The 44,001-nt window shown below is 64.3% G+C and carries 41 protein-coding genes; 31 read left to right on the forward strand and 10 right to left on the reverse strand.

The features are described from left to right. Nucleotides 1–124: 124 nt before the first annotated feature. From CR157_RS21505 to CR157_RS21520, 4 genes are all read right to left on the reverse strand, one after another. Nucleotides 125–778 carry an outer membrane beta-barrel protein gene (locus tag CR157_RS21505; protein ID WP_258364266.1) on the reverse strand — a complete coding sequence of 218 codons (654 nt, stop codon included), beginning with the start codon at nt 776–778 and terminating at the stop codon, nt 125–127. A 219-nt stretch (nt 779–997) separates the two neighbouring features. Then, the gene (locus CR157_RS23400) at nt 998–1,324 is read right to left on the reverse strand and encodes a hypothetical protein (RefSeq protein ID WP_441319107.1); all 327 of its coding nucleotides are present in this window, start codon (nt 1,322–1,324) and stop codon (nt 998–1,000) included. Between the two features lie 432 nt (nt 1,325–1,756). After that, the gene (locus tag CR157_RS21515; RefSeq protein ID WP_110285570.1) at nt 1,757–2,755 is read right to left on the reverse strand and encodes an IS5 family transposase; all 999 of its coding nucleotides are present in this window, start codon (nt 2,753–2,755) and stop codon (nt 1,757–1,759) included. 388 nt (nt 2,756–3,143) lie between these two features. Next, a complete protein-coding gene (locus CR157_RS21520; protein ID WP_219999988.1) occupies nt 3,144–4,211 on the reverse strand; it encodes a replication protein RepA in 1,068 nt (355 codons plus the stop codon). A gap of 348 nt (nt 4,212–4,559) precedes the next feature. On the opposite strand from CR157_RS21520, the gene CR157_RS21525 reads away from it, so the two are divergent. The 4 genes from CR157_RS21525 (at nt 4,560) to CR157_RS22735 (ending at nt 8,231) form a co-directional block, all read left to right on the forward strand. Beyond that, nucleotides 4,560–5,162 (forward strand): single-stranded DNA-binding protein, encoded by a 603-nt coding sequence (locus CR157_RS21525; protein ID WP_110285571.1) that lies wholly within the window; start codon nt 4,560–4,562, stop codon nt 5,160–5,162. Nucleotides 5,163–5,270: 108 nt separating this feature from the next. Then, nucleotides 5,271–5,819, forward strand: coding sequence for a hypothetical protein (locus CR157_RS21530; RefSeq protein WP_110285572.1), 549 nt, complete (start codon nt 5,271–5,273; stop codon nt 5,817–5,819). 27 nt (nt 5,820–5,846) lie between these two features. Then, nucleotides 5,847–7,754 carry a hypothetical protein gene (locus CR157_RS21535; protein WP_110285573.1) on the forward strand — a complete coding sequence of 636 codons (1,908 nt, stop codon included), beginning with the start codon at nt 5,847–5,849 and terminating at the stop codon, nt 7,752–7,754. A 318-nt stretch (nt 7,755–8,072) separates the two neighbouring features. Then, nucleotides 8,073–8,231, forward strand: coding sequence for a hypothetical protein (locus CR157_RS22735; RefSeq protein WP_181422145.1), 159 nt, complete (start codon nt 8,073–8,075; stop codon nt 8,229–8,231). A gap of 895 nt (nt 8,232–9,126) precedes the next feature. On the opposite strand, the gene CR157_RS22740 is transcribed toward CR157_RS22735, so the two are convergent. Further along, complete coding sequence (locus CR157_RS22740) at nt 9,127–9,279, reverse strand: hypothetical protein (RefSeq protein WP_181422146.1); 153 nt, start codon at nt 9,277–9,279, stop codon at nt 9,127–9,129. Between the two features lie 1,550 nt (nt 9,280–10,829). Between CR157_RS22740 and CR157_RS21540 the strand changes: the two genes are divergently transcribed. The 12 genes from CR157_RS21540 to CR157_RS21595 all read left to right on the forward strand — a co-directional run bounded on the left by CR157_RS21540 (nt 10,830) and on the right by CR157_RS21595 (nt 21,159). Next, a complete protein-coding gene (locus tag CR157_RS21540) occupies nt 10,830–12,005 on the forward strand; it encodes a hypothetical protein (RefSeq protein WP_110285574.1) in 1,176 nt (391 codons plus the stop codon). Nucleotides 12,006–12,214: 209 nt separating this feature from the next. Further along, on the forward strand, nt 12,215–13,027 hold the full coding sequence (locus CR157_RS21545) for a hypothetical protein (RefSeq protein WP_219999989.1): 813 nt from the start codon (nt 12,215–12,217) through the stop codon (nt 13,025–13,027). Further along, complete coding sequence (locus CR157_RS22895; protein ID WP_219999990.1) at nt 12,960–13,274, forward strand: helix-hairpin-helix domain-containing protein; 315 nt, start codon at nt 12,960–12,962, stop codon at nt 13,272–13,274. The genes CR157_RS21545 and CR157_RS22895 overlap by 68 nt, the downstream gene beginning before the upstream one ends. A gap of 105 nt (nt 13,275–13,379) precedes the next feature. Next, nucleotides 13,380–14,075: a hypothetical protein gene (locus tag CR157_RS21555; RefSeq protein WP_258364267.1), complete on the forward strand. Its 696-nt coding sequence runs from the start codon at nt 13,380–13,382 to the stop codon at nt 14,073–14,075. Nucleotides 14,076–14,228: 153 nt separating this feature from the next. Further along, nucleotides 14,229–16,232 carry a BRCT domain-containing protein gene (locus CR157_RS21560; protein ID WP_110285577.1) on the forward strand — a complete coding sequence of 668 codons (2,004 nt, stop codon included), beginning with the start codon at nt 14,229–14,231 and terminating at the stop codon, nt 16,230–16,232. Continuing rightward, nucleotides 16,229–16,498, forward strand: coding sequence for a hypothetical protein (locus CR157_RS21565; protein ID WP_110285578.1), 270 nt, complete (start codon nt 16,229–16,231; stop codon nt 16,496–16,498). The genes CR157_RS21560 and CR157_RS21565 overlap by 4 nt, the downstream gene beginning before the upstream one ends. Continuing rightward, nucleotides 16,495–17,328 carry a class I SAM-dependent methyltransferase gene (locus CR157_RS21570; protein ID WP_110285579.1) on the forward strand — a complete coding sequence of 278 codons (834 nt, stop codon included), beginning with the start codon at nt 16,495–16,497 and terminating at the stop codon, nt 17,326–17,328. The genes CR157_RS21565 and CR157_RS21570 overlap by 4 nt, the downstream gene beginning before the upstream one ends. A gap of 96 nt (nt 17,329–17,424) precedes the next feature. Further along, nucleotides 17,425–17,700 (forward strand): hypothetical protein, encoded by a 276-nt coding sequence (locus tag CR157_RS21575; protein ID WP_110285580.1) that lies wholly within the window; start codon nt 17,425–17,427, stop codon nt 17,698–17,700. 60 nt (nt 17,701–17,760) lie between these two features. Beyond that, entirely contained in the window at nt 17,761–18,846 is a 1,086-nt protein-coding gene (gene recA, locus CR157_RS21580) for a recombinase RecA (RefSeq protein WP_110285581.1), read from the forward strand. A 136-nt stretch (nt 18,847–18,982) separates the two neighbouring features. Next, entirely contained in the window at nt 18,983–19,342 is a 360-nt protein-coding gene (locus CR157_RS21585; protein ID WP_110285582.1) for a hypothetical protein, read from the forward strand. A 107-nt stretch (nt 19,343–19,449) separates the two neighbouring features. Beyond that, nucleotides 19,450–19,656: a hypothetical protein gene (locus CR157_RS21590; RefSeq protein ID WP_110285583.1), complete on the forward strand. Its 207-nt coding sequence runs from the start codon at nt 19,450–19,452 to the stop codon at nt 19,654–19,656. Between the two features lie 102 nt (nt 19,657–19,758). Further along, nucleotides 19,759–21,159, forward strand: a complete 1,401-nt coding sequence (locus CR157_RS21595; protein WP_110285584.1) for a PhoH family protein — start codon at nt 19,759–19,761, stop codon at nt 21,157–21,159. A gap of 117 nt (nt 21,160–21,276) precedes the next feature. Here the strand turns inward: CR157_RS21595 and recD are convergent, their stop codons facing one another. Genes recD through recC form a run of 3 tightly spaced genes read right to left on the reverse strand, consistent with a single transcriptional unit; the run spans nt 21,277 to nt 30,547 of the window. Then, nucleotides 21,277–23,337, reverse strand: a complete 2,061-nt coding sequence (gene recD, locus CR157_RS21600; RefSeq protein WP_110285585.1) for an exodeoxyribonuclease V subunit alpha — start codon at nt 23,335–23,337, stop codon at nt 21,277–21,279. Then, on the reverse strand, nt 23,337–27,032 hold the full coding sequence (recB, locus tag CR157_RS21605; protein WP_110285586.1) for an exodeoxyribonuclease V subunit beta: 3,696 nt from the start codon (nt 27,030–27,032) through the stop codon (nt 23,337–23,339). Before recB ends, recD begins: the two co-directional genes overlap by 1 nt. Continuing rightward, nucleotides 27,032–30,547 carry an exodeoxyribonuclease V subunit gamma gene (gene recC, locus CR157_RS21610; RefSeq protein ID WP_258364268.1) on the reverse strand — a complete coding sequence of 1,172 codons (3,516 nt, stop codon included), beginning with the start codon at nt 30,545–30,547 and terminating at the stop codon, nt 27,032–27,034. The genes recB and recC overlap by 1 nt, the downstream gene beginning before the upstream one ends. A gap of 132 nt (nt 30,548–30,679) precedes the next feature. Here recC and CR157_RS21615 point away from each other — a divergent pair, with 132 nt between their 5' ends. The 15 genes from CR157_RS21615 to CR157_RS21685 all read left to right on the forward strand — a co-directional run bounded on the left by CR157_RS21615 (nt 30,680) and on the right by CR157_RS21685 (nt 40,907). Beyond that, nucleotides 30,680–31,330: an SOS response-associated peptidase gene (locus tag CR157_RS21615; protein WP_110285588.1), complete on the forward strand. Its 651-nt coding sequence runs from the start codon at nt 30,680–30,682 to the stop codon at nt 31,328–31,330. 185 nt (nt 31,331–31,515) lie between these two features. After that, nucleotides 31,516–31,962 carry a hypothetical protein gene (locus tag CR157_RS21620; RefSeq protein WP_110285589.1) on the forward strand — a complete coding sequence of 149 codons (447 nt, stop codon included), beginning with the start codon at nt 31,516–31,518 and terminating at the stop codon, nt 31,960–31,962. 15 nt (nt 31,963–31,977) lie between these two features. Further along, a complete protein-coding gene (locus CR157_RS22745) occupies nt 31,978–32,337 on the forward strand; it encodes a hypothetical protein (protein ID WP_181422148.1) in 360 nt (119 codons plus the stop codon). Between the two features lie 79 nt (nt 32,338–32,416). Further along, nucleotides 32,417–33,106, forward strand: a complete 690-nt coding sequence (locus tag CR157_RS21635; RefSeq protein ID WP_181422149.1) for a hypothetical protein — start codon at nt 32,417–32,419, stop codon at nt 33,104–33,106. Between the two features lie 15 nt (nt 33,107–33,121). Next, nucleotides 33,122–33,418 (forward strand): hypothetical protein, encoded by a 297-nt coding sequence (locus tag CR157_RS21640; protein WP_110285591.1) that lies wholly within the window; start codon nt 33,122–33,124, stop codon nt 33,416–33,418. 103 nt (nt 33,419–33,521) lie between these two features. After that, complete coding sequence (locus tag CR157_RS22750; RefSeq protein WP_181422150.1) at nt 33,522–33,695, forward strand: hypothetical protein; 174 nt, start codon at nt 33,522–33,524, stop codon at nt 33,693–33,695. 120 nt (nt 33,696–33,815) lie between these two features. Then, nucleotides 33,816–34,256 carry a hypothetical protein gene (locus tag CR157_RS21645; protein ID WP_146218748.1) on the forward strand — a complete coding sequence of 147 codons (441 nt, stop codon included), beginning with the start codon at nt 33,816–33,818 and terminating at the stop codon, nt 34,254–34,256. Between the two features lie 15 nt (nt 34,257–34,271). Beyond that, on the forward strand, nt 34,272–34,595 hold the full coding sequence (locus CR157_RS21650) for a hypothetical protein (protein WP_110285593.1): 324 nt from the start codon (nt 34,272–34,274) through the stop codon (nt 34,593–34,595). Nucleotides 34,596–34,787: 192 nt separating this feature from the next. Continuing rightward, nucleotides 34,788–35,369: a KorB domain-containing protein gene (locus tag CR157_RS21655; protein ID WP_110285594.1), complete on the forward strand. Its 582-nt coding sequence runs from the start codon at nt 34,788–34,790 to the stop codon at nt 35,367–35,369. A gap of 2 nt (nt 35,370–35,371) precedes the next feature. Further along, the gene (locus CR157_RS21660) at nt 35,372–36,235 is read left to right on the forward strand and encodes a DUF4942 domain-containing protein (protein WP_110285595.1); all 864 of its coding nucleotides are present in this window, start codon (nt 35,372–35,374) and stop codon (nt 36,233–36,235) included. Further along, nucleotides 36,235–37,851 (forward strand): class I SAM-dependent methyltransferase, encoded by a 1,617-nt coding sequence (locus CR157_RS21665; RefSeq protein ID WP_110285596.1) that lies wholly within the window; start codon nt 36,235–36,237, stop codon nt 37,849–37,851. The genes CR157_RS21660 and CR157_RS21665 overlap by 1 nt, the downstream gene beginning before the upstream one ends. Further along, a complete protein-coding gene (locus CR157_RS21670) occupies nt 37,848–38,330 on the forward strand; it encodes a hypothetical protein (RefSeq protein WP_110285597.1) in 483 nt (160 codons plus the stop codon). The genes CR157_RS21665 and CR157_RS21670 overlap by 4 nt, the downstream gene beginning before the upstream one ends. Beyond that, nucleotides 38,327–39,163: a hypothetical protein gene (locus tag CR157_RS21675; RefSeq protein ID WP_110285598.1), complete on the forward strand. Its 837-nt coding sequence runs from the start codon at nt 38,327–38,329 to the stop codon at nt 39,161–39,163. The genes CR157_RS21670 and CR157_RS21675 overlap by 4 nt, the downstream gene beginning before the upstream one ends. A 10-nt stretch (nt 39,164–39,173) precedes the next feature. Further along, a complete protein-coding gene (locus CR157_RS21680; RefSeq protein ID WP_110285599.1) occupies nt 39,174–39,377 on the forward strand; it encodes a hypothetical protein in 204 nt (67 codons plus the stop codon). Nucleotides 39,378–39,389: 12 nt separating this feature from the next. Beyond that, nucleotides 39,390–40,907, forward strand: a complete 1,518-nt coding sequence (locus tag CR157_RS21685; protein WP_110285600.1) for a hypothetical protein — start codon at nt 39,390–39,392, stop codon at nt 40,905–40,907. 15 nt (nt 40,908–40,922) lie between these two features. On the opposite strand, the gene CR157_RS21690 is transcribed toward CR157_RS21685, so the two are convergent. Then, nucleotides 40,923–41,420, reverse strand: a complete 498-nt coding sequence (locus CR157_RS21690) for a DUF4113 domain-containing protein (protein WP_110285601.1) — start codon at nt 41,418–41,420, stop codon at nt 40,923–40,925. Between the two features lie 784 nt (nt 41,421–42,204). Then, on the reverse strand, nt 42,205–44,001 hold a 1,797-nt coding region (locus CR157_RS23250; RefSeq protein WP_306766798.1), incomplete at its 5' end, for an integrase catalytic domain-containing protein.

Raw genomic sequence — 44,001 nt, forward strand, 5'->3', positions numbered from 1 at the left:
CACCGTGTCGGGCTTTTTTGTACCGCGCATGCAGGCTGTCGGTGCGGCAGTGTTCCGCATGCGGAACACGGGCATGAAAAAACCGGCGCCGATGGCGCCGGTTCTCGGTAGTGAAGGGGACCGCTCAGAAGTGGTAGCGCAGCCCCGCAGAGACCGAATCGGCTTTGATACTACCCCAGCCCGGGGATTCGGTGTTGATGTCGTGTACGCGCTCCCAGCGAGCATAACCGGCAATCGTGGGGGTGAACGCATAGCTGGCACCCAGGCCATAGGTGGCGGACCAGCCGGTCTCCTTCTCATCGTAGGAGTCGGAGTAGGTCAGAAGCCCATAGCCGCCCAGTGAGTCGACCTCGACCCCTTCGTTGACCTCACCACTGCTGTACTTGGTACGGACATGGGCCACGCCCAGTAGCGCTTCCAGGGTCAGCTTCTCGGTGACCGGCAGCATGCCCACGCCACGGAGGATGAACACCTTGGACTCGTACTCGTTGCGGAAGTCGGAGACACCAACATAGATCTCGCCATCATGGTTGAAGGTGACGGTGTTGGAGGTCTCGTAGCGAGCGCTGCCGAGGTCGCGATACGCGAGCTCCATGGCAAAGTTGGGCGTCAGCTGGTAGCCGACCCCGAAGCTCACCTCTTGATTGGAAGATAGCCGATCATCTGGGCTTGAGCGGGCGATCCTGTAAGGCCTGCAGCCAATAACGTGACTGTCAGCAATGAGGGGGAGAGGTAACGGGACATGTCTGGGGGTCCTTGTTTGGCACCGTGGTGACACTGCGTCGCACAATACGCCTTGATAGCCTGATCACCCGTGCCGGGAAGGCCCATTCAAGTGCACGTCGAGACAACGGCTCTCAGATGGGACGATGGATATACTGGTCAGGCGCTGGCTCCGGTTCTCTCCCAGTGGCGACAACCTGGGAGCCCTCCGAACGATATTGAATGGCTCTCTCTGCCATTGCAGGTTCTCGTCGGATGACGTAAAAGCAACGTTTCACATAGTTGATATAGGGGCATTTCCATAAAGCGAAAGAGTGATCTTGTTGCAGCACTTGCCGATAAAACAGGCCTTAGAAAGACGGATGTTGCATCTGTCATCGACGCACTTACCGATATCGTGGTTGATGGTTTGAAAGATGAGGAAGAGTGCATTCTTACGGGTCTGGGTAAGTTCAAGATCGGGCATCGCTCGGAGCGAGTTGGTCGTAATCCTCAAACTGGCGACAAGGTGACTATCCCCGCTCAGAAAACGGTCAAGTTCGCCGCTGGCAAACCCCTTAAAGACGCGGTTAAGTAAGTCTACCCACTCGCCCTGCGCCATGTCGGAACTTATACCCCGGGTTACCCCCGGGGTTTATTAATACCCATACTATGGTAACCCCGTACCCTCTGCTTAGACGTCCATTCACAGGTACTTGACGAGATCGGCTCTTTGCCCCGCGCAGCGGGGCAGAGGCGATTGAGGCAAGGGCCCGTCAACGAGCGCAGCGAGGCGACAGTCGCTCCTCTGGGCTGCGTACCTGGCCTGTCTCCTTCGTTCGGTTATCCCCAGAATTTCGCCATGCCCTACAGGTAAGACCCTTTTGATTACAGGGCATGGGGGTATAGGGCCGCTAGGGAATCACTGATCAATTCGACTCTGAGCGGTTGAAGTGCTCAGAGCGGCATTTTTACCGCGTCAGCGGTCACCTTCTGACCACCGAAGGTGGCCTGTTTACCCTGGCAGCCCGGGTAACCGGCTGCCAGGCCAGATTCAAGGCGCACTGGCCCCGTCAACTCGGCCCTCGCATCGTTTCGCCAGCACCAGATTGGCCAGTCCAAACAGGCTGAATAGTTGCGCCTGGTTTTTGGCCAGCCCCTTGTAGCGCACCTTCCGGTAGCCGAAGAGGTTCTTGATGACATGAAACGGATGCTCGACCTTGGCGCGGATACTGGCCCTGGCCTTCTCGATCGCCAGCAGCAGCGTTTTCATGGGGCTGTCTTCCATCTTCTTGATGGCGCCACGCTTGGCGGCAACACAGCACCGGGAATCCGGGGCATCCTTCTCTTCGTCCAGATGCTTCCACATGCCGGTGTAACCCGCGTCGCCGTATACCCGCTTATCATCGTCTCGGACCAGGTGACCCGCCATGGTGACATCGGCGACATTGGCCGAGGTGGCAGCGACACTGTGGGTCAACCCCGTGACCGCATCGACGCCGATATGGGCCTTCATGCCGAAAAACCATTGGTTGCCCTTCTTGGTCTGCTTCATCTCCGGGTCACGCTGCTTGGCCTTGTTCTTGGTGGAGGGCGCGGCGGCCACGATGGTGGCGTCGACGATGGTGCCCTCGCGCATGAACAGCCCCCGCTCGGCCAGACTGGCATTGATTTCCTCGAAGATCCGCTGGGTCAGGGCATGCTTCTCCAGCAGATGACGGAAGCGAAGCAGCGTGGTCGCATCCGGCACGCTCTCGATGGCCAGATCAATACCAATGAAGTCCCGCATGGCCTGGCTGTCGTAGATGGCATCTTCGAGCGCCTCGTCGGCGAGCGCATACCATTGTTGCAGGAAGTAGATCCGCAGCATGCGCTCCAGCCCGATGGGCGGCCGGCCCCGCTTGCCCGCCGCGTTCGGGAAGTAGGACGGCGACAGCGCGTCGATCAGCCGTTGCCAAGGCACCAGGGCATCCATCTGGGCCAGGAACCGCTCTCGACGGGTAACCTTCTTCTTGTTCTGGTGCGCTGCCTGGGCGAACGAGATCTGCTTCATCGGATGGCTCTGTCAGACGGTGGCGGGATGGTCAGATTCTACCCCGCCGGTGGCGATCAGGCAGCTGCGGCGGGATTTGCGCAGCGTTTCCCTAGAGGAAGGCCTAGAGGCTGCAACAGGTTTTAGGGGGGTGGTGATTCTTCGTGCCAGTGATCGTGATTCTTCGTGGCTGGTGATCGTGATTCTTCGTGGCCGTGATCGTGATTCTTCGTGCCTAAGCATCTGTATTAACAGGGATATCCACAGAAGCCATCTGCTATCACTCACCCACGAAAAGCCCACCCCCGGGGGCAAGCCCTTTACCCTAAGTGTGGCTGGCCAGTGCTGATGGGCTAACAATGAAGGGCCAGTGGTTACTCCACTGGCCCTTTCTCGGGTGTGTGCAGCGCTAGCCGCGGTAGGGTATCGGTGGTGGGGATGGGCGCAGGGCGATGCCGGTCTTGACGACGCTCACTCGCGCCTTGGGATAGACCGCCAGCACCTTCTTCAGCGCTACCTTGAAATCTCTCTTGAAGTTCCTGGGGCCATGCTCGCCGTGGTAGTCATGTCCGAACTGCGCTCGCAGTGACGCCCAGTGCAACATCACGCTCTTGCCACTCACCCGGTGCAGGCGCTCGGCAAGCATGGCGTAGAGGTCCAGCGCGAGGGCCGATCCCTTGAGAGCGTGAAGGGCCCGCAGGTCCAGGGGGACGGCGTGCTGCGTCAGGCTGTCGTAATAGCGCTGGGTGAACGCGATCTTCTCCGGCCACAGGTCTCTGCCGGCCCCCTTTCCGCTGGGGCGAGTCCACGCCTCGAACTCATCGATCAAATCGCCCTTCACGGTATAGGCCGTATCGCCCACGCTGTAGCCCATGGTGATGCGACACGCGGCCAGCGCCTGCACCTGTCGCTTGAACATTGTGTAGGGGCCACGGTCACCGCCGGCCGGCTCGAATCCCAGGGTCCTTAGGAATGCCGAAGCACTCGGCCCGACATCCACGATCGGTGATCGCTGCCGCAGAGCCTGGGTGTTCAGATGTGCCAACACGAGGCGTGGCATGGCCCCGTAGGGCACGGGGTGCTCGACCCATCCTTCCCCGTCGAAGAGTGACCCTGCCTGGATATGTATCCCGACGCCGTCGCAGACGCGCTGGTACGACATTCCGTCGATCGCCCGGCGTGGCAACCCCACCTGGCACAGGATCGTGTGCATGAAGGCCAGATCGTTCCCTTGAGGCCCGTGCGTGCTGATGCGCTTGCTGGCGGCCAGCAATGCCTGGCGTGATGGCCTCGGTGAGTTGCCCTCCATGACCTCTGTGGCAGGGCGCTCCTGGTGAGGGGATGCATCTTCTCGTAACTGCCCGGCCTCGACGAGTTGGCTCACTACCTCCTGTGCCATCCCGGGGTCTAGGCCCTTGCGAATCAGCTGCTGGAGGTAGGCCTCCCTGGTTGGCTTGTCGCGGTTGTCTTGTGTCACCAGCTGCCCCTGTCTCCGTGTATCGGCTCTCACAGTCCCGCGCATGCTATGCCCATCGTCGGGCTTTGACGGTGTACCGAGATGCCCTTGGAGGGCACGACACGAGGGGGGAGGACCACGCTGCTGTTGGTACTCTGCTCCGCAGTCGAGCGTGCCGGCAGCGGCCACCCTCTTCGGGCTACCGATAAACGTCTTCATTGGTCGGCGTCACATGAAAACACCATGAGTTATGGATGCACCAAATCTTTAATTTCGGGCATTGCGTCTTTTTTGATTGGTAATACATTGAACTCACGTCAACAACGACGCCAACGCCAAGCCAAGTAAATACGCCAAGTGGAAGAGACAATGAGCAGATCCAAGAACCTGTGTATCCTGATCGGTAACCTGGGCAATGACCCGGAAACTCGAAACCTGCCGAGTGGCGGAATGGTTACTAATGCTAGACTTGCCACTACCGATACCTGGAATGATCGCCAGACTGGGCAAACTCAAGAGCGCACGGAGTGGCATAATCTGGTGTTCTTCAACAAGCTTGCCGAAATCGCGGGTAATTACCTTTCAAAAGGCTCGAAGATTTATGTCGAGGGTCGGCTTCAAACTCGCAAGTGGCAGGGACAAGACGGTCAGGACCGCTACACCACCGAGATCGTCTGCAGCGACTTGCAGATGCTCGACGGCAAACCCAACCGCACACGCTCCAACGCCCCGCAGCCGGGTGCCGGTCAACACGCTGGCTATGGCCAACCGCAGCAGGGCGGTGGACATCAGGGGTATGGCGGCCAACCGCCGCGCCAGGATTACGGTCATGCCCCCCAGCAACCCATGGGCAACCAGGGTGGCGGCTACGCGCACGCACAGCCCGGTCATCAGCCCACCATCTCAGATGGGTTCGGGGCTCAGGATGAGGAGATCCCCTTCGCGCCTCATCACCCCATGATGGGTGGCTAAGCACCGCCACTGACCGCCACCCAAGACCTCGGGTGGCGGTCGGTCCCCTCGCTAAATCATACCGTAATACCGTACACCGTAATTACATGCCACGGCCGGGAGGAACAGATGGAGATCACCTATCAGCCAACGGATCACGACCTCACGGTCCTGAAGGGGCAGATACCGATCCGCGAACTGCCAGCACTCATGAAGCGTCATGGCCATGACGCCATTGTCGATACCTGGTTGGCCCGGGCTTTGAAGGCCACCATGGTGATTGGCTCCCCCGAGGCCTGCGCCAGGAAGCGCGAGGCTCTCGGCCTGAGCCAGCTCCCTACTGGGGAGATAGCCGCCATGTCGCTGGATCAGCAGGTCGATGCCTGGCGCCGGCGGGGCGATGTGGGGGCCTCATCCGAAGCCCTGGCCGATATGCTCATGGGCGTGCCCCACGCGGCCGAGCAGCCGGCACACCCTCATGACGCCAGCGATTTTCAGCGTTGTGCTCTGCTGCTGGTCTGGGCTCCGGGGCTCCGCGAGCGACTCCCTACCATCGCGACCCGTTCGGCCGCTTGGCGTGCGATCGTTGCGCACTGGGATGCGCTCGAGATGCTGCTTTCCCTTGGCGAGACCGGGCATCGGAGGCTCTATGATCGCCTTTCGGAGCTGCTGTCCTAGACCATAGGCGTTGGCCGAGGAGGTCACGTGAGACTCACGCCCGAGCAGGCCCGAATCATCGAGATGGCGACCGAGGCCATGTCCGAGGGACAGGCGGAATTGGAAGGCGGGCGGCTGATCAATGCCCCGGGGGTCGCCGGGGCCGGCAAATCGGCCATCATCGTCGAGCTTGCCCGTCGGGATGCCTGTCGGCGCATCCTGTTCCTGTCGCAGTCCCGTAACCTTCGTGATCGTGCCCGGGCCACGTTGCCCCCGAACGTCATGGCGATGACCGTCCAGGAGGCGGCCCACCGTTATCTGCTGCGACTCTACGCCGCCAAGCTCAAGGCCCATCCCGTCCAGGGCAGCCTGACCGAGCAGCAGATGCTAGCGGCCGGAGGTGCCGGCACCACCCAGCGTGAAGTCCAGCGAGCACGGCAGGTGCTGTATCGGTTCTATCGCAGCGCTCACCGTCATCCCGAGCCGTCACACCTCCCGTCTGGCAACCGGCCCGGCGAGGAATGGGCTCTTGCTCCCGCTGACAGTCGTCGGGTGCTCAGGGTGGCAATAGATGTCTGGTTCTCGCAGATCAGCCGCGAACCTGACTCGGCACCGCTGACCTATGCCGCCGAGGTCAAGCTGTGGACCCAGTCGGCGACGGAACAGATCCACCTGGAGGGCCTGGGGCGATCCATCTCGGTATCGCCGCTGCACGGGGCCGAGCTCGTGATCCTGGAGGAGTCCCAGGACGCCGATGAGGCGCAACTTGGACTGCTGTCACGACAGAACATCGCCGTGGTCATGTTCGGCGACGCCTTTCAGTCTCTCCGTCAGGGCAACCGCAGGATAAAGGCCCAGCGGCATCCCCTGCAGGAGCGGGCAGACACGGTGTATCTGCGTGACTCGTTCCGTTTCGGCGCCTCGATCGCCTCGCTGCTCAATGCCCTGGCTCACCGAGCGGGGAGTCCTCGTGTTGACCGCTGTATTGGACGGGGCGAATCGAACGTCTACCCGTCGGCGCATCGCTATCAATGGGAGTCACAGGAGGTCCCCTACACGGTCATCACGAGTTCGTCGGCAGGGTTGTTCCAGGAGGCACTCGAGGCCACCCAGCGTGGCAAACGCATTTCCTGGGTCGACGGTGTGGAATCCTATCCGGTCGGCCTAGTGCGCGACTTGGCGGCGCTCCGTCGTGATGGGAGCGTCCGAGGCGCCGGGTCCGATGGTGCTGCCCCGACGTTGCCTTCCCTGGCAGGCCTACGCAGCCTCGAGGAAGCTCGTGCACGATTCCGTCAGCGCTGGGATAGCACCGGCCTTGAGCTCTGTGACTGGGTCGAAACGGCTGGGCTATCGGTCCTGGAACTGCCCGAGATCATCGATCGTTGGCGTGACCAGGACAGGCAGCGTCAGGAGGCGATGCAGGATGCCTCGCAATCGCCACCTGAGCGGGATCTCACGCTGACCACGGTGGCCAGAGCCAAGGGGCATGAGTGGGGACGTGTTGCGATCATTGACGACTGTTTCCCGTCGGTGCTCCTGCAGGGCCGTTGGCAATTGGCGAAGCGGGACCGCCCGATCGCCAATCGCGCCTACACGGCGATCTCCCGTGCCCAGATTGCCGTTGCGGTGTCCGAGGCCTTCCTGAAGCACCTCGAGGACTACGGGGTCGTCCTGGCGCCCAACAGCTTCCCGGCAGGGGAGGAGGTGGTGGCGGATGAACGGGTCCATTCCCACTTCGGGTGTCAACGCCATGCCCAACTGGAGATGTCGCATTCTCTGCGACGCCGGCGGATGGCCCTAAAGCCGCCCAGGCGCGCATCCAACATGGCCTCTGGCCATCTGCAGCTGAAAGAACAAGTCGAGGAGCAGGCTGAAGCGCTGAAGGGACATTCCGTCGACGAGCTTCGCGCCATGCTCAGAGCGCGAGGTCGGAATAACACGCGTCATGGTCGTTGATGCCCGCGGGACCGTGAGGGGCTAGGCTCAAGGAGGTGCCGTGGCACCGGCGCCGGGTGTGTTCGAGAAACTGGAGGTCGAGGAGCAAGCATGGAGTTCTGTCCACGTTGCCGTGGGGGGGAAGTGTACGCCCCGAACTGTCCAGGCTGTGGTGGGAGCGGGTTTGTCGACGAGGTGACGCCAGACCCGGCACCATCGAAGATCCTGTCCGTGTCGCCGGTTGCTCGCCGCCAGCAGATCGAGACAGCGAGGAAAGCCAGGGAGGCCGAGAAGCGTCGAAAAGTTCGGACAGGGTCTCGGCCCGCTACCAGCACCGAGATGGCGCTCGCGGTCTTGACGCCCCAGGAGCGTCGTGACCGTGAGAAGTGGTTGTGCAAGTACCAAGACCGCCAGGCCAAGCGGCTGAAGGACGAAGCGCGGCGACGCAAGATGTCACCGGAACAGCTGGCGGCCGAGGACCAGCGTCGTCGTGATTAGGCCTACGTGAGGCGGCTGAACCGCCTGCAGGTGGCGAAGAAGGGCCCCAACGCGCCCCGGTCTGACCGTGGTGTTTCCCGGCGGAAGGCACAGACGCCGCTACCTCGAGAGCGGCTTAGCCGCGAGGAGCAGTCGGCCAAGGTCGCGACCAATGACCAGTTGAGGTCCCAGCTGGCAGCGCTGCTGCCGGATTCCTCGAGTCCCCGCTCCACGCACCCTAAGGCGGGAAAACAGGCCGCAGCGAAGAAGCACTCAGCTAAGGGCAAAGGGTCCCGAGCTCAAGACGAGGGGCTGCTCCGTCGTGTCCGACTCATAGAGGCTTGCCAGCAAGGATATATAAGGAAAAGGAGAAGCAAGGAGCGTTTTCTAAGTGTATGTTTAGTAAGGGAGATATGAGTTTGTCGGGGAGCACATGCAACCACTCGCGGTGAGTTCGAGCCACCAGTCCTTCGGTAATCGGTGAGTCTGAGCTACCAGCTCCCGACATCTTCAGAGCCCTGGATGCCCATTTCACGAGTCTGAACCACCGGTTAGCGAGTGTTCCGCGAGCCTCAGCTACCAGTAGCATCTGAGAAGGGCTGTGGATAACCCCTCCTATCTCGGCTTGTGAGACCCTTCAAAACGTTATGCGAGTCGCGGCCACCACCTTTTGCGAGCCCGCGCCACCAGGGCACCGTCGGTGCTTGGTGGGCCTCAAGGCTCTTCAGTACCCGGTACTGTGCAGGGGTTATGCGAGTGTAGGCTACCACTCCGTAGGCACCTGTCTCGTTGGAGGATTTAGCGACCATCAGCTACCGGTCGACTCTTCGCAAGGGGATTCCACGAGCGCCAGCTACCACTGTACCGGGGCCTGAAGTCCGCCCGCGGGGGATTTTGCGACCAGCAGCACCCGGCATTACCGTGGCAGACCGGGATGGTCGCCCTGTTCTTGGCCCAAGCGTTGCTGACGGGCCTGGTAAGCATTCCGCTCGATCTGGACATAGACGAACAGACTCACGCCGGCCATGAAGACAGAGAACGCTGCGTTCGTCCAGCTTCCGGGCGACATGGGCATCTCCTCTGACGGTGGCAGCTATTGCCATTCTAGTGCCCACGCCCTGCGCCCACTGCCGACAGGGAGGTGCCAGACACCATCCCTTCGAGCCTTGAGGCCTGCCGGCTGTGAATTTTGCGACCACCAGCACCCGGTCGCGCCAGACGCCGGCATTCTGCGAGTGCCAGCTACCACTGCCCCCGGGGCCCTGGAGCCCACCGGCGGTGGAGTTTTGCGACCATCAGCACCCGGTCTGTCACCAGCCGTTCCGGGATTCTGCGAGTTTCAGCTACCACTCCTTCAGGCCCGGAGGCCCGCCAGAAGGGGATTCTGCGACCACCAGCACCCGGTCTGGCGCCAGAAGCCGGCATTCAGTGAGCGCGAGCTACCACCCCTTCAGGCCCGGAGGCCCGCCAGCAGGGGGTTCTGCGACCACCAGCACCCGGTCAGGCGCCAGAAGCCGGCAATATGCGAGTGCCAGCTACCACTTCTGCAGGTCCTGAGGTCGGCCGGCTGGGGGGCTACCACCAGCATCCGGTCAGGTCACAGGCGGTGTCATTCTGCGAGCGCCAGCTACCACCCCTTCAGGTCCGGAAGCCCGCCAGCAGGAGGTTCTGCGACCACCAGCACCCGGTCAGGCCCCAGAAGCCGGGATGATGCGAGCTCCAGCTACCACCCCTTCAGGCCCGGAGGCCCGCCAGCAGGGGGTTCTGCGACCATCAGCACCCGGTCAGGCGCCAGAAGCCGGCAATATGCGAGCGCCAGCTACCACTTCTGCAGGTCCTGAGGTCGGCCGGCTTGGGGGCTACCACCAGCATCCGGTCAGGTCACAGGCGGTGTCATTCTGCGAGCGCCAGCTACCACCCCTTCAGGTCCGGAAGCCCGCCAGCAGGAGATTCTGCGACCACCAGCACCCGGTCTCAGGCGCCAGAAGCCGACATTCTGCGAGCCCCATCTACCACCACTCCGAGCTCTGAGGCCCGCCAGCAGGAGGTTCTGCGACCATGAGCATCCAGTCAGGCCCCTGGCCCCGGTATTCTGCGAGTGCTAGCTACCGCTTCGCCATGCCCTGATGCCCACCAGCAGAGCATTATGCGACCACCAGCACCCAGGCAAGCCAGGCAACAGTATTCTGCGAGCGCCAGCTACCACCCTACCAATGTCTGGGGGCTCTCCGGGGGATTTTGCGACCAGCAGCACCCAGTCAAACGGACAGAAGGTGAGATGACGCTCGCCGCCCGCGGGGTCATGAGCCCGACATTACCCACGCGCCAGGGTTATGCGAGTGTCAGCTACCACTTCGGATGGGGCGCAGCCTAGTGAGATGGGGTTCTGCGACCCTCAGCTACTAGCTGAGACGGGAGTCCCCCTGGCGGGTATTATGCGAGCTAGAGCTACCACTTTCAGCTCCGGGCGCGGGCTGTTTGCTCTGTATTGTGCGAGTCCCAGCTACCAGTGGACGGCTACGAGACGGGGTTTTGCGAGCCAGCGCTACCAGTTTACATGGGCCCGGAGGCTGCTACGCTCCGTCTAAACCATCGCTACCTCTCGTCGGGATACCGCTCATGACACGAAGTGCCACCAGTGCCCGCAAGATCGACAGTCCCCGCCAGGTCCCCCTCTTTGGTCCCGACGAGATACCGCTGGCAGAGCAAGAAACCGCCATGGATCGGCCATTGGCCGTCTTCAAGTCGTTCGTCTACAACACCAGCGACGAGCGTACCTCGCTATCCAACAGCATCATGGTCTGGGACCTGCTGCCCAAGTACGCCAGCGAGCACCTCAACAGCGGCGAGGATGGCCCACCGAAAGCCTCCGTGATCGAGTTCGGCTACTTCGGTCAGGATCTCAAGTTCACTCAGTTCCCTGGGACGACCAAGGATATCCGCGCCAGCAAGAGCCACGAGGATGATCAGGACGCCTGGATCAACCGCTTCCCGGGCATCCGGGAGCAGGCCGTCGAGATCGCGCTGATGAAACTGGCCTCCGAGGAGGGTGGCATGTGTGAGCGCCCCGACGGGCGCAAGGAAGCCAAGTACGGCGTGTCCTTCTCGATCCGCCAACTGCGGGAGATCCTGCGCTCGCTAGGCCACACCTACAACCACTACCAGGTGGTCGAAGCCTTGGACATCCTGACCTCCAGCACCTTCACCCTGGAGTCCGTCCAGGGAGAGTCGATCATCCGCGGCCATATCCTCGAGGACTACCGGGCCTCGACGGCGAAGGGAAACGCGAGGTTTGCTCCCGAGGCTCGCTGGCACGTGTTCTTCAACCGTGCCGTCGCCAAGGCCATCCAGTCAGCTCAGTACCGCCAGTACGACTTGCGCCGGCTGTATTCGCGGCGCTCCTATGGCATCAACGTCATCAAGCGAATGGTGCTGCTGGCCACCAACATGTCCGAGCAGCACCCGGTGCGCCTTCGCTACAGCGAGCTCCAGAAGACCACCAGCGGGCTGAACTACTCGCGTATTTCCGATGGCATCAGCTACCTCGAGAGGGAGCTGATGCGGGTCATGAAAGATGGGACGATCTCGCGCTACGAGAAGGAGCTGGTCAAGAAGCGCAAGAAGGGCGTCTCCGGCCGGCCGACGATCGTCGATGCCGTGTTCACCCTGTACCCTGGGGCCGAGATGATCGCCGAGGTCAAGGCGTCCAATACCCGGCAGATGCGGGCCGAGCAGGAGCTGGGACTGTCACCTCGTCAGCGCCAGGAGCGCCACCAGTCCCTCATCTCCGGTTAAGGCGTCCCGCCGCGCCCCCGCCAAGTGGCGTGTGCATGACGATCGGTGATCAGCGGACGGAAGGTGCGAATTATATGCCGTTGCATTCACTGCGGACGTCATGAAAGCTCTTCGGGGGCACCCTGTTTCAGCAGGAGCCACCCTCGAGGGGCCCGCCCGGCACCAGGCCGGGCAACTGAAGGGCTTCCATTCACCTCCTGGAGCCCGTCATGCACATCACCCTCTGGCATCCGCCGCAGAACCCTCAGCGCGTTCGCGCCTACCTCAACCACCTGGCGTGCCTTCCCCAGGGGGCCAAGGCCTTCGTCGAGCCTTGGGGCAACGGGGTGAAGCTGTCGGTCAGCGATCCCGCTGCCTCAACGGCGGTGCTGGAAGCCTTGCGAGAGGCGGGGGTGCTGTCGGCAGGGGAGTCGCTCGAGTCCGTTCCCTTCACCGTCTTCGAAGAGCGAGCCCAGCCCGGCGCCGGCAAGGCTGGCCGCCACACCAGGGCCAAGCGCCCGGGGTCCTCGCCGGCTAAACGGGCGCCAGCCCGCACCCTGAATGGATCACGCCTTGCCGAGGCGGAAGCGCTGGACCTCGCCAGCATCCCGGTGCCTGACCCCGTGCTGGTCCGCATCGATCATCGCGAGCCAGCGGCGCTGTTCGAGGCGCTGCAGGGCCTGCCCAACGTCACCCTGGAGCGAACGGACCTCGGCCTGGGTGACATCGAGATCCAGGGTCGCGAGACCCGCTACGTCATCGAACGGAAGTGCTGTGCCGAGACGGTGGCGCGAACGGACTTCGAGGCCTCGGTGGTCGGTGACGACAAGCGGCTCTTCTTCCAGAGCGAGAAGATGCGCCTGGAGGAGGGGATCACCCCGATCGTGCTCCTGGAAGGGCCTGTCCACGACAACTCTCGCGGCATGCTGGTCCAGGCCATCGACGGGATGCTCAGCTTCCTGGTCACCATCCAGCATGAACGTGATCTCCACCTACAGCCTGCACCACACCGCCTACGTGATCCTCAAGCTCGCAGCCCATGACCGCTCAGGCCTCGGCTATGAGCCTCCGCTGCGGGGGCGAAAGCCGTCCGGGCTGCCCCAGGTGGCCCAGCTCGCCTTTGTGCTGGAAGGCATGCCGGGGTTGAGCGCCAACCTCGCTCGCCTCCTGGCCGAACGCTTCGGCTCGATGGCGGCGCTGGTCGCCGCCACCGAGGCGGACCTCGCCGCGGTCCCGGGCATGGGCCCCAAACGCATTGCCCAGCTTCGTGCCATCCTGCATGGCGGGTGATGTCTTGCCTGTACCGTAATCGGGTATACGGTAATACGGTACATATCGAGGCGGGCCCAGCCTTCCGCCACCACTGCCAGTCAGACACCCAGGAGAACCCCCACGATGTTTCCCTTTGCCGACGAGCGAGTCACCCCCGAGGAGTGGCAACGTATCTCCGAACAGGCCGAGAAGCCGCTGTGCTTCAACTTCCTGCTGCTGCCCATGGTGCCGGACGGCGCCGACACCTTCCTCGACCGGGAGGGCAATGGCGTGATGACCCGTTATGACGACGTGGACTGGAAGGGGCTGGCGCGGACGCTTCAGGCGCGACTCGAAGGCGACGTGCCCAAGAGCATCAAGGTCTATGTGGCCAACGACGGGCCCGACATCTTCGACATGGTGAATACGCGACTCGACCAGCCTGACACCCCGGAGACAGAGTCCGACTTCGGCTCGCGTACCGTAGAGGTCCTTCGGCAGGTCAGCATGGCCGACTATCGGGCCGGTCTGCTGAAGCTGCCCGAGGAGAGCAGCCTCCATCTGAACCCGCCGACCCGATCCCAGCGTCCCCCGATCGCGGGGCTGGTGGTCAGCGTGAAGTTCACCAAGATGCTCCAGGCCATGGACTACATGTCGAGCGTAATGGAGCAGCTCGTTGGCCAGCTGCTGCCACTGCCCGTGGAGCCGATGTCGATGATGCATGCGATGGACGAGCCCGGCACGCTTCCGCCCGAGGCCCATGCCTGGCTGGAGGCGCAGTTCGGCGCCGTCTACTCGGACAAGTGCGGCGTGCTGTTCCTTTCCACCACCCACTCGTGAACGATGCTCCCCCCGGTCGGCTCAGCCCCTCCGGGGGTTGTCCCATCGGTACAGCGCGGCACCCTTGAAGGGCGCTCCCCGCCTTGCGTGCTGGCGCTTTGCTGGCATCCTCCATGGCAACGGAACCGACCCCTAGCCACCGAGGAATCTCCCATGCCAGCAGCTGACCACGATCTGGACCTTTTCGCCGCCGCCGAGGCACCCGCCCGGCAGCTCACCGTCCCCAATGGCCACCTCTTCGAGGGCAATCCCCAGGCCCTCGAGCTGCTCCAGCGTGTCGAGACCCTGGCCGAGGCGTGCGAGATCCTGAACGAGGCCTACCGCCGCGGCGAGCCCCTGGTCAGCGATGCCGTCTATGACCAGTGCTTTCTCCTCGGGCTTCGCCAGCAGGACCCCGACCATCCGTTCCTCCATCGCGTCGAGCCGGAGCTGCTTCCCCTGGACCTGCCCACGGTGAAGCATGCGACGCCGATGCTCTCGACATCGAAGGCCTACGACCTCGAGGCCGTGGAACGGTACCTCCAGCAGGTGACCCGGGCCGCCCTCGAGGAGGGGATCGACCCCGACACCCTGCGCTTTCGTCTCACCCCCAAGCTCGACGGCATCGCCGGCCATGACAGTGGCGATCGCCTGGTGACCCGGGGAGATGGGCTGCAAGGCCAGGACATCACCCGCATCATCGAGCTTGGCGTGGTCATGCAGGGCGGGCGTGGCCGGGGCCGGGGCGAGCTGGTCTGCGATCGTGCGTTCTTCCATGCCCAGCTGGGCAAGGGTACCGAGCACGACCAGGAGCATCCCCGCAACTTCGTCGCCGGGTTCGTGAGCGCCGACAGCGTGAAGTCCCATCACCGGCTGGCGCTGGAGGCTGGCGCCATCCGCTTCGTGCCTTTCGCCGAGCTGCCCGAGCGGATCGTGACCGCTGACGAGCTGCGGGAGGGGTGGGAGGCCCTCTACGACAGCGTGGTGGCGGACAACGAATATGAGACGGACGGCATGGTGGTCGAGGTCACCGACGCGTCGCTACGCCACGCCATGGGGGCCACGTCGCATCACGAGCGTGCGGTCCTGGCCATCAAGCGCCAAGGCGACTCGGCCGTGTCCACGGTCCTGGACGTCCGGCTCACGACCGGCCGCACCGGGCGGATCATTCCCACCTTGATGATCAAGCCGGTGGTGCTCTCCGGGGCCACCGTGTCCAGAGCCACTGCCCACACCGCCAAGAACCTGCTGGCGCAGGGGCTGGGGGAGGGCGCCCAGGCCCGCTTTGTGAGATCTGGCGAAGTGATCCCCAAGCTCGTCGAGGTGCTGGTGCCGGCTGCAACGCCGCTGGCCGTGACCCACTGCCCCTCCTGTGGCACCGAGGCGGTCGAGGAGGGCGTGCACATGGCGTGTCCGAACACCACGGGATGCTCGGCCCAGGCCGAATCTCGGCTCCGCCACTGGTTTCACACCTTGGGCAACGTCGACCTGTTCGGTCGCGAGACCGTTGCACGGCTGGTCGCGGCGGGAATCACGGAGCTGCCGGCCATCTATGCCATGGCGGCCGACGACTTCGCCGCCCTTGGCTTTGGCCCCGGGCAATCCGCCAATCTGGTCGCGCAGCTGGAGCGTAGCCGGCGCGAGCCGGTCATGGCGTGGCGCTGGCTGGCCGCATTTGGCATCCGCCATCTGGGCCGCGGCGATGCCCGCAAGCTCTTGCAGGAGATCCCTCTGGACGACCTGGGGAGTGTGACGGCCGAGCAGATCGCCGATATCGACGGCTTCGGACCCAAGACGTCGCCGGAGATCGCAGCGTCCCTGCGCGACATGTGGCCGTTGATCCTCCACATGCGCGTGCTTGGCTTCGCCCTCGAGAACGATGCACCCGCGACCGAGGCGGGGGCTGACCAGCCGCTCGCCGGCCAGGTGATCTGCTTCACCGGCACCATGCAGGGCGCCTCGCGCAAGGAGATGGAGGCGCAGGCCATGGCCATGGGCGCCCAGGTGCAGAGTGCCGTCAACGGCAAGACGACCCTGCTGGTGGCCGGCGACAAGGCCGGGAGCAAGGTGGCGAAGGCCCAGAAGCTCAATGACAGCGGCAAGGGAAGCATCCGGGTCCTGTCCGAGCAGGCCTACCGGCAGGCGTTCTCGGAACAGGTGAGCGAGGTGGAAGCATGACCAAGGGCTCCGTGCGTGATCCGGCCGGTGCGCTGGCCTACCTCTGCGACTGCACCCTGGCCACGGTGTGCACGCTGGCCTGCAAGAAGAGCGCTCCCAAGTACGAAACCCGCCGCCAGATCGCCATGGCGCAACAGGCCATCGACTGGATGCGACTCTACGGTGTCGACTTCTCCAAGACCCGCGCCAGAGAGGTGGTCGAGCAGTATGGCGGCAGCGTCGAGGCGTGGGCCGCCTCCTTCAAGGATGAGGGTGCGGCATCATGACGGACGAGGTCCGCCAGCGTGCCCTGGGGCAATTCCCGACGCCGGCCTGGGCCGCCGCCGCCCTGGTGCGAAGCCACCTGCCCGATCTGGACCGTCAGGACTTCGTGGTCGAGCCGTCGTGTGGTCCTGGGCGCTTCCTCCAGGCGATCCCCGCCCATGTCCCGGTGCTGGGGGTAGAGCTCGATACCGAGCTGGCGGAGCAGGCCCGGGTGCTGACGGGAAGACCGGTGATCGCCGGGGACTTCTTGGAAGTGGAGCTGCCCGAGGTGCCCACGGTGATCGTCGGCAATCCGCCGTTCAAGACGGCCCTCATCGAAGCCTTCCTCGAGCGAGCGCATCGGCTGCTGGTGAACGAGGGCCGGGTCTGCTTCGTGCTGCCCGCCTTTTTCCTGCAGACAGCCCGGCGGGTCATGCGCTACAGCGAGCAGTGGTCCATGGCTCAGGAGATGCTGCCGCGGAATCTCTACGACGGCCTCAAGCATCCCCTGTGCTTCACCACGTTTCGCAAGGACCGCCGTCGCCTGATGGTCGGATTCGGCCTCTATGCCGAGCTTGCGTACCTCCAGGGACTCCCCAAGGACGTGCAGCAGGCCCTGCGTGAGGGGCCGGCGACCTGGGGAGCGCTGGTGGTCGAGGCCCTCGAGGCGATGGGCGGCGAGGCGTCGCTGCGGGCGATCTACGAGTACGCCGCCGAGCGGCGGCCGACCCCGAACCCCGCCTGGCGTGAGCAGATTCGCAAGGTCTGCCAGACCAAGGCTCACCGCACCGGCCGGGGACGCTACGCGCTCCAGGAGCGCAGCCGCAACCTGTCACTCGATCTCGTGTCCTGACCCCCTCTGTCACGACAGGACACTACCTTCTCTTTGCCGCCTTGCATGATCGAGCCCCCGGGGTAACGTGATCTCACGACATCCGACGAGATCGAAATGAGGACTCTTGTGGACTATTTCACCCTTTTTGTACTGCTGTTCATCGGCACTATTTTTGCCAAGGTCATCAGCGACATCCTGGCGATGCGACGGCACTACAACGCCCTGTCAACTCTCGACGAATACCGTGAAGACTACCCGAAGTGCCAGACGCCCCGCGGCATCCGCTGCTGTGAGTGCAAATCGTCCAGCATCTGGCAGCGCAAGCTGAAACAGGCAGGGAAGGCCATCTTCGAGTGCCGGCATTGTGGCACCGAGCTCTATCGCCGCTGACGGCCCACCCAGCCCCACCACAACCGGCGTTACCGCCCCGCCAACTGCAGGAGCCAAACCATGTCCCAACCCGAACGCAGCAAGGCCCTCGATGCCGCGCTCTCCCAGATCAACAAGCAATTCGGCAAGGGCGCCATCATGCGCCTGGGCGAAGAGCCCCGGGTTGCCATTCCCTCGGTGTCCACCGGCTCGCTCGGCCTCGACGTGGCCCTGGGTATCGGCGGCCTGCCACGGGGACGGGTCACGGAAATCTTTGGGCCCGAGTCCTCCGGCAAGACCACCCTGACCCTGTCACTGATCGCGCAGGCCCAGAAGCAGGGGATGACCTGTGCCTTCATCGACGCCGAGCATGCACTCGATCCCGGCTACGCCGAGAAGCTCGGGGTCAACCTCGATGACCTGCTGGTGTCCCAGCCGGACAACGGCGAGCAGGCGCTCGAGATCACCGACACCCTGGTGCGATCGGGCAGCGTCGACCTGATCGTGGTGGACTCGGTGGCTGCGCTGACCCCGCGAGCCGAGATCGAAGGGGAGATGGGGGATGCCCACGTCGGCCTCCAGGCCCGCCTGATGTCCCAGGCGCTGCGCAAGATCACCGGCAACATCAAGAGCGCCAACTGCATGGTGGTCTTCATCAACCAGATCCGCATGAAGATCGGCGTGATGTTCGGCAGCCCCGAGACCACCACCGGCGGCAATGCGCTCAAGTTCTACTCCAGTGTCCGCCTGGACATCCGCCGCACCGGAGCGGTGAAGCAAGGCGAGGAGTCGATCGGCAACGAGACCCGGGTGAAGGTCGTCAAGAACAAGGTGTCGCCGCCGTTCCGCCAGGCCGAGTTCCAGATCCTCTATGGCAAGGGGATCAACCTCGCCGGCGAGATCATTGACCTGGGCGTGAAGTGCGGCCTCGTGGACAAGGCCGGTGCCTGGTACAGCTATCAGGGCAACAAGATCGGTCAGGGCAAGGCCAATGCCTGCCAGTTCCTCGAGGACAACCCGGTGGTCATGGACGAGATCGAGACGGGCATTCGCGAACAGCTGATGGCCGCCCCCGCGACGTCACGTGAGGACACGGAGGCAGCCCCCGCCCCGCTGCCGGAAGACGCGCCGCCGATGCAGCGAGCCATCGTCGAGGACTTCGGGTAGTCGCTCGAGTCCACCCAGGCGGGTGGCACATAGCACGCTTGGTGCAAGGCCCGGACAGGGGGCGTCACAGCGATAGGTTGCTGAAGGCCTGTCGGCGCCCATACCCATTCGTGATCAGGAAGACGAGACAACCACTATGCCCATCAGCCGCTTTAACGGTGTCGCCATCAATCATGTTGCTCTTGAAGTGGGGGAGTCCGCCATTGTGTCCCGTGCGAGGGCTCAAGGTTACGACGTGACATTTAGCGTCGTGAGAGTGCGCAAAAAGGATGCCTCGGTCGAAATGGAGGCGCTGATTCATCGTCACCAGGACAACCAATCCGTGACCGTTTCACTCGACCCCCGGGAAGTGAAAGTCCTGCATGAACAGACGGTGAGGCGGAAGGTTGTCGGCCTCATGGTGCCGCACATGGCGGAAACCCTGGCCTTGTGGGTGCGCGACGAGCTCTATAACCCCTTCGCCGATAGTCAGCTCACCGAGAAGAAGAGCGCCTAGTCACTGGGGCGTTATTGGCGGGGCAGCCTTGGCTGCCTTCTGCGCCGTCATGCTACCGAGGGCCGTCGGCGCATGGCGACATCACCAACCTGCAAGGAGGGCTGCCAATGGCAGGGCCGATCAAGATCCAACGGCTGGCGCGAGGTCAGTACCGAGTGCTCAAGCACGGGTGCCAGGTGGCCGACATCCGACGATCCACGGCTGATGAGCTCGGACACTGTACCGAGATGCCGTGGGTGCTGCTTCATGCCACAGGGCGTATCGATCGCCAGGCGACCTATGCAGACGCCGTGGACGAGGCGCACAAGATTTGATCAGCAACCGGCTGTGAAAAGGCCCTCAAGGGAACGTCGACGCTGAGTGTCAGCGGGCAAGGCCTGCGATTCTGTCGACGTCACCCGAGAGGAGCTGTGCCCATGGTACGCATCGACAAGAAGGCCACCCGTCTGTACGTTCTGGACACCAACGTCCTGCTTCACGACCCCGCCGCCCTTTACCAGTTCGATGAGCACGAGGTGGTCATCCCCATGACCGTCCTCGAGGAGCTCGACAAGCACAAGAATGGTATTCGGGAGATCGCCCGCACCGCCCGCCAAGTCAGCCGTACCCTTTCCGACCTCACCAGTAACGTCGACCTCAAGCAGATCCGCCAGGGTATCCACATCCCCCGGCAAAGCGGGCCCGACGGGCGCCTGCGGCTGCTGTGCTACCAGGATCTGGAGGGTCAGCACGCGCTGGCCGACAGCCCCGACAACCGCATCCTCGGCGAGACCTGCCGCCTGCAGGAGGACCGTGCCGACGCCTCGGTGATTCTGGTCACCAAGGACATCAATCTGCGGGTGAAGGCCGCGGCCCTGGGGGTGCCGGTCGAGGACTACCTGACCGATCGCGCCTTCGACGACAGCGACGCCATGCTGGAAGGGGTGAAGGTCTACCCGGATGCCGGCAGCGAGCTGTGGAACGGACTCGCCCTCGATGTTCAGGTGGAGCGGGATGACGGGCGCGTGCTGTACCAGCTGTCCGGTGAGATCCCCGCCGAGTGGCACCCCGGGATGCTGGTGGCCGACGGTGACACCGAGGCCGGGTTCGAGGCGGTGGTCCGTGCGGTCAGCGGCCAACGGGCCACCCTGGAGCTACTCAGGAACTACCGGCACGGCACCGACGTGTGGGGCGTGCATGCCCACGACTGTCGCCAGAACTTCGCCCTCAACCTGCTGATGGATGAGGATGTCGACCTGGTGACCATTGCCGGCAGCGCCGGTACCGGCAAGACCTTCATGACCCTGGCAGCGGCTTTCGAGCAGACTCTGGACAGCAAGCGCTTCGAACGCATCGTGTTCACCCGGGCACCCATCACCATGAGCGAGGACATCGGCTTTCTCCCCGGCACCGAGGAGGAGAAGATGTCGCCCTGGATGGGGGCCTTCCACGACAACATGGACAACCTGCTGCGAAACGAGGATGGAGAGAGCAGCTGGGACAACGGCGCCACCCGCCAGCTGCTCGGTTCCCGGGTGCAGATCCGTGCCCCGGGCTTCATGCGTGGCCGCACCCTCAACGATACCTTCCTGATCATCGACGAGGTCCAGAACTTCACGCCGAAGCAGATCAAGTCGCTGATCACCCGCGCCGGCCGCAACACCAAGATCGTGTGCCTGGGCAACGTGAGCCAGATCGATACGCCCTACCTCACTGCCAACACCTGCGGCATGGCCGCGGTGGTAGAGAGCTTCCGCAACTGGCCCCATGCCGGTCATGTGACGCTGAAGAGCGTCGAGCGCTCCCGGCTGGCGCTGGCCGGGGAGGAGATGTTGTAGGGCAGGCGACGAGCAAGCCAACAACACCTCTCCGTTTCACCGTTACGACGAGATCGCTGCCCGCCCATTGGCGGGCAGCGCCACATAAGACCAAGGCCACCGCGTCTGTGGGTCCAACTATCCCACGCTGAACAGCTGACTCGCCCGTTGCGTCCGACTTCCAACCACCTGCTGGGTGATATTCGCCCGCGTCTCCACCAAGGTGAAGAGCTGCTTGGCCCGGGTCACCGCGGTATAGAAGAGCTCCCGCGTCGCGATCGGGTTTGGCGCATCCGGCATCACCAGCGCGGCGTGTGCGAACTCAGAGCCCTGCGACTTGTGCACCGTCATGGCGAAGACCGTCTCAACCCGCTGCAGTCGGCTCGGCAGCACCCAGCGAATCCCTCCTGACCCGTCACCCGCCGGAAAGGCTACGCGCAGGCCCATGTCGCCTGTCGTTTCGTTGACCGGCACCCGCAGGGTGATCCCGATATCCCCGTTCATCAGCTTCAGGCTGTAGTCGTTGCCAGTCACCAGCACCGGGCGTCCCTCATACCAGTGGGCCCCGCCGGCATCCTGGGGCAGGTGGCCTGAGGCAACCAGCTGCGCCTCGATGCGTGGCGTCAGCCCCTCCACCCCTGCAGGCCCACGGCGTAGCGAGCAGAGCAGCTGGAATTGGCTGTGCGCGGCGATCACCTGGGCGGCCCAGGCATCGAACTCCCCCTTGCTGGCCGTGCCCTCCGGCCGCTCCTGCTCAAGCACATCGAGGTAGTGGGCATAGCCATGCCCGCGTCCTGGTACGCCGTTCACGACCAGGGACTCGAGTGCATCATCACCGATCTCCCCAAGGGAGAGCCGGTGAAGGTCCTGGCGCGACGTGTCAGCGAGGATCTTGCTGACCTCACCGGGCTCGTTGGTATTGATCGCCCGCGCCAGCCGGCCAATGCCACTGTTGGCTCCGAAGCGGTAACTGTGCCGGAGCATTGCGATCGACTGATCCAGTGGCCTCGCCGGCCGGCAGACCAGCGCCGGCTCCGGGCCGGCACTCGCCACCCGGGTCAGCCAGTCCCGGGTCTCGGGGGTGTAGTGGCCCTCCACGGCCTGGGCGCACAGGCTGCCCAGGATGGCGCCGGCTTCCACCGAGGCCAGCTGGTCCTTGTCCCCCAACATGACCAGCCCGGCATGGCTGGGAAGGGCATCCAGCAGGCTGATCATCATCTCGACGTCGATCATCGAGCCCTCATCGACGACCACGATCTCCGCCGGCAGCGGGTTGAGCCGGTGATGACGGAACTTACGGGTATCAGGCCGTGCCCCCAACAGTCGATGAAGCGTCGTGACTTCGGTGGGTACCGCGGCCCGGACAGCATCGGCATTGGGAATGCCATCCAGCGCCAGCGACGACACCTGAGCGGCGATCGACTCGTTGAGGCGTGCCGCCGCCTTGCCGGTGGGGGCGGCCAGCCGAATCCGCAGGGGCGGGGTGTCACCCGGCGTCAGGGCCAACGCCTGCAGCAGCGCCAGCAGCTTCACCACCGTGGTGGTCTTGCCGGTACCAGGCCCCCCGGTGATCACGCTGAAGTGGGTGCGAGCGGCGATCGCGCAGGCGAGTTTCTGCCAGTCCGGCGATGGCCCTTCGGGGTTGGCCGGGAACAAGGCCTCGAGGAGCTCCGCCATCTTGGCCTCATCGATGTCACGCGCCTGGGCGAGCTTGCCCTCGATGGCCCGGGTGATATCGCGCTCATAGCGCCAGTAGCGGTGCAGGTAGAGCTGGTTGTCATGCAGCACCAGGGGCCGGCGCTCGGCGCCCTCGATGCTGACCAGGTCGCTCTGTGCCAGCGCCTCCCGCCAGGCAGCCAGATCGATCCTGCCCATCAGGTCCTCCGGCGAGGTGGCCGGCTGGGTGTCGCTGGGGGCGAGGTCCACCTGGGCCACGGCACCGCCGGGGTTGCGCAGCGTCTCCTCCAGATCGAGCAGCAGATGGCCACGGCCACTCTGGTGGCTGGCCAGGGTTCCGGCCAGCAGCACTAGGGGGTCGACGTCCAACCGCTGGCGGACTAGGAACTCGGCGAAGGCGGTATCCAGAGCGCGTACCCAGCCGGCGTCCCGCCACTCGCGGAGCAGCGCGACCATGGCCTGGGTGCCTTGCTGTGGGGCGTCGGCCCCGGTGGGCATCAGCGGCATGGTATCCGTCGCCATCAGGCAATCTCCTCAGCAGTGGCGGTGGCGTCAGCGAACAGAGCGTCCAGGGCCTCGATCAGCTCGCGTGACGGTTTCTCATGGTAGACCCCGCGCCCGGGCTCCCCAGTACCCCGCAGGTAGACGTACAGGGCACCCCCTACGTGGGTGTCGTAGTCGTAGTCCGGCAGGCGCTGACGCAGGTGGCGATGGAGCGCCAGCAGGTACAGGGCGAGCTGGACGTCATGCCGCTTCTCCGCCATGGACTGGCGCATCGCGGCGGGGTGGTAGTGCCCGGCGTCGGGCCCCAGCCAGTTCGATTTCCAGTCGAGGACGTAGTAGCGCCCCTCGTGCTCCACGGTCAGGTCGATGAACCCCTTGAGCATCCCATTGAGTCGGTTATACGCAAGCGCTGGCCGGCGGATGCCGCCGAGGGTGTGTGCCTGCAGGAGCTGATCCAGCGCCGGGGTCGCCACCTGGTGCACGGCAAACCAGAAGTCCTGCTCGACCAGATAGCGTGACACCCCCACCGGGGCCATGCCCGGGACATCCGCCAGCAGCGGGGTCTGCAGAAGCGTCGTGAGCCACCCATCCAGCCCCTCAGCTTCCTGCTCCCATCCGCGTACCCGGCAGCGGCGCTCGATCATCTGACGGCGTTCGGTGGTGTCCGCGAGGGCCTGAGCAAAGCCCTTCTGACCGGCCCACTCCAGGACGCCATGGAGGAAGTTGCCGGCCTCGGGGCCGCGGGCAAAGGCGTGGATCGTGCCCGGGGCAGGCGTGCCCGTGGCAAGGCCCAGGGGAGCACCGGTCTCGTCTGCCTGGGTGGCCTGCGCCGGCGTGTCGGGGGCGAGATCGCTGGAGGCGGCGCCGCCGTGCTCCACGATCGCGGTGTAGCTGCTGATCCACCACGGGGCAAAGGCCGCGTGGGTCGGCCGGCGGGCCGGCTGGAAGGTCGCGGCATCGACGCTCGGCGGCACGACGGTACAGGACACGTCCTCGTCGACCCCTGACCAGGCCACATCCCCGCACCCGGCCAGAGCCTCCTGCGCCTTGGCTTCGAGCTCAGCCGCCGACTTCATCGGCTGGCCCCCGGCCAGGAGGTAGCCCAGGCTGCCCTTGTGCAGCTGGGGAAGCTTGGCGTTGCCCGGGGCCAGCGGGGCGATCCCGAGGAAGGCGGCATGTCGGGCCCGGGTCAGGGCCACGTAGAACAGGCGCATGTCCTCGGAGAGGCGCTCGTCGTCGGCCTCGCTGAACGCGAAGGGAGCGTCCTTCTTCTTGCCCAGCTCGATCACCAGGCCGTCCTTGTCGTAGGTGGGCCGGCCGCGGCGCCCATCGACCTCGGTCCAGTGGCTGATGAAGGGCAGCAGCACCAGGGGGTACTCGAGTCCCTTGGACTTGTGGATGGTCACCACCTTGATCAGCTCCGCGTCGCTCTCCAGGCGCAAGACCTGCTCTTCACCGGTGGGGTTGTTGATGTGCTCGGCGAGCTCGCGAATCAGAGCCTGCTCGCCGTCCAGCAGCTCGCTGGCCTGCTGTGCCCACTCGGCGAGGTGCAGGACATTGGTCAGGCGCCGTTCGCCCCCGGTCTCGGCCAGCAGCCGGCGGGCCAGGTCGAACTCGTGGACCATGAGGCGCAGCATCGGCAGCACGCCGACGGCCTGCCAGCGCTGACGATAGCGGTGGAACCGGTCCTGGTAGGCTTCCCACTCCAGCTCATCCGAGGTCAGGTGGTCCAGCCAGGCGAGATCGAGCCCCAGGGTCGGGGTCGCCAGCGCGGTACGGACATGGCCGTCGTGATCGGGGCTGGCGCAGGCCTGCAGCCAGTACAGGAGATCTCGGGCTTCCTCGCTGGCGAAGACGCTGTCCCGATCGGACAGGAAGGCGCTGGCCAGCTGGCGCCGGCTCAAGGCCTCACGCATGACCGCGGCTTCGTTCTTGTCGCGCACGAGGATCGCCACATCGGACGGCTTGAGCGGCGTGAGGGTATCACCCGCCTGGAACCCGGCTTGCCCCTCCCGGGCCTGCTGGAGCCACTGGGCGAGCTGCTCGGCGGCGTGCTCGGCCATGGCCTTCTGGTAGACCTTGGGACGCACCTTGTCATCCGGTGCCAGCCACCAGGCGGTCAGCGCCGGGGCCGGCTGGCCCTGCAGCACCAGCACTTCCTCGCGGCCCTTGGCCTTGACCGGGTGGAAGGGGAGCGGGTCATTGCCCTCGGCCCGGAAGCGGAAGGCGCCGGCCGGGTGCAGCTCGGCATGGGCGATCAGCGCGTTCACGGCCTTGACCATGCCGTCGCTCGAGCGGAAGTTGCGGTCCAGGGTGTACAGCCGCTCCGCCGTGTCCTGCTTGGCCTTGAGGTAGGTGCGGATATCGGCGCCACGGAACGAATAGATGGCCTGCTTGGGGTCACCGATCAGCACGATCCCGGTCTGCTCGTCGTTGGCGCTGACACGATAGACCTGCTCGAAGATGCGGTACTGCAGGGGGTCGGTGTCCTGGAACTCGTCGATCATGGCTACCGGGAACTGCTCCCTGATCCGTTGTGCCAACGCCGGGCCATTCTCGCCGGCGAGAGCCGCGTCCAGGCGCTTGAGCAGGTCATCGAAGCCCATCTCTGCCCGATTCTGCAGCTGGCGCTGGATCGCCTCGAGGACCCAGTCGCGAGCATCGGCCAGCAGGTGCGGGCGCAGGTTCGGGATCATCGCCGCGGCGCCCTGCCATGCTTCCACGAACGCGTAGAAGGGGTGATCCGGGACCGCATGCCCCTTCTTGAGCTTCATGGTCTGGGAGCCCAGCTTGGGCAGGAAGTCGTTGGCGGGCCCGCCATGGGCCCACGCCTCGACGCCCTCGACCCACGCGGCGAAGGTGTCGTCATCGTCTTTCCCGCGATAGGAATTGCCGTTCATGCCGGCACGCAGCTCCCACAGCTGGACTCGCAGGGCATCCTGGTCGGCCAGCCAGGCGTCACGGGCCTGCTGCTCGGCGTCGCGTGCGGCCAGGGTACGACTGCCCATCTCGGCGAGCTTCACGTCCAGAGGGCGCGGGTCCACCGGGGCCTCGTTGAACTCGAGGCGTGCCTCCTCGCGCTTGAGCAGGTCCTTGACCGCCTTGCGCAGCTCATCCGGCGACTTGAACTCCTCATAGACCATGGCGGCAAGCGCGGGGGAGAGGGGGTAGAAGCGCGTGCGCCAGTAGTCCTGCACAGCCTCGGCGATCACCTCGGTCTGATCGGACAGCAGGGTCTGGGCGAACAGGTTGCCGCTGTCGAAGGCATGCTCGACCAGCATCTTGTAGCACCAGCTGTGGATCGTGGAGACTGCGGCGTCATCCATCCACTCCGCCGCCATCTGCAGCCGGCGAGCGCAGGTCTTCCAGGCGGCCGGGGGATACTCGTTGCGCAGCGCCAGCAGCGGGTCGCCGCTGTCGAGATCCGCCGTCTCCGAGTCTTCACGGAAGGCGTCGGCCGCTTCCACCAGGCGCTGCCGGATGCGTCCCTTGAGCTCCTGGGTGGCTGCCTCGGTGAAGGTCACCACCAGGATCTCCGGCGGGGTCAGCAGCCGGCCGAAGCCGTTGTCACGGGGCTGCTCATCGTCCCCTGGCATGCCATGGCCCAGCACCAGGCGAACGTAGAGCAGGGCGATGGTGAAGGTCTTGCCGGTGCCGGCACTGGCTTCGATCAGCTGGCTGCCACGCAGGGGCAGATCAAGAACAAGCGACATCAGTTCGTCTCCTGGTAGACCTGCTGGCGCAGGGGAGCGTAGAGCGTGGTGGCGAGCTCACGGAACCGCCCGTCGGGGTCCAGCGAAGCGAAGTCCGGGTAGTGGCGGGCGATGGTCAGGCTCTGCTCGAGCTCCTCCTCGAACGCGGTCTCGACCTTCAGCCGGTCGGCGCTGTCGTCCTCCCACAGGTTGAGGTCCAGCGCCAGGAAGGCCGCCTTGCAGGTCAGCGGCAGCGGGGCATGCATGCCGGCCAGCCAGGTGTCGAGCAGTTGCCCGAGGGTGTCACGTGCTGCCTCGGCGCTCATGCCATCGAGCATGAGATCACCGGTCTGGCCGACGATGATGCTCGGGGTGCTCTCGGTGACCAGCTGTAGCGCCAGGTGGTAGGGCCAGTGCTTGATCAGCGAGGTCCACTTCACGCGATCGCCTTCGTGGAGCTTCGAGGTCTCGAGGACCACTCGGGACGTCATGCCGGCGGCGTTCTGCACCACCTGATCCAGGCTGTCCTCCAGCAGCAGCTCGCCATGCGCGATCTGCACCTCCGGGGCTGGGTCGCGGCGTATCGGGGAGTCCTGCAGGTAGGCCCGGTACCGGGTCAGCTGGGAGAGTAGCGGTGCGGTGAGTCCCTCGGCGACGGTGCCGGCAAACGGCTCATGGGGCATTTCGCCTTCGCGCATGCGCCGGTCCACCGCCGCCGCCAGCAGCGCCTCGGGGTCGAGGGAGGGGTCGAGCGCCAGCTGCAACCCGACGGGCTGGAGGAGCGCGTCCTGCTGCTTCCACACCTCCAGGTTGTCGTAACCGAACGGCTCGGCATCCTGGCTGACCAGCTGCTGATCGGGGAAGAAGATCCCCAGGCGCTGGCGGTAGAGCTGATCGATGGGGCGACGGAGGAAGCTGGCCAGCTCGCGCAGGGTCACCGGGGTTTCCGGCCGCCATTCGCTCAGCACGTTCCCGCCCGGGGCACGGCACGCCGAATCCTGAGGGGCGTGGTGCAGATGCTCCCATTCGTCGGCGTAGGTGATCAGGCCGGACGCCGCCGCGTCGTCGCGGTAGTACGCCGAGCTGAACGGCTGCAGCGGGTGCTCGGTGGTGAGCGCCTCCACCAGCCGGGCACCGCTGTGCTCGGTGTCGTCGCCCGCCAGGCGCCAGGCCGCGGCGAGGTGGTCACGCAGTTGCCCGACCAGCACCGAGGCGGCCCGTTCCGAGTTGTCGCGGATGCTGCGCCCCACCCAGCTGATCGACAGGTGCTTGCGAGCCGAGAGCAGGGCCTCGAGCATCAGGTACCGATCGTCCTCGCGCCGTGAGCGATCCCCCGGGCGGTACTGGCCCGGCCGCGACATGATGTCGAAGTCCATCTGCTGCTGGGCCCGCGGGTAGTCCCCGTCGTTCATGCCCAGCAGGTAGACGTGCTGGAAGGGGATGGCCCGCATCGGCATCAGGGTCGCGAAGGTCACGGCCCCGCCGAGGAAGCGTTGCGACAGCGGGTTCTCATCGACACGCGCCAGCCAGGTCTCCCTGACGATGTTCAGCGGCAGGGGCGCATTGAACTCGGCGCCATCGGCCTCATCCAGCCAGCTCTCCAGCCCGGCCTCGAGCGCCAGCAGCAAGCGCTCTTCCTGGCGACTGTCGGCCAGGAAGACGTCCTCGAGCAGCCGGGACAGCAACGGCGCCCAGTCACGCACGGTGCGGGCCGTGGAGAGCTCGCGCCAGTAGTGGTCCAGAGTGTCCGCCAGCTGGTAGAGCGGGCCGACCAGGGCGGCATCGAGGCCGCTGACCTCACCGTAGGGGGCGATGTCTTCCCAATCGGCCTCACTGACGTCGTCGGCATCGCCGAACGCGAAGCCAGCCAGCATCCGATCCAGGCCGAAGCGCCAGCTGTTGCGCTCATCGTCGCCCGGCAGCGAGAGGGCATCGCGATGTTCGCCATGCAGGCCCCAGCGGATATTGGCGCCGCCGATCCAGCGACGAAGCAACGCCAGGTCCACCTCGGTGATGCCGAAGCGCCGGCGTAGCGCCGGAACATCGAGCAGGTCCAGCACATCGCTGGCGGTTATTCGCAGCTGGGGCAGGTTGAGCAGGGTCTCCAGGGCCACCAGCAGCGGCGCATGGTGGCGCTGGCGCTGATCGGCGAGCTCGTAGGGGATGTAGCGGGGATGGCTGTAGCCGTACTGGCCGAACACGGCATGGACATAGGGCGCGAAGGTGTCCGCATCCGGCACCATCACGATGATGTCGCGGGGCTGCAGCGCCGGGTCAGCGGCGAAGGCCGCCAGCAGCTGGTCGTGAAGGATCTCGACTTCACGCTGGGGGCTGTGGGCGATGGTGAACTGGATCGACGTGTCGTTGGTGGGGTCGACCGCCGGCCACTCGCTCAGTGACTCATGCGCCGGCCGCAGGTGGAGGATGTCTTCCTGGAGCTGGCCTAGCAGGGTGAGGGTTGTCCCGGGTTCGAACAGGTCAATTCGCAGGCCATGACGATCGAACAGCCCGGCGTAGGCGTCCTTCTCGTCACGCTCATCCAGCAGGTGGAGGTAGTCGCGCCCCTGCTTGCCCCAGGCAGCCAGGAGGGGGTGGGCATGCAGGTGCATGTCGGCCATGTCGATATCTGAGGGCGTGCCCTCGCGGTGGCGCTGGCGCCGGTACTCGGCCCGCAGGAGCGCCTTCCCTTCGACGATATCGCCCCAGTAGTGCTGGCACGGGTTCATGGTGCACAGCAGGATCTGGCAGGCCCCCGATAGGGCCTCCAGAGCCTCGAGTGACTGGTAGGGCATGGCGGAGATCCCGAATACCACCACGCGGCGGGGGAGACCCTCGGGCAGGGTCTCGGGGGTGAGGTGCCTGGCGGCCTCGATGAATCGACGATGCACCGCGGCGCGGTGGGTCTCGCGGGCCGCCGCCGGCACTTCCTCGTGGATGTCGCGCCACAGGAGGGCCTGCCAGCGATCCTCGTCCGCAAGGGGCTGAGCCACGCCCTGCGGGTTGATCGTGTGGTCGCGGCCGGCGAGCCATTCGTCGAGCCAGTCGGCCCGATAGACCTGGTACTGGTCGTAGAGGTCAGCGAGCCGCTCGGCCAGCTGGAAGTGCTTGCGCTGCTCCCGGTCATCGCCGAGGAACTTGGCTAGCGGTTCATACCCAGGCTCGCCCAGCCTGGCGGGGAGTAGGCGTAGCAGGCGCCAGCGCAGCTGTGGCTTGTCGAACGGGGAGGCAGTGGGCACGGCGCCCGCGCCCTCGACGGCCTCGATGACGCGGCGGTACGAGAGCCACTGGAAGCGAGCCGGGAGCATGATGTCGGTGGCCATGGCGATCCCCATGCCGCCGCCGGAGCCGCCCGGGCCCGGGTCGGCGCCCAGGGCCATCTGCATCCACTGGGCGATGCCATTGGACTGCACGAGGACCACCTCGGGCTCGAGAGGGCGAAGCGGGTTGCTGCGGGACCACTGGATCACCAGGTCCTGCAGGTCTTCCATGCGGTTGCCGTGGATCACCATGAACCCTGGCGTAAGCTGCTCTGACACGATGCATCCTCCTGTTGCCGTCAGGGCATCGTGTCACAGGTCGGCGATTACACAAGGGCGCAGGCGATGCCCACCACACGGCTGCGCAGTGGGCATATAGTGATCGGAAAGGATGATCTCGCAGGAGGCCAGATGTGCAGTCACTACGAAGCTCCGAGTCGTCAATCGATGTTGGAGGCATACGGCATAGCATCCGAAGAGACGTGGGGGACGGATCTATGGCCCGGCTACATCGGCCCGTTCGTGCGGCCGGCGCTGGAGACGGACCCGCACGACGAGGCCGCTCCCACCCTCGAGGTGCTAACCGGCACCTTCGGACTACTCCCCAGTTGGGCAAAGGATGAGAAGCTGGCGCGTCGTACCTACAACGCACGCAGTGAAACCGTGGCCAGCAAGCCATCCTTCCGGGTCGCCTGGCGCCAGGCTCGCCACTGCATCATTCCCGCCGCGGCGATCTATGAACCAGACTGGCGCAGCGGAAAGGCCGTCCCCACACGGATCTGCCGGCGCGACGGTGAGGCGATGAGCCTTGCCGGGCTGTGGGAGCGCTGGACCAGCCCTAATGGCGAGATCGTGCACAGCTACACCATGCTGACCGTCAATGCCGACGATCACCCGCTGATGCGCGAGTTCCATCGGCCGGGCAGCGAGAAGCGCATAGTGGTGATCCTGCCTCAGGCCCAGGTCCACGCCTGGCTCATCGCAACCGCGGCCGACAGCGCCGCCTTCCTGCGTCAGTACCCCGACGAGCGGCTGACCGCCGTGCCGCGCCCGGCCCGCTAGGGCAGGGAAGGAGGCGCGGGCGGATTTTCCTGGATGGCGCCTGGCAGGAGGAGGGTGGCTACGGGATGTGGCGCATCCGGCTTGGCGGATTAGCCTGATGGAGGAATAGGCGTGACAAGGGGCCCTTGCGTGCCGTGCGATCCGTGCGACACTGATGGCGACCTGAACCTCAGGAAATGACAGTTATGAAACAGAAAGAAAATGAATCACTCATTAAACACCCCGGCACCTGGATTATCGTGGCTCCACTTGTCTTTGGTGCAATACAGTCTGCGATATTGGTTTATAATGCCGACCCTATGCAGGGGATTCACCCTTGGATGGTCTGGCTATTTATGGTCTGCTTTACCCTCTCTGGCATCATTTTGGCACGAAGCCCACGGGCCAAAGCTGCATGGAAGGCACTGCTAGGCTTCCCGCTTATCGGTATGCTGTTGCTGTTTGTTGGATCGATCGAGCTGTTCGCCAAGACCGGCAGCCACTATGACCCCAGCAAACCATTCACGGCGATGTTTAATGACCTAATGCCCACGCTAGCTGTATTGAGCATTTCAGTCGGGCCTGTTGCTTTGATGATCTATTTTCTTGTGAAGGCCTGGCCTGACAGGCACCGTCTTATCAAAGCCAACTGATCGAGGAAAAGCACGATGTCCAATATGACAGGGCAGCAACTCATCGCCAATGAGCGGCAGCGCCAAATTGAATCGGAAGGGTGGACGCCTGACCACGACGACCAGCACGGAGTCGAGATTCTCATGCTGGCCGCTCTCTGCTATCGCGATGCCGAAGGGGAAGAATGTACCCAACCATCACTGTGGCCATGGGATACCGAATGGTGGAAGCCGAAAAGTCGACAGCGCAACCTCGAACGAGCCGGAGCCCTTTACCAAGCGGCTGCTGATGCGGCCGAGCGTGCTCAGGATTACCGGCGCCGCGATGACCTGAATGAGCATGTGGCAAGCTGCGCGATCCTGCTCGACAGCGTTCTCGCTAATCCAACCAAATGATCGAGGAAAGGGACAATGACTACAACGCAAGATGAAGCGCTTGAGCAGCCCCTTACCCGGCTCCAGGAGATCATGGGGGATGAGTTGGCGACTTGCATTGGCTGCGGTTGCGATGACCACCACGCCTGCTGGGATGAGAAAGCAGGGCAGCCTTGTAGCTGGCTCCGCGTGGACCGTGACGCGGGCCAGGGAGTGTGTAGCGCCTGTACGGAGCATACCGACCGTTGGGATGCTGGTGATACTTCCCCGGCTGTTCCGTGAGCAACTGATCGAGGAAAAGATGATGCCCAGCTATTCTGTAACACCTGATTCCGTAAGAGAGTGTCTGATAGGAGAGCACTACGCTTCGGCTCAGCAAATGCCTGTTCAGATATACGATGCGGTCGCGCCTACTGATGGTGATCTCCTCGGTGACTGGGAGTTACAAGGAGTTTTCATCAATGACGAACAGTATAGAGGCTCCCTCAGTGGCCTAGGCATCAGGCTTGAGCCGGGCTTGGCCGGTGGTCTAGTTGCCCTCAAGGCATTGGCTGAATACAGACCCCTCATGCCTGAGGCCTACAGAGCGTTGCACGCCATGAAAGCCGATTCTTCTACAGGGGGACAAGCCCTCCAGCCCTGGACGCGACTGATAGGATTTGCGCTGGAAGGTGAGGCATCCATGACCCTACAGGAGGCGGACAATTCTTGGCTTGAAGGTGCATTGGATGGCTACCATTGCCGCTACGTCAGAACGTCAGCCGAGAGCCTGGCTGCCACCAGCAATTAATCGAGGAAAAGGACGATGAGCCCCTACCGCAATGCGATCATGGAAGTCTTTAAGCCCGATGACGGCAGCTACCAGCAACCATGTCGGGTTCGCCAAGACCTGGAGAGCATCCGCCTGGAGTACGAGGAAGAGGGTATGGTCTACGCTTACGTCGGATGCGCCCGCGGCGAAGGGCACTACGAGCTGGAGGCTGAGGGTTTTCAGGGGCGAGCGACACTGCACACCTTTTCCGGGTCAATCTTTCTGGATGGTGCCTGGCAGGAAGAGGGGGGCTACGGTATGTGGCGTATTAGGCTTGGCGATGTGGACTGATCGAGGAATTGATCGCTGTAGCTGAATCTCGTCAACGACGGTAAGTGTTAGAGAAACAGAAGGGAACTATATGAATGGCCTTTACCACAACGAACATGAAAGGATGGCTGATATCCTGTTGGCCAATTCTGAGAAATTATTCTCGTTTTCTAAGAGAGAAGATGGGAAAAACATATGCGTGCCTGCAACCGATTATGAGCGCGTTCTGGCAAAAGAGGAAAGCGCCGCAGCTACGGCGCGATTGGCCATCAATAAAGCAATGATTGGATCGGGCTGATGTGGAAAGCGATGGCCACCTTGGAGGAAGCCGGATATCAGCCTTTTTTCTGAAGAAGTGTCCCATTGCACTTCCAGACGACGTGGCATCATGGAACGATGAATGCATGAGGAGAGCCCCTTGGAGGACGATCCGTTTTTCGATGATTCCCTCGACGAGGAGGATGATGACGGTCGGGGGGAAGAGCCCTTCGGTCAGGATTACCGTCTTCAAGAGGTGATAGAACGTGAGCTGGCGTACTGCCAGCTTGATCCTGTCCTGGAGGAGGCCGTCCGACGCGGCGCCACTCAGGCGACGGACGGCACTGATAGCCCTGGCGAGCTCGCTGGCCGGCTGTATGCGCAGTGTTTCCACTCTAAAAGGGCGGTGCCGGTTCCCATGCGAGAACGCGCCGAGCACTGCGGACGACAGGCAGCAAGGCACGGATACCACTATTCGTGGTTCGCCCCGCTCCTGCAGGAACACGCCCAGCGCCATGATGCCATCGCCGGCTTTGCCCTGGGGTATGCCATCGAGCGCCTTTCTCCCCAGAGCGGGGAGACCGACCAGCGCCCGACATAGGAACAAGACGGACAGATGAAATCGACACGCATCTGCGCATTCTTCCAGTTCGCCACCATCGGTCTGGCGATCGCTTTCCTGTTCACCGGCGCCCTGGGCCATGGCCTGAATCCAGGCTGGCTCTTCGCCGCGGCAGCCATGCTGACGGCGCTGCTGAGCCTCTATGCCCGGTACCCGGGCATGAGGTTCTGGCACGTCGCCATCGCCTTCGCCGTCGTCTTCGCCGCGGGGCTGCTGCTCCTCACGGCCGACCCCGTTCTTGTCAGGGTCCTGTCCGGCGTGGCGATCGCCTTGGTGCTCCCCGTCACGGCCGGCATCGCCTGGCGCCGCTGGGTGTAGCCGCTCACCTGGCCTCGCCAGGACAGGCCACGGCCAGCTGACCTATCCCTCTTCCTGCAGCACCCTCCCTGACACGTCGGAACACCGCGTGTCGCTAATCTCTTCTCGCCCAATGCCGCCGTTTTATGGTGCTTGCATAATCATAAATTGGTTATAGCTTGGCCCCATCATTCACCACCGGGGGAACACACCATGGGCGATGACCGCAACGAAGACAGCGTCGAGGAGGCGCTGAGCCAGCTGACTGGCCCGCAAGCCGAAGAGCTGGCGCCGCTGCATCGGGCGGAGCTCTACGGGCGCCTGACCGAGGAAGGGTGGACCGAGGCACAGATCGCCAAGCGGGTCGGCCGTTCCCAGCCCCACGTCCACAAGACGTTGTCCTTTCTCCAGCTGGGCGACCGACTGCGGGCACTGGTGGAGGCCGGGGCGGTGTCGCCAACCCTCGCCGTGACCCTGCAGCGCGAACACGGCGATAACGCGGCAGGCATCGTTCGCCAGGCCCAGGCCATGACCCAGGGCAAGCGCCGCGTCACGGCCCGCGACATCGCCGCGGCGCTGTCGGCCTCACCGAAATCGCTGACCGATGAGGAGCAGCTGACGATCAATGCGCGTTTGCTGCCTCTGCTGTGGCATCTGGATCACGCAGCGCCGACCCCGGGAAGGCCCGGCTTCCTGACCGTCACCCTCCCCAGGGAGGAGGTCGAGGCACTGCAGGCCCTGCGCGGCATGCTGGCGCTCAAGCCCGCGGGCGGCGAGCAAGAGCGGGAGGAGTGATAATGCACCGTACTACCGTAGTACCGTACATTGCACAACGAGGCGAGACTGACTCTCGCGAGCTCTCCCCGCCCACCGGCGCGATGGATGACCTGCTGGAACGCAGGGAGAGGGCGCTGGCCCTGGTGGGCTCCGCGATGGAGCAGCTGGCCGAGGCCACGGCGCTGATGCCACTCAACGGCTTCGGCTTCACCTCCAGCCTGCGTAAACAGTCCTGGTCATCTCTGGCATGTCGTCCCGATGAGGTGCGTACCCGTGCCGTGGCTGAGGCGGCCAGCGCCTTCGATGCCGAGGGCTGGCGCTGGTTGATGGACCATTCCGGGATGTCGGCGGTGATGACGGCCGACGACAAGCGCGAGATTCAGAAGGATCTGGCGACCAACCCCCTGCCGCTGACCCGGGAGAACGTCCACGCCACGTTCATCCAGCTGTTCGGCCAGCGCCATGAGGTGTTCCGTCGGGGCGTCGTCGAGCTCTTCCGCTCTCTGGCGCGGGAGTACCGCAGCCACAGCGCGTTCAAGGTCGGCAAGCGGCTGGTGCTGCCCCAGGCCTTCCGGGAAGCCGGTTGGAACGGTTTCAGCTCGGCACGGGAGCGCGTGGATGACCTGGAGCGGGTCCTGTGTCTGCTCGAGGGCCAGGACCCGACCCACCTGACGCATGCCGAGCGGCTATCGACCGAGCTCGAGGCCCGTCGCCGCCGCGGCGAGAGCGAGCACGAGACCGAGTGGCTGACCTGTCGCTGGTTTGCCAACGGCAACCTTCACCTGTGGCTCAACCAGCCCCAGCACGTGGAGCGCATCAACGCGCTGATCGCCGAGGAGTGCGGCGCCAGCATCCCCCACGAACACCCCAGGAGGACCGCCTGATGAACCAGCAGACTCACGATCACGCCCCGACCGTCGAGGTGCTCGGTGAAGAGCTCGGCGAGTTCTTTGCGCCGGTCTCGTCGGACATGATCGACCGGCTCATTGGCGAGTATCAGGCGATGCGCCGCAAGATTCAGGAGACGGTGGACCTGGTGATGGGGGAGGGCCACCAGGATGCCATCGGCTACTGCCTCGAGGGCAACATGCCGGACATGTCCCGCTATGGGGGAAAGAGCCTCGAGCGACTACTCAACCCCGAGGGTGCCTACAAGGCACTGGACGCCGATTTCTGGCAGCGGGCCTTGAACCTGACCGACATCCTCGAGGTCATGCCGGCCAAGCGCCGCAATGACTGGGCCGAGCAGATCCGTCGCTTCGATACGCCGACCTTCGAGGAGAGCACCGTCAGGGCCACCCTGGAAAGCCTGCTGGCGCAGCGCCCGGCCTTCTTCGCCGAGCGGGTCGACGGTGTGTTCCGCGTGCTGTCCGGTGTGCACAAGACCAACAAGACGGTCGGTTTCTCGAAGCGCATGATCGTCGGCTGCATGCTCGATGACATGCAGCATCCCAGCAGCCGCATGTCGAACTACCTGAACGACCTGCGGGCGGTGGTGGCCCGCTTCATGCACCGTGACGAGCCGTCGCACAACACTAGCTACTGCGACCTCTATCGGCTGCGTGAGCGGCTGGGGGTGTGGCATAGCCTCGATGGCAATGCCCTGCGGGTCAGGCTCTACAAGAAAGGCACCTGCCATATCGAGGTGGCGCCCGACATCGCCTGGCGGCTCAACCGGGTGCTCGCCAGCCTGTACCCGGAGGCGATCCCCAGCGAGTTCCGGACACAGCCGGCACCGGGCCCCAAGCCCAAGCACTTCGATCTGATGACCCGTCCGCTGCCGTTCGCGGTGCTGAACGCCCTGCGAGACTGCCGTCCTCACGACGACTGGACCGAGCTGACCGTGTGCGCCAGCGACAAGCACACCTGCCAGGAGGTGGAGCGTGTCCTCGAGTCGCTGGGTGGTGTGCGCACGCAGACGCGACGCTACGCCTTCGACTACAACGTCCGAGAGGCCATCGACCACGTGATCCTGTCGGGGGTGATCCCGGATCAGCGCAGCCACCAGTATTACCCGACGCCGGAGCACATTGCCGAGGCGGCCGTCGCCGCGGCCGAGCTGGCGCCGGGTGAGGAGGTGCTGGAGCCCAGTGCCGGACAGGGCCACCTGGCCCGCCTGCTGCCCCGGGAGCGCACGACCTGCGTCGAGGTGGCCGCGCTGCACTGCCAGGTGCTCAGGGCCCAGGGGTTCGATGTGGTCGAGGGGGACTTCCTGGAGTGGGCGCGTTCGGCCCCGCGCTTCGACAAGGTGGTGATGAACCCTCCGTACCAGGGCGGGCGACATCAGGCTCACCTCGATGCCGCGGCCAAGCTGGTCGCCCCGGGCGGCAGACTGGTGGCGATCCTGCCGGCCTCTGTCTCGTCGCATCCCTCAAGGGCACTGACCGACTGGGAGGTGGAGATCTCGACTCCCTACACTGGCGACTTCAAGGGGACCAGCATTTCCGTGGTCATCCTGACGGCCACCAAGCCCGCCGAAACTGCAAGGAAAGCCGCATGAACAAGGTTCACTACCACTTCCTGCTGATCCTGATGCTCACCGGGCTCTGCGCAGGGCTTCTCTACCACCTGCGCTCGGAAGCGCTGATCGCCCCGGGGGTGTTCGCCGGGGCGCTGGGGATCGTCGCCTTTATCACGTTGCTGGCGCTGCTGGGGTCCCGTGGCCCCTGGCGCCAGCCCCGTGATACTGGGGTGCCGGACCATGTCCAGGAAGAGCGCGACGCGCAGTCACGTCGCTACCTCGAGAAGCACCATGCCCAGGAGGCATCCCCCCAGGTGATCAAGGCGGCCAGGGAGCTCGCGCTGCGTGAGGGGCACCTCAACTCTTATGAGCGAAGGCTCGCGGACATCGACCACCAACCCCTGAGACTGGGGGATGTGTGGCTGGCGCTTGAGGGCAGTCGCGTCGAGGCCGGGGTGAAGACGGCGATGGATGACAACGCGCTGACGCACCTTGCACGAGGGCGCCTCGACGCATGACCACACGCCTCTATCACACCACCACTCCGGCGGCGGCCTATGAGATCCTGGCCTCGCGGTGCTACTCGCCAGACACCACCGATCCGAGCCACCCCTCGGCCGCCATGCCGATGGTCTGTTGTGACTTCGCCGGCGAACCGGCCACCTCGGTGCCTGGACAACCGCGGGATGCGATGGGCGCCAGCCTGGTGCTGGCCTGGAAGGGACCGGAGGCCCGGCTGGAGGCCTGGGGCACGGGCCCTGAGCCGGATGTGCTCTATCACGACTACCAGCAGCGAGGCTTTCAGAGCGCCCCAACTTACGCCCGTAGCCTGTTGCCGGCGGGGAGTCAGGCCCACCTCCGCGTGATTGGTCTGCGTCTCGATCTCGACGTTCTCAAGGAACACTGGCTCGCCGGCCGCTTGCCGAGCGGGCTGAGGGGCGCCCCACGGGGCCAGCCGGGATCTCTGAAGCGACTGGGCGTGAACCGTGCCATCAAACAGGCCGAGGAACACCTGCAGGCCCTGGTGCCCAGTGAGGGCCTGGCGCTCCGAGTGGCCGGTCCCTCCCAAAGGGATCGTGAGCTGCATGCGCAGTATGACCGGGCGGCCACTCGCCCCGAAGTGCTCGCGGTGCTCCATGGCGCCGCCCTGGCGCGGAAATGGGGGGTTGGCCTGACCGACCAGCTCGCGCAGCGCTCCCCCAGCCAACAGCTCCGGGACGCGGCGCTCTACCTGTTGATGGCGCCGGGCTTGTTGTCCGAGGACGCCATCCCGGGCGACCTGCACCTCATCCCCGATTCCCGACTGTACCGGGACAGCTGCCACCTGCTGGCGCATGTCTCGGCGGCCTGATCCACCCGCCATGCCGGTATCCCACGATGTGCGGACGCTCCGCCGTGACGCCGCCGAGATCCGCCGTGAGACGGGCGACTTCGCCCCATCGCCCTATCCAGCATGGACCGCAGAGGATATGGCCTGGCTGGTAGGCATGGACGATGCCTCGGGCGACTACCCGGCTCAGACGCCACCGGCACAGTCGAGTGAGGCGCAGCTCGCGCTGTTCTGACACCATGAAGCCATGACCAGGAACGTCTCATCATCGACCGCCAAGATCCCGTTCGGTCTGCGTGACGGGCGCGTGATCCATATCGACGAGCTGTCACCCAGAGAGCGCGGGTTGCGATGCGGCTGTGTCTGCCCCGAGTGCCAGACGCCCCTGGAAGCGAGGATGGGGGAGAAGGTTCGTCACTACTTCGCCCACTCGAACAGCGACCGCCCCTGCAGCACCGGCGCCGAAACCGGCATCCACCTTGCCGCCAAGCAGCTCATCGCCGATCGCCTCGCCATCCCGGTGTCGGCCCTGACCGCCAGCGTGGAAGCGCTCGATAGCCGCGGTCACAAGCTCACCGTGTCGAAGAAGATCTATCCCGGCGCCGCTTGGCACCCCGTCGACCATGCCGTGCTGGAAGTCGGCCTGGGCGATATCCGGCCCGACCTGGTCGTGACACTGGGCGGCGTGCAGATCCTGATCGAGGTGGCGGTGACCCACTACATCGACGAGGAGAAGCGCCGTCGTCTCGAGGAGCGCGGCCTGCGCTGCATCGAGATCTCGCTCGGCCATGTGCAGCGCACCCTGACGCTCGATGTGCTCGAGGACGAGATCTACAGCCAGTTCAACGCCATGTGGATCGTTAACCCGAGGCTGGAAGAAGCGCGGCCAGCGCTGGAAGCGAAACTGGCCCAGCAGATCGCCCACGCCAATGAACGCAACCGGCGGGCGGACGAGGAGGTAGCCCAGGAGCGCCAGCGCCAGCGAGAGGCCGCCATTCGGGCTGAAGAGAGGTGGCAGGCTGACGCCAAGCGTCGCGCCGATGAGCAGGCGCGGTTGGATGAGCAGGCGCGGCTCGATCGCGAGAAGCGAGCCGAAGAGACGAAGGCCAGATGGGAAGCGCAACGCAAGGCCGATCTCGAAGCGGAGCAGCGGCGTCGTGAAGAAGCGAGGCGCACCTGGGAGCGCGAGCGCGAGGCTCAGAGCCTGGACGGCATGGAGGCGGAGGCCAGGCGGCTCCACGCCGCTTGCCGAGAGCTTGCGAGGAAGCTGGCGGCCACGGAGTCGCTACCTCAGCGCTTTTCGCTACCCCAGCTGGAGCGCCATACGCGAAAGGCGATGGCGCGAATGGACATCGAGACGCCCCCGCCTGCATTGATGCGTTCGATTCCCGGGGACTGGGTGTTTGGCATCGCGCCCGTGGAGTGGAAGCTCGGGCTGTTCCTGGACGTGATCTTCACGCCGAGAGTGTTGTCGGGGGCTGAGCACTGGCTCTCCATGGCAGACCTGATGGAAAGCGCTCGTTTATTGGGGCTCCAGGAAGTCGCACTGCTTGCCGAGGCGCGGGAATTGCTCGACAATGCTCGCTACTACCAGCTCCTGGAGACACTCCCGGAGGTGAGCCGCCTCTCGACGCTGCCCGATGCCCGTCAGGCGATCATGGATTTCGTCGGGGACCTGGCGAGCTTCAACATGCTCGAGCTCGTTCCCAGCACCACGGTTGAGTTCACCTTCCGAGGATTGCCGCCCAACCTGTGGGCCGCGTGAGCCATCGGTGCCTGCCTAATGCGCCTCCGGCAGCTCCTCCCAGCGGGTGGTGTAGGCAGGGGACAGGAACTGCCGGCGCATCTCCCACCCTGACGACACCTCCTCCTGAGCGATCCGCACGGTCCCGCGCCCCATCCGGGCATTGATCCTGTCCATGACAGACATCAGCTGCTCACTGCCGGGCCGGCGCCCCGGGGCAAAGAGATCGTCGGTGCGGTGCCGGGCCGGCACGAACTGCGAGAGCATGACGCCACCCTTGGCATAGGCCGGCCCCGGCCGGTACATCCGCGTGAGAGCGTCCATCGCAGTGCCGATCAGCTCGCGACTGTCATCGGTGGGGGCAGGGAAGGCCACAATCTGCCGGGCGCTGTAGGGCTCCCCACGGCGGTCGAACGGCGAGGTGTGGATGAAAGCCTGCATGCAGTGGGTCAGCGACCCCTGGGCGCGAAGCTTGGCCGCGGCGCGTGCCGTCAGGCTGGCCAGCGCCGCGGCAAGCCCTTCGCGGTCGTGCACCCGCCTACCGAAGAAGTCTGGCTGGCAATGATCTGCTGCTTGGGTACCGGGTCCTCATCAAAGGGGAAGCAGGGCTCCCCGCCGAGCTCCCGGGCCGTGCGCTCCACGGTGACACCGTAGTGGCGGCGCAATAGCCGGGGGTTGGCCCTCGCCAGCTGCCAGGCGGTGGTGATCCCCAGGTCGGCCTCGAGTCTGCGGGTCAGCCGAGAGCCGATCCCAGACTTCGCTCACCGGCGCCAGGCGCAGGAGCTTTTCCCGGCGCACTGGGTCGCGCAGGTCGACAACATTGCGGGTCTGCGCCGCCCAACGCTTGGCTCCCCAGTTGGCAAGTTTGGCTCTATACTACAGAGCATATTCTTTCTCATCGAAGATGCTGTAGTGCAGTCATCGTACATGTGCAGATAGCATCAGTGTGCCTTGCCATGGGGAGGTAACCTCACATGCCAGCCTATCGGATCCTGCGTGCCGAAGGTTGCTATCCCTTTCATGTGGTAGATCGCGATGGGTTGCCGCACCCGGAGCTGACCCTCTATGCCTGCATGTCCGTGCGTCACCACGCATCGCTGACGGCAAGAGCCTACACGAGGGAAGTGGTCTCCTTTGCTTCATGGGCGGCAGATCATCCCGTCGTGATTCGACAGGGTTGGCAGTTGCTGGGGCCTCCTGCTCAGGTGCGCGCACTGTTGGCTTTCTTCCTCGCTTCGGAAATGAAGTGCATCGTGGCGTTGGGTCGAGTATGCGACGTCAACTACTTTGACCGGTCGTGTTGCCTCACAAGAAAAGGTTACTCTGCTGCCTCATCAGGAATGTTACCGTGTGGTTGCCCCACTTCATTGCTGATCTTCTCTTCATGATCGAAAGTATCATCGGTACTACCTGGACCAAACACAAGGTGAAGCGCCATCTGCCTGCGCCACTCTTTGACCCGGCGTTGCAGTGTCCGAAGATGTCCATTGGGATACGTACCAGGATGCTCCCGTTGCAACCGCTCTAACAGGCCCTTTGCTGATTGATCGGGGGATGCTTCCAACCAACCCACGATAGTTGGCCACACGCCTTCGAACGGGTCTTGCCGGGTACGCCAGTGCCGGCTTGCCTTTAGTGCCGTACGGTGAGTTGGGCGAACCTCTCCCTCATGCCATGCCGTCGAAAGACTGGCGAGAAAATGGGTGAGATCATCTTTCTTATGGGCAGGCGTAGGTGGTTCGCCGCCTGCCGCGATAATCGCCAGTCGTTGCTGCATGGTGCGAATTTGATCCAGAAGCTGGAGGGGGTCGAGGGTTTCCGATAAGTGCTGTAGTTGCGCTTTGATGGTGTCGGGAATGGTATTCGACCCGAGTAATCGCGAACAGGGTGTTTGCGGTGCATGGTAGCGCTTCACGACTCGGGCACCCGTACGGACTTTCTCTTTGAGCTTGAACGACGGCTGAAAGAAATTGATGAACAAGCGTGCCGCCGCATAAAGCTGTGACAGGGCCTCGAAGGCGGCCAGACCCTCAAGCCGTCGGTATCCCACCAGTCGTCTGACGACCGCCCCGTTCTTCTGCTCGATCCAGGCCTGATCGTTCTTGTGATAGGGCCTCGATCGAGTCAGCTCGATGCCATGGGTAGCGCAGTGCCGCAGCAGCACTTCATTGAGAAACTCGGAGCCGTTATCGACATCGAGCCCGCGTAGCACGAAAGGCAAGCTCCCACGCAGGGCCTCAACGGACTCGACGACCAGCGTTCCGTCGCGTGCCAGGAGTGGCGCACAGTCGGTCCATCCACTCGCCACATCAGTCACCGAGAGGGTGTGAAGATAGCTACCGGTCAGCCTCTCGCCGGAATGCACCACCAGGTCCATTTCCAGATAACCCGGCAAGGGATCAGACCAGTCGCCAAAAGTGCGGATTGCCACGTTGCGCTGCGCTGCCGTGGGTTTTCTCCGGGTTTGACGACGCGAGCCCCCGAGGCGGGTCTCGCAGAGCAACCGATCGATCGTGGCGGCACTCATGGACATGAGCTTGTCGTGGACCCCGGCGTCAAGGTGGAGATGGCCATGGCGCTCAAGGGCCGGTAGCAGGATAGGAAGTAATGCCTTGAGGCGCTTGCCGCAGATCCTGTCTGAGGCCTCCCAAATCACGATCAACGCCTGGTGTACTGCGTCATCGTAAACTCGTTTCCGCCTGCCTCTCGGTGTCTGGGGATCGAGATCTGCCGAGCCGTTCAGGATCCGGATGGCTGATTTCCGATGACACCCACTGGTCAGGGTGAATTCATCGAGGATCCGACCTTTCTCTTCACGAGAACCCTGCGCATAGCGCTCCCTCAGAACGCCAATCAGCTCTTGCCGACCAGGAGTCGTCATTTTCTTTGCCATCACCGCCACCTCAGCTTCTGCCCTTGGTAACCCAGTGTGTGAGGCAACACCCTTTTTTGGGTAACCATTTCGGCGAGGCAATGCGCCTCCCTGTAATTGACGCTGATAGGCGCGTTTCCGGTAGCTTTCTCCGCTCAGCTCCAGCAGCGTGGCGTGGTGCACCAGCCGGTCGATGGCGGCCACCGCCATCATGCTGTCGGGGAAGATGCTGTCCCAGGCGCT

This window comes from Halomonas sp. LBP4, assembly GCF_003202205.1.
Taxonomy (GTDB): Bacteria; Pseudomonadota; Gammaproteobacteria; order Pseudomonadales; family Halomonadaceae; genus Halomonas; species Halomonas flagellata.

Bases quoted from the DNA above. Each gene is read 5' to 3' on its own strand.
- CR157_RS22745 (WP_181422148.1), top strand. From the start codon at position 31,978: ATGTCCAATATGACAGGGCAGCAACTCATCGCCAATGAGCGGCAGCGC.
- CR157_RS21640 (WP_110285591.1), top strand. From the start codon at position 33,122: ATGAGCCCCTACCGCAATGCGATCATGGAAGTCTTTAAGCCCGATGAC.
- CR157_RS21530 (WP_110285572.1), top strand. From the start codon at position 5,271: ATGGAGATCACCTATCAGCCAACGGATCACGACCTCACGGTCCTGAAG.
- recD (WP_110285585.1), bottom strand. From the start codon at position 23,337: ATGGCGACGGATACCATGCCGCTGATGCCCACCGGGGCCGACGCCCCA.
- CR157_RS23400 (WP_441319107.1), bottom strand. From the start codon at position 1,324: ATGGCGCAGGGCGAGTGGGTAGACTTACTTAACCGCGTCTTTAAGGGG.
- CR157_RS21615 (WP_110285588.1), top strand. From the start codon at position 30,680: ATGTGCAGTCACTACGAAGCTCCGAGTCGTCAATCGATGTTGGAGGCA.
- CR157_RS21675 (WP_110285598.1), top strand. From the start codon at position 38,327: ATGACCACACGCCTCTATCACACCACCACTCCGGCGGCGGCCTATGAG.
- CR157_RS22735 (WP_181422145.1), top strand. From the start codon at position 8,073: ATGGCGCTCGCGGTCTTGACGCCCCAGGAGCGTCGTGACCGTGAGAAG.
- recA (WP_110285581.1), top strand. From the start codon at position 17,761: ATGTCCCAACCCGAACGCAGCAAGGCCCTCGATGCCGCGCTCTCCCAG.
- CR157_RS21570 (WP_110285579.1), top strand. From the start codon at position 16,495: ATGACGGACGAGGTCCGCCAGCGTGCCCTGGGGCAATTCCCGACGCCG.
- CR157_RS21595 (WP_110285584.1), top strand. From the start codon at position 19,759: ATGGTACGCATCGACAAGAAGGCCACCCGTCTGTACGTTCTGGACACC.
- CR157_RS21565 (WP_110285578.1), top strand. From the start codon at position 16,229: ATGACCAAGGGCTCCGTGCGTGATCCGGCCGGTGCGCTGGCCTACCTC.
- CR157_RS22895 (WP_219999990.1), top strand. From the start codon at position 12,960: ATGAACGTGATCTCCACCTACAGCCTGCACCACACCGCCTACGTGATC.
- CR157_RS21585 (WP_110285582.1), top strand. From the start codon at position 18,983: ATGCCCATCAGCCGCTTTAACGGTGTCGCCATCAATCATGTTGCTCTT.
- CR157_RS21670 (WP_110285597.1), top strand. From the start codon at position 37,848: ATGAACAAGGTTCACTACCACTTCCTGCTGATCCTGATGCTCACCGGG.
- CR157_RS21540 (WP_110285574.1), top strand. From the start codon at position 10,830: ATGACACGAAGTGCCACCAGTGCCCGCAAGATCGACAGTCCCCGCCAG.
- CR157_RS21655 (WP_110285594.1), top strand. From the start codon at position 34,788: ATGGGCGATGACCGCAACGAAGACAGCGTCGAGGAGGCGCTGAGCCAG.
- CR157_RS21555 (WP_258364267.1), top strand. From the start codon at position 13,380: ATGTTTCCCTTTGCCGACGAGCGAGTCACCCCCGAGGAGTGGCAACGT.
- CR157_RS21650 (WP_110285593.1), top strand. From the start codon at position 34,272: ATGAAATCGACACGCATCTGCGCATTCTTCCAGTTCGCCACCATCGGT.
- recB (WP_110285586.1), bottom strand. From the start codon at position 27,032: ATGTCGCTTGTTCTTGATCTGCCCCTGCGTGGCAGCCAGCTGATCGAA.
- CR157_RS21560 (WP_110285577.1), top strand. From the start codon at position 14,229: ATGCCAGCAGCTGACCACGATCTGGACCTTTTCGCCGCCGCCGAGGCA.
- CR157_RS21525 (WP_110285571.1), top strand. From the start codon at position 4,560: ATGAGCAGATCCAAGAACCTGTGTATCCTGATCGGTAACCTGGGCAAT.
- CR157_RS21665 (WP_110285596.1), top strand. From the start codon at position 36,235: ATGAACCAGCAGACTCACGATCACGCCCCGACCGTCGAGGTGCTCGGT.
- CR157_RS21590 (WP_110285583.1), top strand. From the start codon at position 19,450: ATGGCAGGGCCGATCAAGATCCAACGGCTGGCGCGAGGTCAGTACCGA.
- CR157_RS21620 (WP_110285589.1), top strand. From the start codon at position 31,516: ATGAAACAGAAAGAAAATGAATCACTCATTAAACACCCCGGCACCTGG.
- CR157_RS21575 (WP_110285580.1), top strand. From the start codon at position 17,425: ATGAGGACTCTTGTGGACTATTTCACCCTTTTTGTACTGCTGTTCATC.
- CR157_RS21680 (WP_110285599.1), top strand. From the start codon at position 39,174: ATGCCGGTATCCCACGATGTGCGGACGCTCCGCCGTGACGCCGCCGAG.
- CR157_RS22750 (WP_181422150.1), top strand. From the start codon at position 33,522: ATGGCTGATATCCTGTTGGCCAATTCTGAGAAATTATTCTCGTTTTCT.
- CR157_RS21660 (WP_110285595.1), top strand. From the start codon at position 35,372: ATGCACCGTACTACCGTAGTACCGTACATTGCACAACGAGGCGAGACT.
- CR157_RS21515 (WP_110285570.1), bottom strand. From the start codon at position 2,755: ATGAAGCAGATCTCGTTCGCCCAGGCAGCGCACCAGAACAAGAAGAAG.
- CR157_RS21545 (WP_219999989.1), top strand. From the start codon at position 12,215: ATGCACATCACCCTCTGGCATCCGCCGCAGAACCCTCAGCGCGTTCGC.
- CR157_RS21685 (WP_110285600.1), top strand. From the start codon at position 39,390: ATGACCAGGAACGTCTCATCATCGACCGCCAAGATCCCGTTCGGTCTG.
- CR157_RS21635 (WP_181422149.1), top strand. From the start codon at position 32,417: ATGAGTTGGCGACTTGCATTGGCTGCGGTTGCGATGACCACCACGCCT.
- CR157_RS22740 (WP_181422146.1), bottom strand. From the start codon at position 9,279: ATGTCGCCCGGAAGCTGGACGAACGCAGCGTTCTCTGTCTTCATGGCC.